Source organism: Paenibacillus sp. 19GGS1-52 (assembly GCF_022369515.1).
GTDB lineage: Bacteria > Bacillota > Bacilli > Paenibacillales > Paenibacillaceae > Paenibacillus_AQ.
Window position 1 is genome coordinate 5,305,426 of the sequence record NZ_CP059724.1, and the last position, 57,671, is coordinate 5,363,096.

The window sequence follows — 57,671 nt, forward strand, 5'->3', positions numbered from 1 at the left end:
CGAATTTCTGACTACTGAAAAACAAGGCTCATTTTCATAAAGAATGTTGCAAAGTTACCTTTAGGGAAGGTGGGGACTGTTATGATATTGTGGTTTCGAAATTTGCCACAGATAAGCTTGGATTTGTCAGAATGGAAACCTTTCATTCAAAATACTTGGTTTCGAAAGCATTATATGAAGTTTGTTTACCTATTAATGTCCACTTTTTTTCTAGCACCAAAAGGGTTCGGAGTAAGCTTCTCTCATATTATAAATTCCCCTCTTATCTTAATCATTTTTGTTGTTTTTATAATACATGAAATCTTTCATATTCTTGTAATAAACACCAAAGGTGATATTAGCTTAACGTTCAGAGGAATATTTTTTTGGCTCAATACAAATGCAATTCTATCCAAGCAGAGATTTTGGGTCTTTATGAGTTTACCTTTTATTGTATTATCAGTAATCCCAGCGATTACTTCGCTCCTTGTATCAGATGATATTAAATCACTCCTATTATTTATTAGTTGGATAAATTTGATAATCTCTTCCTCCGATATCGTTAATTCATTGTTAATCCTAATTAAACCAAATAAATCTGTATTTTGCAGAGGCTACTACCGAGTGAATAGCATTCCAGCAGCATCTATCACCGAGGCCAACATACTAAGCCAGAATAGTTGAAAGTCACCCTTGGCGGACTGTAGCACCGCTATTTCACTTTTAAGGGGGTTTGGCAACAGGAAGCGGACTCAGAAGACGTTATTGCGCAAAAAAAGGTTCTTTTGAGAAGAACTAGGGTCAATAACGTCCCTGGTGTCCGCCAAATTCCCAAATCGCCTGATTTCGAACAAATAGGGGCTTCTCAGTCCAGTTCACTGGGTCTTATAGTATGAGATTCCAGCTATCAGAGAGAACTAAAGAGAATTAAGAATGCTAAGGCAGCAGCCCATCCTTGAGGGCTGCTGCCTTTTGTATAATTGCCACTGGTTATGGATTACTGCTCTGCCACTAGTGCGTTTAACTCTCGTAGATCCTCTGCCAAATTCTCTTCAGTATATTTGCCGAGACCGAACCCGATCATCGCTCGGAGTGGCATATATTTCATCATCGCCTCGAACATATCCGGGTTATCGTCCATGGCGTCTTCCAACCCGAAGATGCTGCTGTACTTCTTCGCTCTGTCTGCAGTAAGCGGGTTCTCCAGCAGATCGCCAACGGTCGTATTGCGGTGGAAACTAACCGGTGCAATGTGCGTAGTTGATTCTACTTCAATAGAAGCAGACAGGCGAATATCCCGTGAGGAGGAACCGATGCATATTGTAAAGGCGCCGCTCTCCACATGCCAATCGCCAAGATTGACGTTGTAATACGCGAAGGAGCGTTTATTCAGCGCAAAGGTTACCACTTGCTCTTCCCCTGGCTGAAGCTCCAGCTTCTGGAAGCCCTTTAGCTCCTGCAGCGGGCGGATCACGCTGCTCTTCACATCGCTTACGTACAGCTGGACGATTTCTTTGCCGGGACGGCTGCCCGTATTCTTGACAGTAACGGTGACCTGTAAGGTCTCGGCATCGTTCATTTTGCTTGCGGAGAGCCGCAAATCGCTATATTCGAACTCGGTATAGCTGAGTCCGAAGCCGAATGGGAACAGCGGTGCGATTTCTTTTTTATCATAATAACGGTAGCCGACGAACAGGCCTTCTTTATACTCCACCTTGTCGCCTTCGCCGGGGAAATTCAGAAAGGACGGATTGTCGCTCAGCTTCTGCGGGAAGGTCTCCGCCAATTTGCCACTGGGGCTTACCTCTCCAAAGAGCAAGTCGGCAATTGCACCACCAAAAGCCTGACCACCGAGATAGCCTTCAAGAATTCCCTTGGTGTGGGTAATCCACGGCATCGCAACCGGCGACCCGTTGCTGAGCACGACCACGATATTGCTCTGGACTTCGGCTACCGCTGCAATCAGCGCCTGATGGCTCTCTGGAAGCGACAGATGACTGCGGTCGTAACCCTCTGATTCATAACTATCTGGAAGTCCCAGGAACAACACTGCTACCTCCCCTTGGGCCGCGGTTTCGCGCGCCTCTTGCAGCAAAGCTTCGTTAATCTCTTTAGAATCCAGCTCGTAACCTTGAGCATAGAGCAGCTCTACAGCATCGCCGGTAATGGCTTGAATTTCGGCAAAAGCATCATCCAGCCGGGTCGGATTCACATGTGAGCTGCCTCCGCCCTGATAACGCGGCTTCTTGGCGAATTCGCCGATGATGGCAATCGAACCCTGCTTGGAGAGCGGCAGAATCCCTTCTTCATTCCGCAGCAGTACCATGCTCTCCCGCGCTACTTCCCGCGCCAGCTGATGATGATCGTCTATACTAAACGTAGCGTTCTCTTGAGCATTATCCACCGACTTAAAGATAAACGTCAGCAACCGCTCAACCGCCAGATCTAACGTTTCCACAGACAGTTCGCCGCTGTTTACGGCGGCTACGATTTTGGCATCGCCGATGCCGCCGCTGGATGGCATTTCCAGCTCCAGTCCGGCCTGCAATGCCTTAACCCGCTCGTTCACCGCGCCCCAATCGGAGACAACAAAGCCCTCAAAGCCCCACTCGTCTCGAAGAATCTTCGTCAGTAAATACGGACTTTCAGAAGCATACTCCCCATTCAACCGATTATAGGAACACATTACGCTCCAAGGCTGACTTTGCTTAATAGCCCCTTCAAAGCTGGCTAGGTAAATCTCGCGCAGGGTGCGCTCATCAATTACAGCATCGATGGACATTCTGCGATGCTCCTGATTATTAGCGGCAAAATGCTTCAAAGAAGTGCCAACACCTTGGCTCTGCACGCCCTTGATATGATTCGCACCCATCTCCGAGGATAGATAAGGGTCCTCTGAAAAGTATTCGAAATTCCGCCCGTTCAGCGGAGAGCGCTTAATATTCGTGCCCGGGCCGAGCAGAACGGCAACGTTCTCTGCCTGACATTCTTTGCCAAGCGCTTCCCCTACGCGTCCGATTAATTCACGGTTCCAGGAGGAGGCCAGCCCAGCGGCCGAAGGAAAACAGGTCGCCGGCACACTGTTGTGAAGGCCAAGGTGGTCGGCACTTTCTTTTTGCTTACGCAAGCCATGCGGTCCATCTGTCACCATTAAAGCCGGGATTCCCAACCGCTCAATGCCTTTAGTATTCCAGAAGTCCAGTCCTGAGCAGAGCCCAGCTTTCTCTTCAAGTGTCATTTGTGAGATGAGATTCTGTATTTTCGTTGTCATCCTTTGCCTCCTCTGAATACGTTTACTTTACTATCCTCATTCTAATAGACTTCATTCGGAATTTATGGCATTATCATTGTATTATTGGTATTTTCATTGGATGGGAGGGAGAAATATTGGTTACTCTGGAGGGTCAGGAAGGAAGGCAGTATATTTGCAAATTAATCTATGAAGCCTATCAGATTCCAGTGTTTATGCTGGACTCCGGTCGGAGGATTGTGCATCAGTTGCCGTTATCGTTAGAAGGTCGCCCTTTGACTCCTGACTTTGGGGAGATGCTTAAGGAAATCACAGATCCTATAAACTCAGCAGGCCCTCCTGATCCTGCGGCGGTAGCTGCTTCAGTTCTACCATTCATCCGCAGCACCCAATCTCTGGAGAATTTCATAATTCTCCCTCTACCTTCGGAGCCTCAGGCCGCCGAAACAATCGTGATCGGGCCCTCTCTTTACGAACCCCTTACCGAGAGCAACGCAGCGAATCTACTGCGCGACAATAATATTCCGCTGGGGCTACAGGAGGAGTGGCTGCACTATTACCGCAACCTAACCGTATTAACCCGGACGAGATTGTACCATGCTGCTATGCTGCTATACACGCTGGTCACTGGCCAAACCTTAACTATTACCGAGCTGCTGCTGGATGCCCGCACGTCGGAGCCGAAGCAAAAGCAGCCAGTCGGCAGCCCCGATCTGAATGTTTCCTTCCGGCGCGAGAATATATGGCTGCACCACGAACCGATGCAGGAACAGGATTTGTTCCGCCATATCCAGAACGGAAATAAAGCAGAGCTACTGCGCACGCACGCCACCTTTTCTGAGGAGAAATACGGGCTACTCTCCAAAAAAAGCCATCTACGCAGTAAAAAAAATCTGGCAGTCGCTTCTATTACGCTAGCGACTCGTGCAGCTATTGCTGGAGGACTGTTCTGGGAGATTGCCTATACATTAAGCGACTTTCATATTCAGCACATCGAAGAATTGAGGGATGTTCCTGCCGTAGATAATGCCGTCCTCGACGCCCTGTGCGACTTCGCCGATCAGGTTAGGGATAACCGGAAATCCAAGCTGTCACGCACCGCGGCGGTCTGCCAGAACTATATTTTCAACCACTTGTATGAGGAGCTTTCTTTGGACAAGCTGGCGGAGGTGGCAGGCTTAAATGGAAGCTATCTCTCCCAGCTGTTCAAGAAGGAGACCGGGATCGCGATCAGTGATTATATTCAACGGGAACGGATAGAAGAGGCCAAACGGCTGATGGAGTATTCCGGCATTACCTTGTCAGACATCGCAACCCGGCTCCATTTTAACGATCAGAGCTATTTTACCAAGGTATTCAAGAAATACACCGGCACTACGCCAAGACAATTCAGAAATTAGTATGGTACAATTTAGGGAATATAACTTTTGGAACGATTTCTAAAAGGAGCGGTGACTATGGGCATTGGCGTTATAGTTATAGTGGTGTTTGTATTTATTGTGATACGGGCTCTCCTGCGCGATAACAGTCATAAAGAAAGACGGAGCAGGAGCAGCAGAAGCAGTCGCAATCTCAATGATGACGCAACAAGCCTTTCCTTCTTGGCTGTTGCTAATCCAGATTTACTGAATGAGCAGAGCTCTAATGATTCTTCTCCTAGCAATCATCATGGCAAGAATCACTCTGACCCTAGTAACCACAGCGACCACAGTAAACCTATCGACTCCGGCGGGTGGGGCCATAGTGGTCATAGCGATTTTGGTGGCGGTGGCCATAGTGGGCATTTTGACTCCGGTGGTGGTGGTGACTCTGGCGGCGGTGGCGGCGATTGAAGCTAAAACAACAAAGAACCCGTTGGCACGTGTAAGTGTCTGCGGGTTCTTTGTTACCATTTCATTTATCGGCCTACATCGGATTATTACCGGACGTTCAGCATAGTTCGCGTATCCTCCGGGCTGGCAACCTCTAATTCCATAGCTTCAATGATACTCGCTACCTTCGCTACAAGCTGGGCATTGCTGCTGGCGCGCTCGTGTTCCGTAAGATAATCACTGTCCTCAAAGCCGATCCGTACCAAGCTCGCTCCCATCGCAATAGCTGCTGTAATAATGGAATAATCACTTCGTCTTGCATGAGTAATTCCCCACAAGGCGTCCCGCGGAACGCAGCTTCGCAAAGCGATTAAGGCATCAATGGTAGCCGGTGTGCCACCCTGATGACCCAGTACAAGATCAAACAGAATCGGCTTTGGTAGGTTAAACTGCTTATCCAGCTCTAGTACCGTATGGATCATGCCCAGTTCAAAAATTTCGATTTCCGGAACCTTATGATTCTCTAGGATCTGCGCCACGCAATACTTCACCTCGCCAAGCGGGTTCCGATAGATGGCCTCCCCAAGATTCACTGATCCCACATTCAAAGACACTGTCTCTACCTTGTCATAGGCTAAGGGTGTACAGCGCTGCTCAATAGTCAGCTCAGATAGCCCACCCGTCGAAGCTTGGATCACGATGTCGCTCTCACGGATAATCCGTTCCACCGTTTCTTTGAACAGACTGATATCGGCCGTTAGCTGGCCCCCACCGTCTCTTACATGCATGTGAACCATGGCAGCTCCTGCCTGCCTAGCATCCAGCACCTCCCGGGCAAGATCCGCCGGATCAATAGCAGTGACTTGGGCAGAGGTTGGGGCAACAGAGATAATCACCTTTCTCATGAGGTTAGCTCCTCTACAATTTCTTTTAGCGTAGACTCTTCCCCGACATTCCCTGGAAAAATCACATACGGCAGCTGTGGGAACTTGCTTTCCTCCCCACAGATCCACACGGGAATGCCTGGCTTGATCTGCCCAGCTACGATAGCTTGCTGCACCTGCAAGGCCTTGGTTCCAATATCGCTAGAGGTGATGCCCCCTTTGGCAATAATAAACCGGGGTCGGATCTGCAAGCTGCCGACAATGCTGGTTAGCGCGTCCGAGATTTTAACGGATATTCTCAGCTCATCCTCTTTGTTACCACTGTTCAGGTCCAGCCGTTCACGCCTTGTACAAAGGGCAACGGTTCTATTCTGACTCAGCAGCAGCGTGCACTCTTCAATCACCCTAGCGATTTCACGCTGCACAATTTCCTCAGACTCCACCATCAAATGCTGATTAAACTCTAGCGTGACCACATTGCTGCCTTGCTTCAGTTGCTCCAGTTGTGCTGTAGTTTTCGCGGTATGCGAGCCGGCAACAATTAGGCCTCCTTGGCCCTCCCCCGAACCCATAAGCTGCTCGGCTGTCAGCAGTGGCTGCTCGCTGATCCCGCCAATCACCCTTACAAAGCTAGCAGCTGTCCGATAGAGGAACTTCTTCCCATCTGCCAGCGACTCATATAAAGCAATGCAAAATACCTGCAGGTCGCAATAGTCCAGCGCATTAACGACCACTTTATTGAAGCCTGTTACTGCCTTCAGCTTCCTCACAATAGCCGTGATCTCACAGGATCTCAGCTCTTCCAGAGAGATCATCGTCACGCTGTCCTGCAGGAAGTCGCCTCCGGTTTTCTCCTCCACCCATTCCCCGAGCTGGGATGAAGTGTAGCCAAAGGTTTTGTCTCTGGCGAACTCCGTCTCGCCACTGGGCGTAAGCAGGCCATGATCAGCAACATAGTGAATGTTATTAACCGTGAACCGTCCACCCTCTTTGAAAAAAGGGCAGAGGATCTCACCGTCAAATTTGTAGCTCACCTTGCTTTCGATGCTGTCTTTTATAACCTCGGTCTCCAACGGATAATGTCCGCGCATAGTGGAATCCCCACGGCTGATAATCATATAATCTCGACCCAACTGCCGGGAGACGGTCATAATATTCTCGGCAATTTCCTGATGGGCGGCACTCGTTTCCGCTGCGGTAAAGCTTCTTGAGTTCGTCAGGATAAAAAACACCTTCTCCGGGGTAAGAAAACCCTTTCGAATACTCTCTAACGCCCAATCGGTGATTACCGTTACATCATGTACTGTCTGCACACCTGTTGGGTCATCATCCAGGACAATAATTTTACTATGATTACTCTTAAGTGCTACAGATAACAGCTCTTCCAGACGTTGTGCGTCCGGTTCGGCAAATCTGCTCTGTATCTCACTCAGCTTCAGCTTCTCCATCCAGGTTCACCTTTCTCTTGTCCTATAGACTATCTAGCAGTTCTTTCACCTGCTGAACGCCAAACCGCGGGGAAGAGAGCACAGGCTTGCCCGTTGCAACCTCCAGAGCCTGCTCCATTCTGGCCATCGAGCCTTGAGCCAGTACAATGACATCCGCATGCTCTGCGGCTTCAATAGCTGTCCGCAGCAGGATGGCGTCATGATCCGCCGGTTTGCCGGAGACCAACGCGTCGAAGGCACCTGCCGCGAGACCGTTCACCAAAGTAACTTCCTTGCCAGCTTCCTTAGCTTTGCTGCGGATGAGCCGCATCGTCGGCGCAAGCGTGGATGGCAGAGTCGCCAGCACAGCAATTCGACTGTACCCTTCAACCGCCTTCGCCGCCATCAAGTCATCTATCTTCACAATCGGCACACCGATCAATTGTCGCGCAGCATCGGCAACCTCGCCCACGGAAGAACAGGTATTGAGAATCACATCGGCCCCAAGCTCTTCCCCGTTATGGAAATATTGCACCAGCCGTCTGGCTACACCGGGTGGAACCTCTCCCGCCTGCACCACATCTCCAATCAAGCTATCATCAATAATGTTGACCAATCGGATATCTGGCAGCAGCTCCTTGAATATCGCCTTCAGCGGATCAGCCAACCCTTGTCCTGTATACACAGCTACCACGGTCTTCATCTCTACTCACTCCTTAGGTTATTGCTTTCGGTTCTTATTCTTCTATACATATAAGTTGAACTTAAGATTTTGCTGAATCGGCTTTAATCGTAACTGCGGCGAATATTTGGACTTCCGGCCGCTGTTGTCTCCTGATTTTTTAATTTATGCCGCTTTAGCGGATGAAATCCGGAGACAGCCTTTGCTTTCGATGCGAGCTTTCCTACGGAAAGCTTTCAGGCGGTCGCTATCGCTCCTACAGTTCCAAAATTCCCTACCAGATAAAATCCTGCTCCGGACGTCGCAAGCTACCTTCCTTCATTGGCGCCTGCTCGAATACTACACGTGAGGTGTAGAGCGGTTTGGTCTTGCCCTGTGGGGTAATGCTGACCACATCATCTCCGCGCCATTCGGTCACAAAGCTCTGATCCACAGCCGTTTCCACAGTTGTGCGGATACTGAGCGGGAACGTAATCGTAATCGTCTCACCTTCATAAGCCTCATCCAGCAGCAGGAAGCAGCGGTTCACCCAGCGGCTTGGCTCTTTGCCATGTCCTGCTGTTACTATGCCGTCACGTTCGCGGGTATATTTGATCTTGGTGAAGCCTGCCCATTCGGGAATACGCACCAGCAGACGGGGAATATCGGCGTTAATGTTCAAGACAATCTTGCCTTCATGAGGCAGATAGCTATGTACATCCAGCCATTTGGAGCCACGGTTCAACAGGAAGTTTACACTAACTGTGCCCTTGTGCTCTGTAACCGTATTGCTCCAGCCCATAAACAATCCGCGGGTTCCCGAGCCGAGGCAGCAGATTTGCAGATCATTCGTATGTCCCCGCCCTTCAATCACATCGCAGACGAAGTCATTCGGAGCCGAGTAGCCTGCAAAAGCCCCTCTGGTCCGGTCCGCCACTTTATAGTAGGAAACATCGCCATGAATATCGTTCGAATGGTCTTCCGACTGCTGCACCCAATCCAAATCGAGCAGTTGAGATTCTGTTAAATGATTGCGCAGGAAACGTTCTACAGTACCCCAATATTCAACATAACCGCTTTGGGCCAACGTAATTCCGGTTGAGATCAGATCCACCAGCGAACAAGTCTCGTGTTCATAAGCCTGTTCGTGCATGTCACCGGGAGTCCAGCCGAAGGTAGTGCCCACGGTCAGCGCCCAATCATAGCTCTTCTTCACCCAAGCGATCGTCGCTGCATTTCCGGTAAAAGCCCCGAATCGGGCAATCGCATCCAGCGTTCCTATCCGCGTGTGGAAATGCCCACTCCGATACGCGAGCGCCGTATTAAAGCTGCCGTCCTCATTAAACACACCGCTGCGCTCGATAATCAGCGCCGTAAAGAACTGGCATAACTCAAAAGCATCCTTATTGCCGGTCACCTCATGATATTTCAGGAGTGGCATGACCAGCCTGCCACAGAATGAAGCTGGGTCCGGTGCAAGACGCAGCAAGATCCCATTCGAGGAGGGCCAGCCCCCTTCCTTATATTCAGAGGCGGGGTAGAACCAGATGTCCCGTTCTTTAATGGCAATCCGCTTCAATGCAGCTACATGGCGGTCTGCCGCTTCCTTCACCTTGGGATCTCCACTCTCCATATACCAAGAGGTCAGGGATAGAATGACTGCTCGTTGGTCGATCAGATTGGCGTTAGGCTCCCAGTCATGGGCTGGGCTGACCTGGCGGTAGCTAAGTCCGTCTTCTTTGAAAAAAGACATTAGATTTGCACGGTACTTCGCTTCCGTTTCTTTGCCTTCGGTTGAACCCGTCATATGGCGGGCCAGCACCAGCGCATCAATCATCCGCCCGTGCGATGATCCATAGTCCCAATCTCCATGGGTCATGCAGGCCGGCTCTTGCAGCAAATCGGCCGCGAAAAACGGAATTCCGTCATGATCATGATCGGCAAGGCCCACAATCGCATTAATGGCGTGCAAGGCCCTCTCTTCAAGCATTAGTGTGTCAGGAATCAGATGTTTGGACATGGTTCTTCTCTCCCTTGAAGATCGGCCTGGCTTGCGGAATTGCGGTACTCCCCGATAGTCATACCCAGTCTTTTTTTGAAAATTTGGCTGAAATACCGATAATCCTCATATCCCACCATTTGCGCGATCTCATAATTTTTATATTTAGAAAACTTCATCAATTCCTTGGATTTGCTTATGCGTACATCGGTCAGATAATCGATAAAGTTCTTGCCCGTTGCTTTCTTAAAGATCCGACTTAAATAGTCTGGATTCATATAGTAGCTCTGGGCGATTCCCTGCAGCGATAGGGATTGATCGTAATAAGCCTCTACCTGCTGCTTCATTTCCTCCACAATTTTCCCCGCCTGCTTCTCGCCAAGTCGATTATAAAAGTCAGCTACAGCAGGGATCAGCTCCTCCGTGAATATTTTAGTTACAGAAGCTTTATCATTCCGTGCACCCAGAATTTCTGTGTAAACCGCAGGGCCTTTTCCGCAAATATGACCGAAATCAGCGCCTTTGGCCTGAAGCTGTTTCTCTATGGCATATAAGAGCAATAAGGAACTTCGCTGCAACTGCTCCACGGACAGCGTATCCATAGAAACTTTATGCAGAAATTCGAAAAATTCATGTTGAGCTGCAAGTGTGCTCCCGGATTGCAGGGAGAGTAGAAAAGCCCGCTCTTGCTCTCCGGGGTAGGTGAACTTAGCGACTGCCAGCTTGTGCTCAGCCGCTAGAACCACGTCACGTTGTCCCAGCAGCCTGCCTTTCAGCGCTTGCTCTGCTTCCCGCACAGCTTCTCGAAGCTTACGCCCCTCCGGCTTAATCGTGCTAAGTCCAACACTTGCGGAGGGACAGCCGGCCCGCTTCAGTACATTTTGCAGAATGGCGCAGACCCGCTGCAGATCATCCTGTTCAAACCGGTTACCTGAACACACAAGCAGCAATTCCCGAGAACTTCCGGTCATAAACGAGGCTTCATAAGCCCAGCTTCCACCCCCAAAAAGAAACGGTTGAATTCGGTTCAATTGCTCCTGGAGGCAGCTTAGCAAGCAAGCCGAATCCAACTCCATTGTCTCTAAGAAGACATCCGATTGCCCGATGAGCGCAACCAGCTCCTGGCCTGACCATTCCGGTGGCATAGCTTCGTTCGCGCCAATAGCTACTCCATCCTCTTCTTCCGTCGAACTGTCCAGCAGTGCCCGGAGCCAGCCCTGTCCTCTTTGCTGCAAGGCTGCACGCTGGTTATCCTCACGCTGCTGCAGCTCCTCACAGGCTTTTCGCAGTACCGTATTCAGCTCTTCCTTCCGGACGGGCTTCAACAAATAATCAAATACCTTATGGCGGATCGCTTCTTTGGTATATTCGAAATCCGAATATCCGCTAATTACAATGACCAGCAGCTCCGGCAGCTCCTGGCTGAGCAGTCCGAGCAGCTGTTTGCCGTCCATACCTGGCATCCGCATATCCAGAAACAGCACATCCGGCTGTTCAGCTAGTGCCAATGTATACGCATCGTCTCCATTCTCCGCTTCTCCCACCAGCGTAAGCTCAAATTCACTCCAGGCAATCGACTGGATTAAACCTCTACGTATCCACTTTTCATCATCAACGATTAATACTCTGCGCATGTTTATAACCTCCGAAGTAGGGATGAAGTGAGCTTAATAGAGCTAGCAGGCTTAGAGAATGCGAACCATCAGCCTTTCAGCGAACCCGCTGTTAATCCGTCAATAATAAAACGCTGCAGGAACAAGTAAACGATGAGCACAGGTGCAACCACCATCACCATGAAGGCGAATACAACGCCCCAGTTGGTACTGTAAAGAGTGACGAAGTTGAATACCTGCAGCACAAGCGTCCACTTGGTGCTATCCGTCATGAGGTAAAAAGGCCCAAAGAAGTCATTCCACACCGACACCAGTACGACGATAGTTACAGTAACCAGAACCGTCATCAGGAGCGGCAGAATCATTTGAAAATAGAGCCGGAAATAACTACTGCCCTCCAGCAATGCTGCTTCATCCAGCTCACGAGGAATTGATTTCATGAAGCCTACCAGCATGAAGATCGCAAAGGGCAGCAGCACCGCCGTATAATACATCACCAGACTGAAGTAGGTACCTTTAATATGCAGATCGCTCATCAGCTTGATCGTCGGCACAATAGATACCGGAACGATAAGGCCCACAATGAACATATAAAAGGTGCCACGCATGAACTTGTCATCCCTCCGCTGAATGACGAAAGCCGCCATCGAGGCAAATAGGTTGACACATACGACTACCGAAGCGGAGATCATGACACTATTTTTAAATCCGCGTAGGATATTGGCCTGCTCGAATACATCTTTATAGTTGGAGAACTTCCACACGGATGGCAATCCAAGACCAAACAATGCGGATTCGCGAATGTCCTTGAAGGAGTTAATCAGAATCATGAAGAAAGGGATCAGGATCACAATCGCCAGCGCAAAAGCCACTACCTCCAGCATAATCAACCTGCCACGTTTCTGCGTTTGCATCAGTATTCCATCTCCCTCTTCTTCAGGCCCATTAGTACAGGCACACCGATTATGGTAACCAGCACAAACAGCATCAGATTGACCGCAGTAGCATATCCAAATTGCCCCGTACTGAACATATTCCTTATATAAGTGAAGAATACTTCTGTCGTATACCCTGGCCCGCCATCTGTCAGCACCATCACCATTTCAAAGATTTTCATCGAATTGATCATCGCCAGCAGCACATTCACCGTTAAAGAAGCCGCCAAGAGAGGGAATACAATAAAGCGGAAACGTTGCCAGTAATGCGCTCCATCAATGGAGGAACTCTCAATTAGATCCTTGGAGATGAATTGCAGACCTGCCAGATAGACAACCATGGAGAAGCCTGTAACCCGCCATAAATCTGTCATGATGATTGAAAATAAGGCAAACTTCGGATTATTGAGCCAATCCTGGGCCATAAAGCCCAGTCCTACGGAGTTCAGCACATGATTAATGATACCGTTCGAGGGATGATAGATAGCCCGAAAAATATAGCCAATGACGATCGGTGAGATGACATAAGGCATAAAAAAGATCATCCGCAAAAAATTCTTTGCCTTGAGTGCCTCGTTGAGAATCAGCGCCAGTCCAAGTCCCAAAACATTCTGAAACACGGTAACTGCAGCTGCGAATATAAGCGTATTCTTAAAAGCGGTCAAGAGTCTCGGCTCTTGAAACAACGCCCGGTAATTATCTAGCCCGTTAAAAGATATCGTATCTGCGTTAATGTTCCAGTCGGTAAAGCTGTAATAGAAGCCGATAACCGTCGGCGTAATGAAGAACAGCAAGAACACCGCGAGCGCTGGAAATGCAAAATATAAAGGGTATTTGCGTCCTTTCATGGATCTCTCTCCTTTTCTCTATTTTGTCAGCCGAAAGGACTAATCAGATTGGACCTGCTGCCGCCTGCCTGAACAAGTTACAGGATACAAGCGGGCGGCGGCTATAGCCCCAATTCCTTCTGTACTTACTTGAAGCCTTCGAGAAGCTTCGATTTGCCGTCCTTCTCATAGTTGGCCGCGAAATCATTGTATGCCTTATCCACATCGCCATTGATAAAGAAGATTTGCAGTAGCTTCTGGAAATCTGCAAAGACCGGAGTCAGACGGTTCTGGATGTTAATTTTGGATTTACCGGCTTCAATCAAATCTTTAACAGTCTGTTGAACCGGAACCAGCTCTACCTTGGCATCCTCAAAGATTGGAATACCCGGAGCTGCAGCATAATACATATCTGTCATCTCTTTCGTAAGCATGAACTTCACCAATTCGACTGCGGCATCCGCATGTTTGGCTTGGGTAGGAATCATCAACTGATTCGGAGGAGTGACTAACGCTACACCTTGATCTGTATCTGATGGGAACGGGAAGAAGCCAAGCTTATCGTTAACAAACTCTTTGCCGAACTTCTTCTCCAACTGCGGGATAATACCATCCAGATTGAAGACCATAGCAGCTTTTCCTTCACCAAGCATCGTCTGCATCTCATCAAAGGTACCTGCCAGCACATTATCCTGATACAAGCCCAGATCTATGAGCTCCTTCTGCTTAACGAACAGATCCTTCAGCGCTGGAATCTTATTCATCTTCAGTTCATTCGTCTGCAGCTTAGCGACACCTTCATCACCGATGGCAGGGTCCACATTCGATACCCAGCCTGTCAGATAGAAGATTTGGGCAGGCCAGCCGTCCTTAACGCCTTCATAGAACGGGGTAACACCCGTTGCTTTAATTTTTTTAGCAATTGCAATGAGGTCAGCATAATTTTTAGGTGGCTCTACACCAGCTTTTGCAAATACATCCTTGTTATAGAACACGCCGTACATGCCGGTAGCTCCATAAGGGACACCATAGATTTTACCGTCAAGGGTTTGCGCGTCCTTCATTGAAGGAATGATTCGTGCCCATACATCCGCATCGCCGGACCACTCGCGCAGCATTTCATCTGCCCGCAGCTTTACGTATTGCTTCGTACCAGGCTGCATCAAGAACAGATCCGGAAAATCACCTGTAGAGAAACGCGTCTTCATCATATTGTCGAATTCCCCGCCCGGAAGCGCTTGCAATTCAACCTTGTTACCTGTCTGTTTCTCGAATTCTCCGAACAATTGGGTAAATGGTGCCGTATCGACCGTATTGGGAATCACAAAGCTAAGCGTAACTGGGTCCTTCGCTTTGGTGTTTGTGGCGGTTGCGTCTGTATTCGCTGTATTGCCGTTTGCCGCATTGCTGTTATTATTATTCCCTCCGCAACCTGCCAAACCGAGCAATGCCAGAGATACTACGAGCAACATTGATACCGTTTTCATTTTTCTCACTTGCTATAACCTCCCCATTATTCTAGCTCCCTGTGCTACTCCTTTATTTTAATGCAAGCGCTTTCCATCTCCCATTCACGATCTCGACTATTAGTGTTGATTATTACGACTTTCCGGCAGCTTCTTCACGAAGTAGCAGCGTAATCAGCGTTCCTGCACCTTCATTGCTTTCGATCCGGAACTCCATTCTCGTTCCGTAACGAATAGCATAACGGGCATATACATTGCGGATGCCAATCCCTACACCAGAGGGCAAGCTCAGATATTGTTCCTGAACTACCGGACGCACGAGCGCAGCCCGGATTTCCTCCAGTCTTTCCTCTGTCATCCCGCCCCCGTTATCGCTGACACTAAGATGTACTCCGTCTGCGTATCTGCGGGCAGTGATCACAATCCTACCTTTTTCTCTCATCGGCTCAATCCCATGGAAGACTGCGTTCTCCACCAGCGGCTGTAATGTCATTTTCAAAATCGGATAATCATACAGCTCTTCTTCCACGTCCACACTATATTGAAACTTCCCTTCAAACCGGAAGCTTTGAATTCTGATATAAGCCTCAATCTGCTCCAACTCCTCGCGCAGGGAAACTATCTCATCGCTGTTCTTGATGTTGTAACGGAACATGTCTGCCAGTGACTGCGCCATCTCGCTAATCTCTTCCACCGAATAGTAGTCGGCCATAGCCTTAATACTGTCGAGAGTGTTATAGAGAAAATGCGGATTGATCTGCGAATAGAGCATGGCCAGCTCCGCTTCCTGCAGCTTGATCTGGTAGATATATTTGTTCTCAATCAGCATTTGCAATTCATTGCGCATCGCATTGAAGTTCATCGCGATCCGGCCGATTTCATCTCTGCGGTTCACATCCAGCCCTACGGAGAAATCGCCCCGTTTGATCCGGTTGACGCTTTTATGTAAATCAAGAATTGGCTTCGTAATCATCCGACCCAGCAGAATGGACAGCAGAAAGGTGATCATGAAAGCAAAAGCGCCTGTATAAATGACCGCCGTTTTGATCGAATTTAGCGGACTTACAATTTCTTCTTTTGGCATCAGCAGCACCGTTTTCCAGCCTGAATATTCTGAACGGGTATACGAGATAAAGTACTGGCTGTCCTCATGATTGAACCAGAACTTCCCTTGCTTCCCCTCCATGCGGGATAGAATATCCTGCAACAGATCTGCTGAATAGCCTTCCGAAACATATACGGGGGAATTGTTCTCATCCAGCACAAGAAATTTACTGGTCTCTGTAAGATCGGCATTCTGGGAAATGCTGCGGAATAAGCTGTCGCTGTAATCGGCACGAACCACAATGAATTGATCAGGGTTGGCAAAATCACGGATTAGAATCGCTGTCGAGTAAGCAATGGTCCGCTCTTCGGAGATGGATTCCGAGTCTGGAACGTTAATGAAATTCACTCTTCCGTCCTTGTTCACTGTGTCCTTGAACCATGATGCATTCCGCACTTCAGCAGGCTCCTCATGGGCGCTATTGTTGGAAGAACTCATCATCTCACCTGTGCTGTAATAGATCCGAAAGCGGACAAAATCTGTGATCGGAGTTGTATTAAACGTTTTCAAATACAAATCCTCGAAACTTTGTCGGATCACAAATTTGCTCTCGCTGTTCACAGAGGCATAAGCGTTGATATCATCTATGTATTGCTGATTGTAGTAAGGAGACAGCAGCAGATTGCGTTTGCTGTGCATATCGTTATCCATATTATTTTCAATTTGCCGTACGATCTGAAAGCTGGCCGTTTCGACCTTCTCCAACATCGATTTATAGGAAATATAGTAGGAGGCTGCCCCACCATGGCAATGCAAATAAAAATAATAACCAAATAGCTTAAGAGCAGCGTCGTACGGATGCCCGAGATCCGGTAGCGGAAGTTATTCCATAACTGCATAAGTACCCCCCTCTCTATTGAGATTATTTTACTACATTAATTAAACAAAGAATTGTTCAATTTCAGACCCTTGCATTGCTGCGCTCCTTCGTTTCCAAATATAACCTTTTACTCCTCACATCTTAATCTTCCTCTACATAAAAAAAGGCAAAACAGCTATTGCTTAGCTGTCTTACCTCTCGCCAAAGTAACTGGCTGTTTCTGCCACCTGACCCGTTCATCACCAGAACAAATGCTGATGCGACTTGACCTTAGCACAGTCTTGGAAGAATGGATTACATTAACAGCAGTTAATGCCGCTAAATCGCTCAATTCCAGCTATTTCCTCAATTTAACAGCAGTTCATGCCGTTATATTCCTCTGTTTTTAAGAAATCAGCTTCCATGAGCCATATTAGAGGCAGAAATTCATGTTAATTTGTTTTAAAGTGCTGAGTGAGTCAATTTAACAGCAGAAAATGATGTTAATATTACCCAAATCATTGAATCCGAGAAGTGAAGCTATAGGTCCCCGAGCCGATATGGAAGGCCGATGCCGCTTGCACTTCAGCCTCCACCGCAAGAGTCGGCTGAGCCAGCGCATTGCCCGCAACTTTCGCCTCTACTCTAGCGCCGCTGCCCGGAACATACACCGTTGCCGTTGTATTAGCCGGAATATGCACAGTGAGCTGGAACACTCCGTCGTTCGCCAACTGCCACTCTACCTGTAAGCTTCCGTACAGGCTTTCGTAGCCTGCTTTGACCGAAGTAATCTTCCCTCCCGGCTGCGGACGGATAATGGAATGCTTAAAGCCTGGCTGTTGCGGATCAGTCTCCAGACCCGCCATATAGCGGAACATCCACTCTCCCACAGAACCAAGGGAATAGTGATTGAAGGAATTCATATCCGGCGTCTGAAAACCGTTCTCCTCGGTCCAACCATCCCAACGTTCCCAAATCGTCGTTGCTCCATGTTTGATCGAGTACATCCAGGAAGGGAATTCTTCCTGCGTCAATAGCGAATACGCTACGTCCAGTTGACCATGGTCGCTCAGCGCAGGCAGCAGATAACCTACACCGAGAAAGCCTGTTGACAGACGATTCCCACGGGCTTTAATATCCTCGACTAAATGCTGAACAGCCAACGTCTGCTGATCCGGTGTTAAGAGGCCAAATTGCAGCGCGAGTACATACACAGTTTGAGTATTGCCTTGAATACGGCCATCTGCCGCCACAAACGCAGCCCGGAAAGCTTCAGTAATTCCCGCGAACAAAGTCTCAAAACGCTTCTGATCCGCAGACTTGCCCAGCACCTCGGAAATAGAGGCCAACAGCTTCGTGCTGTAGGCAAAATAAGCGGTAGCCAGTACATCATTTGGCGTATCCGCACCAATGGACAACCAGTCGCCATAATTGGCATAATCCGGTCGCACCAAATCATCCGTCATCGACTCCAAGTACTCTACCCAGCGAACCATAGCTACATAATGAGTTTCCAGCACACGGATATCTCCGTACATCAGATATAACGTCCACGGAATCACGACACCCGCGTCCCCCCAGCCCGCATTATCGGGAGCGAACCAGTCCAGCCTTGTGCTCCACATCTTGTAGCGCATCCAGCCAGCATCCGGAGCCACGTCCGTGAATGCACCGGAAGGCTGCTGGGCATCAATCATATCCCACATAAATTTATTGAAGAAGCGGGACACATCCATATTATAAGAAGCCGTGCGGGCAAAAATCTGTGCATCCCCCGTCCAGCCAAGCCGTTCATCCCGTTGCGGACAGTCCGTTGGCACGGACAAAAAGTTTCCGCGCTGTCCCCAGGTAATGTTGGAGTACAGCTGATTGACCATGGGATCAGAGGTTTCGAGGCTGCCCGACACCGAGGTATCCGAATGAATTACCTTACCGATTATCGTATCCAGATCAGGTTCTCCCGGGTATCCAATCAGTTCCACATAGCGGAAGCCGTGAAAGGTGAAATGAGGCTCGTACCGCTCCTCACCATCGCCCTTCAGAATATAATGCTCCTGCTGCACAGCCACCCGCAAATTATCGAGATACATACTGCCATCCGTATTCAGCATCTCTGCGTGGCTGAGTGTAATTTGCGTCCCACGTTCACCCTTGACCTTCACTTCCGACCAGCCAACCATATTTTGGCCCATATCATAAATATAGGTTCCAGCCTCAGTCTTGCGCAGGCTTAGCGGCCGCATCGTCTTCGTAATCCGAATTGGCGGTTCCATGGATGCTATCAGCAGTCCGTTATATCCTGGCCGGATGTCTGGAATCTCCCAAGCAGAATCATCATACCCCGCCCGATCCCAGCCCGGCAGCTCCTGAGTCGCATCATATTTCTCGCCCAGAATCATATCGGAATATTGGATAGGACCTCTGGTTGTTTTCCAGCTGCCATCCGTGATCATCCGCTCTTTCGTGCCATCCTCGTACTCTACAGACATCTGCAGAAAAAGAAAGGGCCGCTCGCCATAGATCTTGTCGGAGATAAATCCAACCGTTCCTGCATACCAGCCTTCGCCCAAAATAACGCCGAAAGCATTATCCCCTTGCGTCACTTTGTCCGTAACATCGTAAGCCTGAACCTGAACCCGTTGATCATAATCGGTCCAGCCCGGGGTGAACAGGTCACCAACCTTTTCGCCATTCACTCGCAGATTGTATAGTCCAAGCGCCGTGGCATAAACCACCGCCCGCTTAACCTTCGACCCCAATGTAAAGTCCTTGCGGAAAAATGGCGATGGCTGCATTTTCAGATCCGCTTCGGCTTTGCGGCCAATCCATTTGGCCTTCCAGCCGGTACGGGCCAGAATGCCCATACTCCACAGAGCTGGTTCGCTCCAGGCCGATATCACATGCTGTTCATCCCACACCCGGACCTTCCAATAATAGGTGCTTTCTGCCTGAAGAACCGCTCCTTCATAGACGATATGGGTGGAATGGCTGGTTTCCCTCTTGCCGCTGTCCCACATATCCCCAATATTCTGGTCCAGCCCTTCTTGAGTGGCAGCAACCAGAACCTGATATGCAGTCTGCGCAGCGGCAGACGTCACTGATTCCAGCTTCCAGAACAGGCGTGGATGTTGCACATCGAGTCCAAGCGGATTGTCCAAATATTCAGTCCTGCAGCCTATAACCGAAATTGTCATTACAAGTTCCTCCATTATTCAGCTCAACTCTAGATTACTCAACATGCTTCTTTACGTAGTCAGCTTTTCCCTCTGCAGCGCACCCTCCACCGCTAGCGTTCCAGCTACTGCCGACAGCCAGCCGCGCCGGAGCTTGAAGCGCTGTTCCTCACCCATCGCTGGTGCATACGTTCTCCTCTTCCGGTATAAGGCTTCAAGCTCCTCCCGCCGCCAATAACCAAGTGCCAGGCCGCCGATATAAGCAGAGCCAAGTGCCGACAGCTCTACTGCTTCCGGACAGGCCACCGGTGCCCGCAGCAGATCTGCCTGCAGCTGCATTAGTAATCCGTTCGTTGTCGCTCCGCCGTCCACACGCAGCTCCTTCAGCTTGATCCCCGTTTCTTGTTCCAAGAGGGCAACAGCATCCGTAACCTGGTGAGCAATACTTTCCAGTGCCGCCCGCATAATCTCCCTCCGCCCTGAGCTGCGATTCAGTCCAACTATGGCTGCTCTGGCGCTCGGATTCCAATAAGGCGCGCCCAAGCCCACAAAGGCAGGAATCAGGTACACGCCACCAGTGTCTTCAATTAAGGCTGTTTCGCGTTCCAGCTCCTCATAGGTCTTAAATAAGCCCATCTGATCCTTGACCCAATTCAGGGCATCCCCTGTCGAATGAATAATGGCTTCCAGTGCGTACTCTACCTTGTTTCCGATACCCCAGGCAATAGCCGTCACCAGGCCGTTCGCCGCCTTCGGCGGATTCGTACCGGCATATAGCATGACGGAAGTTCCTGTACCATAAGTGCCCTTAGCCATCCCAGGACGGATGCATTGCTGGCCGAACAGAGCGGCTTGCGAATCCCCTATTACTCCTGTAATCGGCAGTTGCAGCGGATGTAATTCCGGGTCTGCAATCACTCCGAATATCCGGTCACTTGCCTGCACCTGCGGCAGTATGTTCAGAGGAACGCCGAATACCCCGGCTAACTCTTCATCCCATTCCAGTGTGTGAATATTGAACAGCTGGGTTCGGCTGGCATTGGTGAAATCGGTGGCATGCACCTTACCGCCCGTCAGCTTCCAGATCAGCCAAGCATCCATATTGCCAGCCAGAATTCTGCTTCGGCTCAGTGAACCTGCTTGATGCTCCAGCAGCCATTTCCATTTGCCGGCAGAGAAATAAGGATCGAGCAGCAGCCCCGTCTTCTCACGAATCCGCTCCTCCCAGCCTTCACGCTTCAGCCGCTCGCAGGTGTCGATTGTCCGGCGGCATTGCCAGACGATCGCATTACCTAGCGGCAGACCGGTTTCACGGTCCCAGAGCAGAGCGGTCTCCCGCTGATTCGTAATCGTCAATCCGGCAATCTCGGAAGCCTTCACGCCTGAGTCTGCCACAATATGCTTAATGGCGGCTTTGACATTGTCGTATATCTCCAGCGGATCATGCTCCACCCAGCCATCCTGTGGATAAATTTGCCGGTGTGCGACGGCATAACGATAGATAATGCTGCCGCTGCGGTCTGTCAGCAGGGCTTTGGTACCTGTAGTGCTCTGATCTACTGTCAGTATATAAAGGGGGGCCGCAGAGGCTGCTTCCGTCATCCCGTCGTCACCCGTCCTTTTACAATAGTCTTGGCGATCTGGCTTATATTCTCCGCAGTTATGCCATAATGCTGGAAGATCTCCGCGGTCTTGCCAGCGATTGCCGGCTCATCCGGTATTCCCAGAATGCGCACAGGAACGGGCGCTCCACCTGAGGTAACCTCCGCCACCGCTGCTCCGAGACCTCCGAATATGCTATGCTCCTCCACTGTAATGATAGCTCCAGTCTCCCGGGCTGCAGCCAACACCGCCTCGTTATCTAGCGGCTTGAGGGTATGCATATTCAGTACTCTAACGTTGATGCCTTGCTGCTCCAATACATCGGCGGCATCCAGTGCGATCCGCACGGTTTCGCCAGCGGCGATAATCGTCAATTCATTCCCTTCACGCATCCGCACAGCTTTGCCAATCTCAAACTCGTAATCATCCGATTCATACACATCCTCCACCGCATTGCGGCCGATACGAACGTATACTCCGCCTTTATGCTTAACGAGGGCTTCAGTCATTTTTTTGGTTTCATGCCGGTCTGCAGGCACTATTACCGTTAATCCTGGAATCGCCCGCGTCACTGCGAAATCCTGCAGAGAATGATGCGACATGCCCAGGGCTCCATAACTGACCCCGCCGCTGATGCCGATCAGCTTCACATTCGTATTCGAGTAAGCCACATCCACCTTTACCTGCTCAATGCTGCGCATACTGAGGAAACAGGCGGGTGACGCGACGAACGGTATTTTGCCACTATGAGCAAGTCCGGCTGCTATCCCTACGATATTCTGCTCAGCGATGCCAGTCTCCACGAATTGCTCCGGATACGCCTTGGCAAAAGGTGCCAGTGCCGCTGACCCCCGCGAATCGCTAGTAAGGACCATGATGTCCTTGTCCGTCTTTGCCAGTTCTAGTAAGCTTTCACATAAAGCCTGTCTGTTAGGAATGGTATTTTTCATGAATGGACACTCCCTTCCTGTTCGGGTGCACCGAGAGATTCCAGTAAGACCTGAAGCTCCGCAAGCGCTTGTTCTAGTTGTTGATCGTTCAACACATGATGATGCCATTCCACTTTATTCTCGGCAAAAGATACGCCCTTGCCCTTAATCGTATTAGCCAGTACCAAGGTCGGTTTGCCCGGAACCTGCGGTGCCGAGTCAAAGGCGTGGAGTAGCGCCCCGAAATCATGACCATCAATCTCTACTACATTCCAGCCAAAAGCTTCCCACTTGCGGTCCAGCGGCTCCGAACCCATAACATCTTCTGTGCTCCCGCTAATCTGCAGGCCATTGCGGTCAATGATGCCTACGAGATTGTCGAGCTTATAATGAGCTCCGGCCATCGCACCTTCCCATACCGAACCTTCCGCCTGTTCTCCGTCTCCCATGAGACAGAATACGCGGTAATTCAGGCCGTCACGCTTCGCAGCCAGTGCCATGCCCACAGAAATCGGCAGCCCGTGTCCAAGTGCTCCGGTGTTCATCTCAATCCCTGGCACCTTGTTGTTCGGATGCCCGATCAGCCGGGTACCGAATTCACTGTATGTTGCAAGCTCTGCCTGCGGGAAATAACCCAGATCAGCCAGTACCGCCCATAGTGATTCCACAGAATGGCCCTTGCTGGCAATGAAGCGGTCACGCTCCACCCATTTGGGATTCTGCGGATCATGCTTCATGGTGTGGTAATACAAGGCAGTCAGAATATCGGTGTTGCTCAGCGAACCTCCGGTATGCCCTGTTTGTGCACGGTGAATTAATTTCAGCAGTGTCATGCGGATCTCAACAGCCTTGCGGCGCAGTCTCGTGATTTCATTAACTTCCGTAATCTCTGTCATTTCGCTCCACTCCCTCTCAGCCAGGCACGGATTTCCTCTTCTGTTGGATCAACAGGATCGGGGGACAGTCCCGGAATATAATTACAAGCTTCATACAGAACAGGAATAACATTGGCATGAATACCTACGGAATGATGGACATAAGGGCCTTTAACCAGCTTTTCTTCCCATAGCGGCCAGTCGTTCACTTCCACCCACACATAAGAACCACGGGTAAATGGCCCCTCTACACCTTTCGCTTTGCCGAGGAATAAGGAATATTCGCCATGGTCCCCGTCAAAGCGGGCCAGCGTCATCTCCCCGCCGCGAATCTCTCCCTCATGCGTGCCTGGAGCATGATCGTCGAACAGAAAGTGTCTGCGCATCTTCGGTTTGTCCTCAATAGATAGAGATACCGGGAAGTTGCCGCAATGGAATAGCAACTCGGCATTGTCATTCGCCGGATGGCGGATCGTTAAGTCCGCGAAGAAGGTTGGAGCCTGATTCATCGCTGCAGCTTGCACCATAATCGAGGTGATTGCTCCATGAATATCCGTTTCACAGGTTACCGGAATCTGTTCGTCCGTCAGAATGGCATTCGCGAGGCAAGGCATGATGCCTATACTCTCCTGTAACGCCGACCAGCATTGAATCGCGATTGCGGTACTGCCCGAGTCAACGGCGTATTTCTTCATCGCCACCTTCAACGCAGCCACACGTATGATCGCCTCATCCGTAATTTCGCTCGTATCCAGCTTCTCGCGAATATAAGCAATGGTCTCCAGCAGCTCTGGACTGTTCTTCTTCTCCTGCTGTTTGGCGGCCCGTGTAATATCAATCAGGGTAATAGGATATAGTTCAATCCCAAACCGCTCCAGCAGTTCCCCTTCGTTGCACATCATGGTCCAGAAGGAAGTCGGACGAGGTCCAATCTGCAAAATGCGCAGAGAGCGGAATTGACGGACAACATTAGCCGCAGCAACGAAATTGGTGAAACCCCTTTCAAAAACAGGATCATCCACCCGACAGTTCGTCACATAAGTGAACGGAACATTAAATCGCCGCAGCACCTTGCCTGTTGCGAACAATCCGCACTGTGTATCCCGCAGTCTCATTCCATCCTCCAGAGGGGCTTCGTCTCGCGGTCCCCATAACAGAACTGGCTTGCCCAGTGCTTTGGCGACACGGGCGACTGTATCCTCTGTTCCGAAATTACAGTGAGGGAAGAAGACGGCATCCACCTTTTCCTGTTGGAAGCGTTCGATGATGGCATCCGCTCCGATATTATCGTCATACAGCAGGCCTTCTTCGTTCAGGCCCTCAAGGTCAACAATCTCGATAGGAAGCCCGAAGGATTCAATCTTGTCGCGGATCGTTACTTTGTAGCGGAAGGCATCCTCTGCGCTAAATGTGAACCGACGTGTCGGAGCGTAACCAAGCTTTAACTTCTTCATTATGAATTCCTCCGTGCAATATAGTTAGAGAGAGGATCAATAGGCTGCTGAACGGCAGCAGGAACTTAACTAAATATACAATTAACTAAACTAAACTTTGTGATTTAAGTTCAGTGATTCCCCTCTTTAAACCCATAATATCACCAGAGTTTAGCTCCGTCAATTGATTTAAAAGAATATTTTAGTTAATTCAAGCTTAACAAACGAATATATTAAGTTTACATCTAATTACGGATAAGCTTGATTTTCACTTAAGTTTAGTAGTAAAATTAACTTGTTTACAGGAATTTTGATGAACGAATGGAGAATCAACCCATGAGGATGGAAGATATTGCGAAGATAGCAAATGTATCCAAAGCGGCAGTCTCTTTGGCCTTAAACGGCAAACCTGGAATCGGCTCCGAGACGCGTGACCGGATTCTGCGGATTGCCAAGGATGCGGGGTATGCCGCCCGGATTAAACCAGCTGCTCCAGCCAAACAAGCAAAGACGCTGCTTTTTCTAGCCTTCACTAATTCGGGGATTGTACTGGAGGACTACTATCAGCAGCCCTTTTTCCGTGAATTGATTCAACATACAGAGGAGCGGGCTCGCTCCAAGGGGTATTCCATGCTCTTCTCCTCTGTAGATATGGAATTTTTCGAGCGTGATATCGAACTGATCGCCGATGAGAATTCCGGCAACGGTGTGATCCTGCTCGGCACCAATCTTAGCCGGGAGCAAATCGCCACCATAGCGGCGAGAATGCCAAATCTCGTGGTGCTCGACACTCTGTACGAGACGCTCCCGATTCATTTTGTCGAGATTAATAACGTAATGGGCGCTCATCAGGCAGCTACTCACCTGCACGACATTGGCCATCGCGAGATCGGTTACGTCGCCTCCTCTGTGCGGATTCACAACTTTGACTCGCGCAAACGCGGCTTCAAACGCACCTTGAAGGACTTAAATGTAGATCTGCCAGACTCACGCGTGTTCACTGTTTCCCCCACGGTTCTTTCCGTACAGGAATCTTTCAAAGAGCAGCTGTCTGTGTACAAGCAGGCTACAGGCGGGTACCCGACAGCGTTATTCTGCGAGAATGATTATATTGCCATCAGTGTGATGAAGACGCTGGCGGAGCTTGGGCTGAATGTCCCTGAAGATGTCTCCGTCATCGGCTTCGATAACATACGCGAATCGATCGTTGTCTCGCCCGAGCTAACCACCATTCATGTGGAAAAAGAACTCTTAGCCCGGACCGCGGTAGACTTACTCGTAGACTCCATTAGTGAGAACAGCCGCACCAGCGTAAAGACGGTGGTGGATACCGTCTTCACAGAGCGGCTGTCCTGTGCAGCCCCTGCGGCTGTGATTGCAGCTGAACAGAACGTATAACGTACGTATAACGAATCGAATACAGTGCACAACAAAAAGGCCATGAAACCCTTTAGGGGGTTCGTGGCCTTTTCAACTGTTAATATGGAAATGTAAATCACACCGTATCATAAATACTCATTTACTAAACTCAGAGGGTTTGATTATAAAGGGAAAATATCCCTCTAATTAGCCAATTATTGCTCGAAATCAGGAATTAGCGGGAATATCTCCCTATAAATTCTGGGAATATCGCTATATAGCAATTAATAATCCATATTAGAGGGAGCATTTCCCTCTATTACGGTCTGGAAGCCTTAAAGGGCAGGATTAGCGGGAGATTTTCCCTCTATATCCAATGGTATACCCTATTCTTGAAAGAAGGCCACAATAATGTGGCTCTAAGGTCAACTTTTGAATCTCTCCACAGTACGGGAAATCGCTGACTCATCTACAACACCGGCTGCATCGTAATTGCGAACGAACGCTTCACTGCCTTCAGCAGATAAGATTCCAGCGTTGGCGCATAACCGCAGCTATGATTACCGATCCCGCTCTGGGCAGCATCCAGCTTCACAATCGTGCGGTCCAGCCGCTTCAGCTTATGCACATGGGTAGCCGTGGACATATCCTGTGTTGAATAATGATGAGCGCTTATATCAAATAGGACCTCACTTGTAAACATCAGCCCATTCCCCTGCCTATCACTGAGCACTGCCCAGCGGGTATCCGTTTTGTTGCCATTTTCCTGCGGCTTGATGTAGGGAACAAATTGCTCCTGTACCAAACCGCTGTAAATGCCCAGCTTCCCGCTCTCCTTGCGGTCGGAGTAGCACTCATGAGGCCCACGTCCGAACCAAGACATCGTTGTGAAATTATCCGGCATGGCCAGCTCCACTCCAAAGCGCGGCAATGGCGGCAGCTCCTTCAGTGGTTCGAAATCAATTTGCATATGGATAGTTCCGGTAACTGACAGAGTGTAGATTATTGTTGAACGGCACACCAACGTTGCTCCCCTTGCACCCATCATTTGATGGACCGAGATACGGCAGCCCTTAGCGCCCAAATCCTGAACAGATACTTCCCTTACATCTGAACAAAGACGATCGTAGCCTGCTTTTACCCACTCTTTGGCCAGATGAACATCATTATCCACGGGAGCGCGCCATAAATTCACTATCGGACCGGAAGCCAACAGGCTAACACCCTTATGCTCCCACTCTGCCAGCTTTCCTGACTCTTTATTAAAAATCACCCAAAAGTCTCTCCCTCTCACGCTAATCTCCGTTCGGGATTCCTCCACTTGTAAGCGAGATTCAGTGGGCTCGGTGAGTTCTGTGAGTTCTGTGAGTTCTGTGAGTTCTGTGAGTTCGACCATTTGGACAGGCTCGGAAGCTCCAGCGTTCCCCAGCAGCAGATCCGCCCAGGCCACTTCATGCCCAGCCTCCGCCCAGAGTGTAGCGCTGCGCAAAGTGAACGTGACACGCAGCCAAAATTCACCTTTTCCGTTCAGCGTAGTCTCATTAAGCGGGATCAAGACCTGCTCAAACTCCCCGGCTAGAGTGTGAAGCACGGGCAACTCTCCCGTGTCTACAATTATACCGTCCCTAAACAACTGCCATACCCCGCGCAGATGGGCCAGAGTAAGGAAATCATAGCGGTTATGGATCTCCAGGATGCTTCTCGCCTTGTCTATCCACTTGATCTTGAGCGGCTCAATCACTTTCTTATATTCCAGTAGCGCTGCCTTCGGCGTGCTGTGGGGAAACAACAGACCATCGAGACAGAAGGTCCCGCCATGCGGCTCCTCACCGAAATCCCCACCATAGGCATACCCTCCTTCTTCCTCTTCCCTCCCCTTCGTTTGTTTCGTTTGCTTCGTCTTCTCCTCGTCCTTGGTTCCCTTCTTGTGCCCTTCTTCCCATCTGAGAATGGCCAGATCTCTCCACTCCCAGATCAGTCCTCCCAGCAACCGCGGATAGGTATAAATCGCCTCCCAATATTCGTGCAGATTGCCTGTCGAGTTACCCATTGCGTGGCCGAACTCGCACATCAAATAGGGGCGGGGGTCTTGCTTCTGACCTTCCGCGATCAGCATCTCTACAGAGGGGTACATCGAGCTGACGAGATCTACGATTTCGGCATCATAAGCCCGTTCATAATGTACTGGACGGGTCGGATCAGCCGAACGCACCCACTCGGCCATGGCGTCATGATTCGGCCCATAGCCGGATTCATTGCCGAGGGACCAGACGATTATGCTAGGATGGTTCTTATCCCGCTCCACCATCCGTCGGGCGCGGTCAATATAGGCTTCGCGCCAATCAGGATGCTTGGACAGGAAGCTCTCAGCCGCCCCGCGTGCAAAGCCGGGAATCTCCTGATTCACCTTCTCACCGGTCAGCGCGAAGCCATGCGTTTCCAGATCGGCCTCATCGATCACATATAAGCCGTAGCGGTCACAGAGATCCAGCCAGCGGCTGTCGTTTGGATAATGCGCGAGGCGGACCGTGTTGATATTATGCTGTTTCATCAAGACAATATCCCGCTCCATGTCCTCCACCGCAATTACGAAACCAGTCCTAGCATCGAATTCGTTCCGGTTCACCCCTTTGATGATCACCGGCTGACCGTTAACCAGCATCCGGCCTTCGGCGATGACAAGATCACGAAAGCCTACGGCGATCCTATACACCTCTTGCACCTTCTTCTCACTGTCATACATTGTCAACAATAAGGAGTACAAATACGGAGTTTCTGCTGTCCATAGATTAGGTGCGTAGACCGTCCATTGGATTACAATGTTGATCTCCCGCTGCGGTTCTGGCTGCAAGGCTTGTTCATCCTCCTCCGCAAAAACAATCTCGCCAGCCTCGTCCAATAAGTCAGCCCGAAGATAATATGACTTCTCCAGTTGTCTGCCCCTGTTCGCCACACTTATAGTGGTCTCCAATACCCCTACGGTGTAGTTCTCCAGCAGCACCGTCTTCACTGCAGCATCTCTTATACCAACCATCGGACGAGCCATTAGATAGACATCACGAAAAATCCCACTGAGCCGCCACTTGTCCTGACTCTCCAGATAACTGCCCGAGCACCATTGATAGACCTCAACGGCTAATAGATTCGTTCCCGGCTGCAGCAGATCCGTCACTCTGAATTCAGAGGGATAGTGACTTCCCTCGCTGTAGCCCACAAGCTGTCCGTTCACCCATACCTGAAACGCAGAATCTACACCTTCAAATACCAGAGTAATATCCTTGCCCACCCATTTCTCATTCCTCTGAAACTCTGTCCAGTAGCAGCCAGTTGGATTCAGATGAGGGATATGCGGCGGATCTACGGGAAAAGGATACGGGCAGCTGCTATAATGCGGCTGTCCATATCCGTGCAGCTGCCAGTTGGCGGGGACCGCTATCCGGTCCCATTGTGCAGCAGCGAAATCCGGCTGCTGGAAGCCCTGCGGCACACTGCCAGGTGCTGGCGCATAATAGAAGCTCCACTCTCCGTTCAACAATTGATAGAAGGGCGATTGCTCTCTTTTGCCGATGATAGCGCTTTCTATATTCTCAAACGGAATCATATCGGCCCGCGGCAACTCGCGGTTGATTCCCAGTATACTTAAATCTTCCCATACAGGAAGCGACTCTGCCCTGATTGTCATTTCACTACTCTCCTCCGCCAAAATGAACTAAAGACACAGTGTGCCTTATTGTTAATCATAGTTAAGAAGGGCAGCTAGCGACATTTATAAAACCGACTCCTTTTGTTGAAAAAACCTTTGTAGAGGTCAGACAAAAAAACTAGCAAGCCCCCACTGACCGGAGACTTGCTAGTTTCACTAACTTTTGAAATGAAGAAGTTTCTCTTAACTCCCCATCTTAATTCTTAAACTGAAAGCGACTAAGCAGAACTTCGCCTGTAAAGACCAGATAGACATTGGTGGTCGCGGCATTAATAGTAGCTTCAGCCACCACGCTTGCCCACTTCTGCACTCCACCCGAGGGTACGCTCACTGTTCCCGCCAATTCCCCTGCAGGACTCTCCGTTCTGATCTCGATGCTGCCGCCCTTAACCGAGGATACCAATGCCTCAAATCCTACTGCACCTTTATCCAAAAGCACATCATTGAACGCAATCCAAGCGCCTTCCTTAACCGGATGGATGGAAGCTCCGCCTGCCTTGCACTCATCTAGATATACGCCTTCATAATCATCGTAGTTCTCCGCTGGAGTACTGACATACAGATTGCGGGCAGGAATGGTCTCACCATGAACGCTTACCTTCTCGGTAAGCTGAATATCCGCCGAGGAACGGCCCACCAAGATGGCATATTCTCCATTCTCGACACAATATTGCTCACGGGTGACATCCCAGAATGCTAGCTCAGCCACCGGCAATGCGAATTCAATCGTCTGTGACTGACCCGCAGCAATATGGACTTTCTCAAAGCCCTTCAGCTGCTTGATCGGACGTTTGACCCGGGAGGCTAAGGCTTGAACATACAACTGAACAACCTCGTCACCATCGACGGCTCCGGTATTCTCAACCTGAACGGAAATATTCAGGGTTCCATCCTGCTCCAGTTCCTTAGAACTTAAGTGCAGGCTGCTGTATGACAGCTGTGCGTAACTCAGCCCGTGGCCGAAGGGATACAGCGGCTCGCCGTCAAAGTACATATAGGTTCTTTTACCCTTGATAATATCGTAATCCAAAAGATCTGGCAGCTGCTCCACAGAACGGTACCAGGTCATATTCAGTTTACCGGATGGGCTGTAGTCTCCGAACAACACATCGGCCACTGCATTGCCCAGCTCTTGTCCGCTATGCGAGGTATATAATACCGCCGGAATATGCTCGTCGATCCACGAGGAGGAGATTGGATAACTGCCGACGATAACTACAACCGTATTAGGGTTAGCTGTATAAACGGCTTTGACCAAGTTCTCCTGCTCCTCCGGCAGTACAATATCCGGTCTGTCGATCTCCTCTTTGCCATTTATCAAAGGATGGTTACCCACGAATACCACGGCCACTTCAGCAGCCTTCGCCGCTTCAACTGCAGCTTGCAGACCATCAACAACAATGTTCTTGTTAAAAGAATGAGCACCCACAGCAGCATCCGGATCAGCAACCTGAAGTGTGCCATTGTCTGGATTGATGGAGATTAATTTGTCATTCCAAGTCCGCAGAGTTACAGCACCCTCCGCGTCCGACACCAGATTAAAGGTTTCCTTCACATACCAGCCATAAATTTCATCCGCCGATACCGTAAGCGTCTCCGCTTCACTCAGTGTTACATATTGTCCCCGACTGGTGGACTGTAACGTATGACTAGCCCACCCCCAAGCCGTATGGCGCAACAATTCTCCATGCTCCAGCGTATCACTTAGCACGGCCAACCTTCCATCCTCACCGGTAATCCCTAATACTTTGCCGTCTGCTGCCGAAGTCAGAATAATTTGGTCTGCCCCACTCGCAAAAGCAACCTGCTTGCCAGGCAGCTTCTTGATCACACCCTGCAAGGGGGTCACTCCGTAAGCCAATGTTCCAGAATACCAATCTCTGAAAGCTTCATCGCCCAAGGGTCCGATAACCGCTACCTTAGACAGTTTACTTTTGCTAAGTGGCAAGGTCTCATTTTCATTTTTCAGCATAACGATAGACTCTTTCGCCGCCGCAAGCGAGAGCTTGGTATGCTCTTTACTGAGTACAACAGAATCATCAATTCCGGCATAAGGATTCAATTCCTCAGGATCAAATTCACCTAGACGGAAGCGGACTCTGAAGGTATTCGCTAGCGCACGATCCAAATCCGCTTCATTCAGCAGCCCTTGGTCCAATGCTTCGTGGATCACTTTGATGGTCTCGTCCGTCTCCTCGGTCACACTGTCGATCCCGTTCTTAATGGATTCCGCCATCGATTGGGCAAACGACTCGTAATACTTGTGATCCTTAACAATCCCGAACAGATCTCCTGCATCACTGACGATAAATCCATCCATTTCCCATTCGCCTTTGACAATATCCATTACCGCCGGATGGAGAATAACGGGTACCCCGTTCACCGAGTTATAAGCGGTCATCATAGATTGAGCGCCACCCTCAAGAAATGCAGGCTTAAAGGCTTCCAGATAATACTCTCTCATATTGCGTGGATCAATGCTGGATGAGCCAACTCCGCGATCAATCTCATTGTTATTGCCCAGAAAATGCTTAAGCGTTGCTACCGCTTTCAAATACACAGGGTGATCACCTTGTATGCCTTGCACCAATGAGGTACTCAAGCGGCCGGTCAGCTCCGGGTCTTCACCATAAGCTTCTTCTGTTCTGCCCCAGCGTGGATCACGTTCCATATCGACCGTTGGCGCCCATAACGTCAGGCCGTTTACCGTTGGGTTCTTCTTATAAAAGGCTCTGGCCTCATCTCCGATGGCCGCCCCGATTTCTTTCAGCAGCTCTGGATTCCAGGTGCAAGCTAGTCCGCTTGGCTGCGGAAAAGAAGTAGCTTTACCTAGCCAGGAAATCCCATGCGCTGCTTCTGTGCCATGCTTGTAGCCACCAACACCCAACCGTTCTATGGCAGCTTGATACTGAGGCATCAGGCTTACTTTTTCAGCAAGAGTTAATCTGGAGAGCAAATCCTGTACTCGTTCATTAAGGGGTACATCAATTTGTTGAAATGGATATGTAGCAGTTGACTTCATCTACAATCGCTCCTTCGGTCTATTTGATAGCGGTTTCATTAATCATAAAAGATTAGCGCTGCCAAGTACACCTGCACAATTGAAATAAAAATCAGGTCATAATTAGAGATTCTTATTGGCTAAAGCTTTAATGTATTAGCTTCGGCCAATGTTCACCTCATTATAAAATTTATTGAAATCCTCTATATTCAAAGGCTTGGAGAAAAGAAATCCCTGCCCTTCCGTACACCCTAACTCTAGCAGCGCTGCCTGCTGTATTTCGGACTCAATGCCTTCGGCAATAATATTCATCTCCATACTTTGGGCTAAGCGAATAATAGTTGTCAGTATTTTGTAATCGATATGATTTGTATCTGTCTCATTAATAAATGAGCGGTCAATCTTCATCGTGTCAATGGGAAGTTTCTTAAGATAACTTAGCGAGGAATAACCCGTCCCAAAATCATCCATTGAAATGATGAAACCCAATTGCTTAAGTTGACTTAATATTACGAGACCGTCATCCGCTCTTTCCATAATACTTTCAGTGACTTCCAACTCCAAATCATGAGGGTTCACACCGGTCTCTTCCAGAATACGTGTAATCGTTGAGATTAAGTTCTTATCATAGAACTGCCGTTTGGACAGATTAATGGAAAGAGGCAACAACAATTCAAATTGTCTTTCCCATTGTTTCAGTTGTTTGCAGGCTTCATGAAGAACCCATTCTCCTATGGACACAATAAGACCTGTCTCTTCGGCGATGGGGATAAATTCGACTGGGGAAATAATCCCTCTTTCTGAATGGTTCCAGCGGCTCAAAGCCTCCACTCCTGTAATTCTGCCTGTAGTCAAATTATATTTGGGTTGAAAATAAAGCTCTAGTTCATTTCGTTCAATGGCGTAACTTAGAGCGTTCTCAAGAATGCGTTTATGGTTAAGGATCTCGTTCATATCTGAGGTGAAGAATTGGTATAGATTTCTGCCCTTTTCTTTGGAAAAGTACATCGCTGTATCAGCATTCTTAATTAGCATTCCTAAATCCTCGCCATCGAGTGGATACATGCTAATCCCGATACTCAACGTGAGGGTGATTTCCTCCACCTTATTGACAATAGAATGTGAGAATACACTAACAATCCTTTGGGCTATTTCAGCAACTTCTTCTTTCGTAATTTTCACCAGGATGATCGTAAATTCATCACCACCAATTCTTGAAACCATGCCTCTTGTACCCACAATTCTTAATAGCCTATCTGCTGTATTGATCAGTAGGGTATCACCAACATCATGTCCTAGGGTATCATTCACAAATTTAAAGCGGTCCAAATCAAGAAACAAGACGGCAATACTCTCTTGATTATGCTGAGCATGAATAATGGCATTCGATAGACGTTCTCTAAAAAGCCTGCGATTGGGCAACCCTGTTAACATGTCATGCAAAGCATTATATTTCAATTGTTCTTCGTAGCGTTTACGCTCAATCATGTCACGAAATACAAGAACAACGCCGATCACCTTGTCATTACTATCCGTAATGGGTGCAGCACTATCATCTATTGGAATCTCTACGCCATTTTTATTAATTAGAAGGGTATTGATATCAATCCCCACGCTCTTGCCTTGACGAAGGGCATTATATATAGGATTTTCTACTCGCTCTCTGGTATATTCATTAATGAGCATGAACAAATCAGAAATATCAAGGCCTTCCGCATCTTCGAAACTCCAGCCTGTAATAGCCTTGGCAACCGGATTTAAAAAGGTCACTTTTCCCCATTGATCCGTCGTAATGATTCCGTCACCAATACAATTCAGCGTCGTGGACAGTAATTCTTCACGATCACGATGCAATTCTTCATTCCGCTTCTGATCTGTAATATCTGTGCGAATGGCAATATATTGAATGGGTTCTCCTTCTGTTACGAAGGGAACAATCGTTGTTGTCACCCAATAGTAGTTGCCATCTTTCGCCTTATTCTTAACATCCCCTCGCCAGATATTCCCTTGAGCAATGGTCTGCCACATCTCGCGGAAAAATGACTTAGGATGATACCCGGAATTAATGACTCGATGAGTCTGCCCAATCAATTCTTCTCGTGAGTATTTAGAAATCTCACAGAATCGATCATTCACATAAGTAATGACTCCTCTTCCATCTGTTTTGGCTACGATCGTTGATTCATCCAAGGCATATTGGATATCAGACAGCTCTTTTAGAGTCTGTTTTAATTCTCCCTCCACTTGCTTGCGTTCAGTAATATCAGAGCGAATGGCAATATATTGAAAAGGTTTGCCATTTCTCAGAGAAGGAATAATTGTCGTATCTACCCAATAGTACTCGCCATTCTTAGTCTTATTCTTAACTTCCCCTTGCCAGATGTTTCCTTGCGCAATAGTTTGCCACATCTCTTGGAAAAATTCCCCAGGATGATACCCAGAGTTAATAATTCGATGAGTTTTACCGATCAACTCTTCTTTGGTATATTTGGAAATGGCACAGAATTTATCGTTGACATAGGTAATTACACCTTTAGCATCCGTTTTGGCTACGATTGAGGATTCATCTAATGCATAAATAATATCATCAAGTTCAAAAAGAGTTCGTTCCAACTTTCCATCTACATTTTGACTATCGTTGTCAGAATACATGTTCATTATATTGGCTCCTCATATGAATACATGTGTTCTAAATCCCCTTGATTTTAACATATTAAATTTTAAATATACAGGCGAATTATACATGAATGGTCTCTCTAAATTAAAATTTCTTGAATTCTTTTTCATTTAAAGGTTTAGAGAAGAACTATCTCTGTCCTTTCGTACATCCCAACTGAAAATGGACCGGAAAATTCTACGATAGCTGATTCATCCAAGGCATTTTGAACATCCAATAGCTATGTAGGGTCACAATCAAGTATTCAATTAAGTTATATTCTGAACTTATTCAAATTCTTTATTACAGCTTCACTTTTGTATGGCTTTACAATAAATCCTTTGGCACCATTCATTATTGCCTTCTGCACAGCCAATTCCTGTCCTAATGCAGAAATCATGATTACAACAGGGGAATAATCCATTTTATTGATCTCCAGCATACATTCAATCCCGTCCATTTCAGGCATAGTTATGTCAAGAGTGACGATATCCGGCCTCAGTTCTTGAATTTTCCCCAGAGCCTCTTTTCCATTTTCAGCTTCCCCAACTACCTCGAAGCCATTACTCTCCAGCAACAGCTTAAGATGTGATCTTATAAAAGCAGCATCATCCACAATCAATACTTTAGTCATATGAATCCTCCTTCAAAAATTTCAGCTTGAAATCAGTTTTAATATTAATATAGTTTATCCCCTCATTATGAGAGCGTCTAGGTCTTATTTCCTATCACCTTAACTTCCTATTTTCGACAAACCTTTCAAGACTCCACTAGGAGCAGATTCCTACAAAATTGCAAGATTAAAGGGCTAAACAAAATTATTCCTCTCCTCGATTTAACCTCAGACTTCGCGAATGCGACCCTCTGTGCATGCAAACAACAAAAAAGGCCCCGGACATTTTCCCGGAAACCTATATTTTTATAGAACTCAATACCTTACTTGGTACTCACAATAATCATCACCATGAACATTACACTTTACTTCCTTGACGGAAACACGTTTCCCCCGCATTTTGGTAAGCGCTCCTTCCATAATAGCTCCCTCCAGATCACAGACCATTTTGCCTTCCATAACCGGCAGCCCTTCGCAGAAGCAATCATGTACAGCGACCGTCATCCCTTTCTCATCTTCGCTAAGAATCGTCGGAATGCCTATTTTCAAATTCTCGAATAACTCGAATAATTCAGTAACTGTTGTAACACCTAGCTCTTCACCGATTTTCCGGCCTATAGTCACTGTCGTAGCTTTTCCATTCGCCGGCAGCGCTTGATATAGACCAATCAGCCTTATCGTTCTAAATAGCTCCAGGGGGACAACATCCCCTAAATTCTCGCGCTTAATTTTCTTCATATCTGCAAAAGTAAAATGGTCCATTATCTCAGCACCAGCCCACTTATATATTCTGGGCATATCTTTCGTCGGGGATTTTACTTAGTACAACATAGAGACTTGTAGGAAGAGTTCCCGTATTCTTAAAAGAGAACTGCTCGTTGCCCTCGCAAGAAATAACATCATCCTTAACCAGGAGCGTTTCTTCTCCATTTACCGTGACCGTTCCGCCACCATCAAGCACAAGAATAAATACGGCAGTCCCTGGATGCTGATGTGTTGGCAGTTTCTGTCCTGGCATAAAGTTGAGTACAAATACAACACTCTCACCATTTTTGAACACAATCCGTTTCGTGAATTTGTCCTCATTATAGTCTTTGACTGCTTGTAGCCCTTGTTTTTCCATTAGAAAAACCTCCATTTCATTATTTGGTCGCAACAAAAGTAATATGTCCGTAAAAATCATTGTTGTCTTCAAAAGTACTGATAAGCTCTAATAAACGTTGCTTGCTATACTCGTACTGGCTGGCGTTACCCAGTAGCTTGAGAGTACCCTCCCAGCCTTCATCTATAATAAGTCCCTTTAAGGACAGCAGTGTCATTTTGCCCGTATGAACATCAATTTCGCTGAATCCGGCCTCATTAAAAAGGGTGCTCCAGGCTGACTCTGTCATGGGCTGTGCGTGAACAAAAAGCGATTTCCTAAGCGCATTCAGACGTGCACGGTTTTCTTCAGCCTCCGGATCAAGGCTATATGAATGGCGGTTGTTCCCATATTAGGGGCTACCTCAAGCAGCAACGTATCTGAAGTAATGTGGCATGCCTCCAATATTCTTTCCGTTGCAGCTTTTCCACCAGGTCGTAATATGGTTTTACCAAGAGAAGCTGGAAACAGATGTGCTGGCTTCTCATCAGTTGTTGTTATACTCATACCTATAACATCTCCTTTCACTCATTGATAATGATTATCACTACTTGAGTATAAGGTCTTTGCATGTTCCGTTATGTGTTTTGAATCACTAGATTTGGCACTCTCTCACTTTCAAAATTCAATCGATATATTCGTGCAGCTTCTGCATATCGCGGATCGTAATTTCTCGTTGGCCATTGATCTCAATTACACCCATCTGCTCAAATTTACTAAACTTCCGACTGATGGTTTCGCGAGTTACACCGACGTAATTGGCCATTTCTTCACGCGACAAAGGAAGCTTTACCTTAACCTGTTCCTTGCCCTGTTTGCCGTATTTATGCCCAAGCTCCAGAATCATATAAGCGATGCGGATTTCTGGGTCCTTAGTAGCCAGACTTTGTGCTAAATTCTCGGTGTGAGCCAGTCTTTTCGTAATCGTCTTAAGCAGCTTCAAAGCAATGTCCGGATTCTCCTGAATAAGTCGCTCCATATCGTCTTTGGTCAGCATGCAGATATCTGTATTTTTAAGTGCATAGGCACTGAAGTTACTTAATTCATCACTATTAAAGATATTCAATTCGCCAAAAAAATCACCTGTCGAGAGGATATGCAGGATCTGATCCTTGCCTTGTGGTGTAATTTTCAGCAGCTTAACTTGTCCTTGCTGAATGATATATAACGTATCTGAAGGCTGCTCCTCCAATATCAATGCTTGTCCTTTGCTGAATTTCTTATGCTTGATCATCGCGCTAACCTTGGCCAAGTCCTCATCAGATAACGAAGCAAAGATCGGAACCTTGCGGGTGCACGGTTCCTTGGAATGCTGGCAGGAACTTACTGTCATCCTTATCACCTCTTTCTTGGTTTTCTGGCTTTACTATTTATCTTCAACAGGCGCAAAATGGCTGGTGTCCTCACCGCAGACTGGGCAGACCCAGTCCTCGGGCAGATCTTCAAAAGTAGTACCTGGCATAACGTCTTCGTCAGGGTCCCCCAATGCTGGATCGTAGATATATCCGCAGGGCTGGCATATATATTTTGTCATAGTTAGCTCTCCTTATTATTGAATGTATCGTACTTGGTCCCTTGTTCAATCGCTGTCTTATAGGGAAGGGAAGCAGCCACACCTTGAAATGAAATCACTCCCGCAATTAAGTCATCCTTTATAAATATTCGAGTATACGATTCACTATCCGTAGGGACAACACTAGTGTCGCATTGCTGTTCATCCACTAGACCGATAGAGAACAGGTACATTTCAAAAGCATTGAACAAAGTGACAGGAACTGCACGCTCATAGGCAATAGAGCTGCCGGTCATATTGATTCCAGCAATTCTTCCTTGCTCCATTGCACCGCCCCACAATCCTTCCACCCGACCCTGAAATTCAGCGGCATCACCTGCAGCATATACAGAAGGATCACTCGTCTGCATATTCTCATTCACAAGAATACCACCCTGCACCCCAATACCAGCTTGACCTGCAAGGGCCGTATTCGGTACAATCCCTATCGAGTATACGACATGCTCACAAGGCAGAATGGAACCATCCTCCAGCTCCACACCCTGCACACAATCGTTTCCTGTAATACATTTGACACCCAGTCCCAGCCGGACATTTGCTCCGAATTCGAGAATTTTTTGCAATAGTATATTAGAAGCCTGCTCATCCAGCTGTCGGCCCATTAGGCGGGGGGCTGCTTCCACAATCGTTACCGCATAACCAGCTTCGATAAAGGACCAGGCAGTCTCTACGCCCTGCACACCACCACCGATTACACAGATGCGATCGCCATTCACCAAGCTGTCTTTGAGCTGGTCTGCATCGTTTAAATCCCTAATATTATGGACATTGCGCAGCATGGCTCCGGCTATGGGCAGCTTCCGGTTACTTGCACCTGTGCACAGGAGCAGTCTATGGTAGGCAACATCCTGTCCATCTGTAGTTACAACTACTTTATCCTTGGGATCAATCGCAGTAATGGTTGTTCCGTGTTGGATCTTAATGTTGTTTGTCTGATACCATTTTTCCTTCTTGATTAATATCTTCTCGCTGTGCAAATCTGTGAACAATCCTTTGGATAGTTTGATTCTATTATATGGAAGAGTATTCTCCTCCCCAAAAATAGAGATGGCCGCTTCACCGTCATGATCCCTGATTGCTTTGGCGGCATGAACAGCAGCAACTCCGCTGCCGACAATAACATAATGTTTCTCCGTCATCGATATCCTTCTCCTCTTCCTCTTGATGTTGGTTAAATGGCACTGAGCAGGAGATCAGAAACGAATTCGGCAGCGTTTTTGATCTTGCGAATTTGTTCTTCCTCTTTAGGGGAGAAGCGAACACGAATAGGAAACTCCACATGAGTCATTCCTGTTGTTTTGATTACATGCGAAGTGCTTTGTACTGTCATCGTAGTTCCGTTCAGATAGTCCTGCACGACTTCAATCGCTTCCCCGCTCCAACCATAGGAACCAAAGGCTGCAGCCAGCTTTCCATCCAGATTCAGCGACCCCAGCTTACGTAAAATGCTTTCCAAATTTCCGGTCATGTCAGCGTATTTGGTCGAACTTCCAATGAATACCGCATCGGCTGCTGCAATGCTGTTCAGGATATCCTGCTCTTCAGCCTTATCGGCGTCCCATAGCTCAACCTCTATATTGTTTTCCTGAAAACAATCCCGCAGAATATGCGCCATTTTCTTGGTACTATTCTTAATCGTTACATAGACAATCGCGACTTTCTTACCTTCGGTCGTCTCGGAACTGAGCGTAGCATAAAGGTCGATATACTTGGCAATATCATTGCGCAGAATAAATCCGTGGGAAGGGGCAATCATCTCTATCTCCAGATCCTTAACTGCATCCATCAATGTCCGTACATATCTTCTGTGAGGATGAATGATGGCCTGATAATAACCGATGTAATCCTCTGTGATATCATAGCTGGCTTGATCCGCGAACAGCTGATTCACTGCCACATGTGTGCTGAAGATATCACAGGGAAATAATATTTTATCCTCCATGCAGTAGGTGATCATCGTTTCTTCCGTATGAAGATACGGAGTCTCCTTGAACAGGAGTGTCTTCCCGCCGATATCAAGCTGATCGCCATCCTTCACCACCAGAAAATCACGGTGCTGCAGCTTGTACATCTGTTGAATCTCTGGCACAGCAATTTCCGTGCAGACAATAGTAGCATTCGTAGCTTTAGAGGCGAGTGCAGCCAGACCGCCGGAGTGATCAGGTTCTGTATGATTAATCACAATATACTGAATGTCCAACGGATCTATTAACTCAGCTATACGCTCTGCATATTCTCTGCCAAATTCCATATCCACGGTATCAATAACTGTCGGCTTGCCAGTCTTGAGCAAATAGGAGTTGTACGTAGTGCCTTTAGTTAAGAGAAGGCGGTGAAAAGGTACCTCACGCTTATCTATTTTGCCGACCCAGTAAATATCCTTCGCGATTTCAAATCCTGCTTCCATCTTCATAACCTCCTGAAATAATGTTATCTACAAATTGATTGTATTCCTCTCTGGCTTTTGGAAAGAGGATTGAAATCAAATTTTTCAATTATTAATCAGGAAGAACTATAAACAGAAACAGATAATGAAAGCGCTTTATATCGTGAAGGATTACTGATACAATAGATAATAGAAGGACATCTCTAACCATACGGCGAGAATAAATCGAGGGGGGACAGTTATGAAACAACATATTATTGTACCGTTTGATAATTCTGATAGTGCGCGGGAAGCTCTGCACGTTGCCATCGATATGGCGCAGAAGTATAAAGAAAAGATTTTATTATTAAATGTCCAGTCAAAATTCACCACTCCCCATACCAAGGTTTTTTTCAACGATTCGGATATGAGGGACTACCAACTAACATTATATGAAGAAGCTATAGCTTCAGGCGTCCGTCTTCTAGAAGAATCCGGTATCGAATTCGAAGCGAAGCTATTGATAGGCTTTGCCCAAGACGAAATCTTTAAAGAAGCTGAACATCAGCAGATCCGCTGCATCGTTATGGGATCGCGTGGGCATAGCGCTTTCGTGGGCAGTGTGCTCGGCAGTGTAAGCCAAGGTGTCCTTTACCGGGCAAACTGTCCAGTCATGGTTGTGCCTAGCAAGTGAAAATAAGAACGATGGATATAACTTAACGAATATCTCTTGTTCGGATATTACTGCTGAATAAAGTGGAATCGCTAACTAACTTGTATGAAGGATAATTCTCATCAGCAACAAGTCGCATTGATTCATCAAATAAATCCGCTTGCTGTCGGTCGACAAAAAATGAAAAAGGCTCAGTTTGTACTTCAATATCTGTAATGTCCGGTTTGCTTACTATCAGGATTACAATGACACCATTACAGCCACAGCCTTCAGTGTCCACAAACAGCTTGAAATATCCAGCTTGGCCGCCAAGACTCTCTCTTAATCTCTCTATGGTCAGTGCGTTTAGTTCTATCTTCATGCAGAATTACGCTCCTTTCACTACTCCTCAATACATTCCAGATTGCTTGCGCCGGGGGGAACGATTGGATAGACATTCGTTTCCTCGATCACATCGAATTCCATAATAGCCGGCCCCTCGGTATTCAGGGCACGCTCGATAACTGCTATAGCCTCGTCCATGGTGCTTGCTCGATAGCCTTGGGCACCGAATGACGCGGCAAGAGCAGCAAAGTCTGGTGAGCTGATACGCACTGACGAGTATCTTCGGTTCAAGAAAAGCTCCTGCCATTGCCGCACCATTCCCAAATACCCGTTCTTTAGAATAACTACCTTCACATTAAGCTGCAGATCAACGGCAGTCATGATCTCCTGCATATTCATCTGAAAGCTTCCATCCCCACTAATGCATACGACCTGTCTATCGGGAAAAGCTACAGCCGCACCGATTGCTGCCGGGAAACCATACCCCATGGTGCCAAGTCCGCCTGAAGTTAGGAAGGAGCGCGGCTCTTTAAAGTTGTAGTGGTGGGCTGTCCAGATCTGATGCTGGCCCACATCTGTAGAAATGATCGCATCAGCAACCGTTGCCTTATCAATGCAGTGTATGACTTCCTGTGGTGTGAGTTTCCCGTCGCGATTAACAGGCTGGGGCTGGACGGGGCGTCTACTCCAGCCACTAATCTGCTCTTGCCATTCGGGATGGCTCCCCTCCGATAAGCGGGCAAGCATTCCCTGTAGCACAGCGGCGATCGGACTATTGAGCGTAAGATCAACCTCGATATTTTTATCAAATTCGGCTTCATCTATATCCACCTGAATTTTATAGGAGTGTGGTGAGTATACCCCGCGTTTCCCCGTCACCCGATCACTGAATCTTACGCCAAGGCAGATTAGAACATCGGCCGCTTGCACAGCGCGGTTCGCCGCCACCGTTCCATGCATCCCTACCATACCTAACTGCAGCGGATGTCGTGATGGAAATGCGCCAATGCCCATTAGTGTAGAGGCCACCGGCAGATCGAAAGAGACAGCAAGTTCATGCAGCAAGGCTGGTGTTGCTCCTGCTATACACCCTCCACCAATCAAGAACAGCGGACGCCTGGCATTGCGGATTTTCTCGGCCATTAGGTCCAGCTTCGCCGCACTGAACTCCCATTCCGCTTTATATCCGCGTATCGAGACAGACGCTCTAGCATCAGTAGGCTCTGGTAACATTGGAGTGTTGTCCATCATGACATCTTTAGGCAGATCGATCAGCACTGGACCCGGTCGTCCGGTCGTCGCTAAATGAAAGGCTTCATTGAGAATACGCGGCAGATCCGCCTTTTTCATGACCAAATAATTATGTTTGGTGATCGACATGGTCATCCCATATATATCTACCTCCTGGAAGCTGTCCAAGCCGATCATTCCGGTTGGAACCTGTCCAGTAAGAATGATCAAGGGCACAGAATCCATAAATGCCGTAGCGATGCCCGTTATGGCATTAGTTGCTCCAGGGCCGCTGGTTACGAGCGATACTCCGACCCTGCCCGTTGCCCTTGCATATCCATCTGCTGCATGCACAGCAGCCTGTTCGTGCCGTACCAGGATATGTCGGATGCTCTTGCAATCGAACAAAGCATCATATACCGGCAGCACGGCTCCCCCTGGATATCCGAATATCGTATCCACCTCTTGTTTCAGCAATAGCTCTACCAGTAATTCCGCTCCGGTCATGACACAATCCCTCCTACAACCCCTAATTCTTATGGGCAAAGTATAGATGGATTCACAGTATTGCTCATGTGACTGCCGTCACTTCTAATTTGACATTCATGCAAATGTTAAGATCACAACAAAAAAGAGCCTCCTTCTCAGGAAACTCAACGTGATTTTGGAGCTAGTATACAGGTTAGCATTGTTTGCAGTAAATGTTATTTATAGTGTAACATGTTTCCAGGGGCTAACACTCCGAATGCTTTATTATATAAAGGTATGAAAATAACACATGTAGGAAAAAATGGATCAGACGGAGGGCAAGCATGCCAACTATTAATATGCTATCTTCAGCACACAAGGTAAAAGCTCAAGGGGTTTTGTCCGCATACATCGAACAAGTAAATTTGGTTGAAACCGAACTTCAGGAAAATTATAAAGTGACTAAAAATCGTTTTAAATCAGGCGATATTAATCACTACCATACTATAGATCTCAAATTTTTTCTGAGCATCCCATTCTTCAAACGATCTGGTACAACCGTAGCTTATGTTCATTTTGTGCCTGAAACTATAGAAGAAAGTTTAAAGCTGCCTACTTTTGCCAAGAAAATATTTTATACATATATGATTTGGTTCTATAAATCTGTAGATCATATTGTTGTGGTTAATCCCTATTTTATTGAGGTACTACAAAAATATAACATCGATGAGCAAAAAGTAACGTACATCCCCAATTATGTTTCTGAAGATCGTTTTTATAAATATCCTGAGGCACAAATCATTCCCATCAAACAAAAATATGCTATTCCACTAGACAAGTTTGTGGTCCTAGGCGTCGGGCAAGTTCAAACCAGAAAAGGAATATTGGATTTTGTCGAGGTTGCCAAAAGTCTTCCACAAATTCAGTTTATATGGGCAGGTGGTTTTTCTTTCGGTTCCATAACGGAAGGATATAAAGAACTGAAACTAATTATTGAAAATCCACCTGAGAACGTTAAATTTATTGGGATTATTACGAGAGAAGAAATGAATGATATCTATAATGTGTGTGATTTAATGTTTTTGCCTTCCTTTAATGAACTGTTTCCAATGTCCATACTTGAAGCTATAGCCTTAAAGATCCCAGTACTCTTAAGAGACTTGGATTTATATCATAATATTTTATTTGATTACTATTTAAAAGGTGAGAACGTCGCGGATTTCGTCCACATCATAAATTCTATGCAGCATAAAGGGGAAGACTATGATCTCTGGTCCAATAACTCCTGGCAATGTCACGAATATTATTCCAAACAGCATGTATTAGAATTATGGAAGCAGTTCTATGACGATATATACCAACAGAAAAGAATTTAGGAGTTACGCAAATGAAAAAAAAAATATTCAGTTCAATCATAGTAATCGTTACTGCATGTATCTTTTTGTCATTTTTCTTTTTCACTAAAGGCTTACATTCGCTGATACAAGAACTCCGAACATTAGATACCTCTTGGATCTTGTTGTCCGTTATATGTATGCTCCTGTTTTGGTTCTTTGAAATGCTTACCTTATATGTAATAACTAAAAAGTTATATAACATAAAAAATCTACTTGTTCGTTCCATTAAATTTCAAATGACCGGTTTGTTTTTTGGAGCAATTTCACCCTTTTCAGCCGGCAGTAATCCCGCCCAACTCTATGCAATGACGGAGAATGAAATTCCGGCCGGGATAGCCGGTTCTATTTTAATGATTAAATTTATGATTCATCAATTTATAAATATCCTTATTTTAATTTTAGCCTTTCTGTTTAAATTTAATTATTTTAACTCTAGGGTCGATTATTTCCCCTATCTTTGTATTTTAGGTCTTTCTATTCATGTTATCATTATGGTATTTTCCGTAATGTTCTCCCTGAATAGCAAGCTGACTAAAAGTGTATTAACCCTTATTTTTAAAGTATTAAAAAAGACTAGGCTAGTTAAGAATACGGAGTCCACTTACAAAAAAATTGAGATTGAACTGGAAAATTTTCATCAAAATGCTTTCTTAATCGCTAAGCATATCAAAATGTGCATCTATGCTTCCCTCTTCACTTTTCTACAATATTTGGCTTTTTTCAGTATCCCATATTGTATTTATCGAAGCTTTGGGTTTAATACCGCTGATCTATGGACCTTGATTAGTGCCCAAATATTTTTAACAAACTTCATGGCAATTATCCCCCTTCCAGGTGCTGCAGGAGGTGCGGAGGGCGGGTTTTATTTAATATACAATATGTTTTTTGATGCAAGCACCATTTTGACAGCCATATTTGTATGGCGAGTATTAACTTATTACTCAACTATAGCTATAGGCAGTATATTTACGCTGGTACTGCCAAATGCAAAGAAAAGACCGTAAGATGAAACGGCTTCGCCGTCCTTAATATGGACGGTACCGTTTCTTCGAGAAATATAAGGATAAGTTATTGCGTGAAGCATATAAATTCTTATATTGTAAAAAAAGCCATAGCCTTTATTTCCCGGCAATAGCTTAAACCAGAATTATCTCTTCTGGATTTTAGGATTCATGTAATCTACCAAGGGAATATTGGCTTCTTTATTGGCGTAAGTCATACTCGAATATTTATCCAATACTTTATTCGCAAAAATGCTACTGGAATATTCATTAGCCTTAATAACAGCTTGCACGCTCATTTTTTGTCTTAGAGAAGAGTCTTCCAGTATTTCATTAATATAAGAAGTGAATTTGTCCTGCTCCTTATATGAATATCCATTACTCCCCTGTACAATTACTCCATCAATGCAAGCATCATATTTACACACTACTGGGCAACCACTGCTTAATGCCTCTATAAAAGTTAATCCCTGCGTTTCGCTGGTCGATGCATTAACAAATATTTCCGAAATTTTATAATATTTATACACTTCATCTGCACTAATCATACCCGTAAAAATAACATTTTCCTCTAAGTTCTGGGTCTTCACAAGATCTTTTAAGTGATCCAAATACGGCCCGCCGCCTACGATGAGAAGCTTCACTTTTTTGTTTTTCTTAATAACATCTGGTAAAAGCATTAGAATTTCACTTATGTTTTTCTCTTCAGCTATTCTTCCAACATAACCGATTATTCTGTCATCCTGACTAATTTTCAAATCCGACATTATTTTTTGTTTATCTTCCGCTGATAAATTTCGTTGGAATTTATTTAATTCTATCCCTGTGGGTATAACATAAATCGGTCGGTCTATTCCATAACTTAACAGTGTGTCTTTGGTTTTATTCGTTGCAGCTATAACAATATTTAGATTATTTAGGATTCTCTTGGTTATTTTTGCCGATAAATTCTTATTGATAATTCCGCCTAATAAATAATCCAAATAATTTTCGTACAAGGTGTGGTAGGTATGCATATGTGGAATTTTCAATTTATTTGAAATATGTTTAGACACGATCATCATTGAAAATTCGGTTTGTGAATGAATAACATCCGGGCCCCACTTAATGACTTCCTTTATAAGCTTATTATATAGGGGAACCTTAACTCGAGCATCGGGATAAACGCCAATACGAATAGACTTTAGGTAATATACATCTCCATCTACCATCTCAACGCCTGTATGTGATAAGGTCAAAATCTTAACCTCATGTCCATTAGCTTTCAATTCTTTATAAAGATTTTTTATAGAAGTAACAACTCCATTTATTATAGGGGAATAGGTATCAGTTGTTATTAAAATCTTCATTCATTTATCCTCCTATAATAGACCACAAATTCATTGATAAAATAAGATATATGTAATTACATCTTTAGTATATTCATCAATAAAGAGAACCATGTTTATACCATATATGTACTTTAAGATGTTAAGTATGCGCTCATAATCATTGTATCATGTTAACTCAACTTTCGCAGCATGAAATCGGCAGATAAGCCTTGATGTAGCTGGGCAAAGCAGAGATCCAGTGCTGGAGTTGACTTTTAATCATAGCGGATAGTTTCTTACCGACTTGATTGGCGATTTCGTTCATCAATTCCACCAATTGTTGTAATGCTACGGCCCAGTCCAAGGTACCGACTTCATCGCAAAGCAAATAAAAGAGTCCACCGAGCGTCCGCTGATCCGTGCTTTGTCGATGCTGCCAAGCCAGCAGAATATAGCGGGAAAAGACAATCGTTGTATGGCTAATGAGCAAATCATAGGAGCGGCCTTGAAACTCTTTTTGCAGGCGCAGCAAGGATTTAGCGCATTTGAAAAAGACTTCGATGTCCCAGCGAAGAGCGTAGATTTGAATGACTTCCGGTGCCGTCAGCGTTAGATCCGTCGATAGAATCGCGAGCCACTCGTTTTTCTTGGAGCGATGGCGAACAAAGACCACGACTACTGGAATGCCAGGAACAAGTTCGGTGTGAATCTGACGCAAGAGGTTCCGGTGCTTTCCTTCGACGCGCAAAGCAGCTCGGTAAAGACCTTTAAGATCCACCCGTTGACCGTGAACGAGATATCGCTTGTTGTCGTTTTTCACCATGCCAATCACATGCAGTTTGCGATCTATAATCCGCTGAATCAGGGGGGCATGCGTGAACCAGCTATCCATAAGTACGTAAGCCGCAGAAACCCCGGAAGTAATGGCTCGATCCAGCAGTTCAGAAACCAGATGCGGAGCAGAAAGCAGAGCTTCTTTCCGGCGTTTGTATCCAGAGGATCGCTTGTCGATTCCCGGATGTATGCCGGTGAGTCCAGCCTTCACGGAACTCAGCAAGGCGAAGTCCAAAGGGAGAAACGTATGACCGTCTGACCAGCCCAAGGTGAGCATGCGAAAGCCTTTATAGTAAGCCCCCGTCGCGTGATCCTTAAAGCGAGCCAACAATTCCACAGCTTTGCTCCGATTCCGCTCAAACATGGAATCATCCACAATGAATACGGAGGTCCGCGTGACGGAGGTCAAGGTTTCGACTCGCTGCACAGTGTCACTACTTAGAGAAGACAAGAAACGCCGCCAAGCGAATCCGCTGTGATTGAGAAAGCGATAGACGGCATCTTTGCCAGGAAAGGCTTCACCCTTGGCACTTTCGAGCAGACGAAACCAATTCTTCTGATGAAAGAGCAAGACAAAAACGAGCATGAACAGATGGGAACAGGTATAGCCAAACGTCTTTTTGAACCCGGCATTCCTCAGATGCTTCAGCACACCGAGCTCTTGAAAAGCAGGTCTCATTTCAGGTGGGAGTTGATCTAGGGACGACTTTTGATTTATCATAGAAGGGACACCTCTTCTGTGGTTTAGTGGATCTCGACAATCTCACTTTACCAAACGAAGTGGTGTTTTTCTATGTTGGCAAGATCCTTACTTAAACCGACTCCACCTTAACCCCAGCTTGGGGTCAACTCAATTTTGACTCTGCGAAAGTTGAGATGTTAAGATTAAAAAATGGTTATGAACTGCAATTTCATCTGCCTGTAATTTGGTTTATTATAACATTTATGGAGCCTTGAGAAACAGCCAATCCTGAGTGGCATGGCCGTATTGTATTTTATACGAATAATTCGCTATATTTATGACTCAACCGCAGATTCATGGGATAATGGCTGTTGTCGTTCTTTGATAAGCCGCCCGGTTATTTGGAAGACGATTTCCCCTAGAGCTATACCTGCCGCCATGTCTGCGATGACATGCTGTTTAATGAACAGCGTTGACAAGATGATTAGCCAAGCCATGACAGCAACAGCCAGACGGGACCATTTAGGCAAAATTCCCGCTCCTCGCAGCATTAGATAGCAAGTGAGCACATGGATGCTTGGAAACCCATTATACGGTTCATCCAACCTGTAGGTTATTGGCACAAAAAAGTTCCATCCGGGCCCTAATTGAGGTCGAGGAACAAATGTCGGATAAATAAGAAATGTAAAATTAGCCACCAGTATACCGAAACAAACAGCAACGAGTGTCTGATAATATGCGGACTTTTTCTGTTGGAGAATCAAATAGAGTGTGATAAGCAAAAATGGATACCAAATAAAATAAAAAACAGAAAAAAATGGTATGAACGGGGTAGCACGATCAAACTGCGTCGACAGCACATGCACTACAGGTCTTACATGGTTCTGCAAAGTGTACAAAATACCTATTAACGGAATAGACAACAACCAAAGAAGCGGTAGTTGCTTTTGTAGTTTCTTCAAGGAAATAACACCTTCTTCTTAAGTTCTCAGGACTACATGATTTTATCACGGTAATCTCAATATGAAAAGTAGCCTGTCTATTGACAGGCTACTCAACACACCTTGTTCTCAATTAATGTAACTGCATTGTTGTGATGCAAGTGTCATCGCTCTCAAATGTGGAAATTGTGGACTCTGCCATTTTACCATCATGCTCGACCGTTATGCGATAGGATTTGTCGCGTGGCAGCCACAAATCAATAAATCCATTAGGCTGGGATTTCATTAATGTTTTGTCCAATATTGAATTACCATCCAGATCAACGATAGAAACGCTAAACTCTTCATCAACCATTTCTCCTTGACAACCAGTTAAGCTATGGGTTGCACAAGGATGCGTCTTCTCAACGTATGGCGCGATAGAAAGAAAAAACTCATCTTTGGGCAGGTCGTAGGTAACTGATTTGGTTGGGTCATCGTCTGTCACGATTAATTGCTTGGATGTAATTGAAGCTGATTTAGCTACTGTGTTTCTCACGCTGAAATCATGGACCACTTGCTTGATACTTTGCGTATCGATTTCAGTAGATTCTTTTTTTTCGGAGCTTCCCACAAACATGTAAATCCCTACTAATACGATAACAGCCAATCCAGCAGCCAGAAATATTTTCCGTCTCACCTTGTATTCATCCCCTAATCTCATATGTACCTATTATAATCCAGCTGGTACAGTTAAGGACAGTGCGATTGATTTCACCTTTTCTTGATTCTGCTCTTAATTAAATCTGCAACATTAAGCAATATCGTTAAAGTAACAGTTGCCAATAAAGGTTTAACAATACTCGATTCATCGTAGAGGAGATAAGCTAGTACAAAGTTGATTATGAAAAAAATTAAGTTCCACAACATTTAATCATCTCATTTCAACCAGGGTTCTACTATTGCAGAAGCTCAAGCATCAGTACCATTTATACGAGTATATACTTTTTCTGGAATATTGTTCAAGAAATTATATTTCCCAAGCTTATAGATGCCTCCGCGATTTTCATTTGTTTCTTCTCGACCTCCTTCATCACTTCCTCACCCTCTACATCCAGGTTCGGCAGCAGACGGTCCAGCCACTTCGGAAAATACCAGACCGACTTGCCAAGTAAGGTCATAAGACCAGGAACAATAAGCAAACGTACTACAAAGGCATCAAAGAGAACCCCAAAGGCGAGCGCTAGGCCCATGACCTTGACCATTGGCTCCTCTGCCAGTATAAATCCGGTAAAGACGGCGACCATGATCAGTCCTGCTGCCGTTACGACTCCGCCACTGTGGTGCATACCGGCAAGAACGGACTTCTTGGCATCCCCGCTCTTCTTGAATTCTTCACGCATCCGGCTAACCAAGAAGACTTCATAGTCCATCGCTAGGCCGAACAGAACCCCAACTACAATGATTGGCAGAAAATTAAACACCGGTGCCTCCGTATAGAATCCAAACAGCTTCTGGAAATGGCCATCCTGAACAACATAGGTGACAAATCCTAAGGTCGCACCGAGCGACAGGATGAATCCGAGCACGGCCTTGATCGGAACCAGAATCGAGCGGAACACCAGCATAAGAAGTACAAAGGCTAATCCTACAATGATTAGGCAAAATTTTGGCAAAGCCTGGTTCAATTTCTGGGTAATGTCGATATTGACGGCAGTCATGCCGGTTACACCCACCTTAACATGATCCTGACTCTCTATTGCTGGCGCCTTATCACGAATTAAATTAACAAGGTCTACTGTTGCTGAGTCATTAGGTCCCGTTCCCGGCATGACGGTAATCAGCGATACTTTTCCGGAAGGGCCGGTGACTGCCGGGTTTACCATAACGACGTTAGGATAGGTCTTCACTTCTTCCATCACTTTATTGAGATTGGCCGCAGCCTCTTCTCCACCATCTGTTTCGGCCAGAATCACTAACGGTCCGTGGTACCCCTCACCATAAGCTTCGGACAGGAGGTCGTAGGCCCGGCGTTCGGTTTTATCTGGCGATTTCTGCCCGTCATTCCCAAGGCCTGTCTCCATGTGAAAGAATGGCAGTGCTATCGTTGCTAGCAGCGCTACACCCAGTACTACTGCCACTAAGGGTTGCCCGGTGACAAATCTCCCCCACAGATTGCCACGGCTTGCGTCATTCTGCTTGCTCCCTATTCTCTTGGAGCGCTTGACCGGCGCTTTAATCTTGTCTCCCAGCAATTCCAGAATAGCCGGAACCACGAAGATAGTCATCAATATAGCAGTGAATACACAGAGCGCACCGGCCATACCCATAGCGGTAAGAAAAGGTACTCCCACGAAAGAAAATCCGATAAGCGCGATGATAACCGTTACTCCCGCAAACACAACCGCACTTCCAGCCGTTCCATTGGCAATGGCAATCGCTTCCCGTCTTTCATGTCTTTCGGCAAGCAGTTGACGGTATCTGGAAATAATGAATAGTGCATAATCAATGCCTACGGCCAGACCAAGCATACCGGCGAGTGATAAGGCAAACGAAGGAATGTCTAATAGACTCGTTCCGATGATAATCAACATAATCCCAAATCCAAGACCTAAAGCCGCCGTAAGAATTGGCAGGACACCGGTAAGGATAGAACCAAGTGCAACCGCTAGGATCACTAGAGCCAGCAATACCCCAAGCCCTTCAGTCGGACTGCTGGTTGCCATCTTCACAAAGCCGTCACCGATCAAATCCGCCTGCCAGCCTACATCCCGTAGAGTTTCCGCAATACGAATAACCGCAGCCTTTGATTCCTCAGTAACATCTGCGCCCGGCACTTTATAAGTGATCGTGGCGTAACCAATAGTACTATCCGCATTCAATGAATGGTTATCGTACGGACTTACAACCGACGCAACCTCCTGATCTGCTGCCACTTCTTTGAGCTGCGCGGCAATGAGTACTTTTGCGGCTTCCGAAGATAACGTTTCATTGTCCGGAGCCTTCAGCACCAATTGGGTTGTACCTAAGTCACCCTGCGGATTGGGAAATTCTTTTTCCATAATCTCCAGTGTTTTTTGCGAGGCAAGCCCAGGAATATTGGTCTCCTCACCAAAATGGATTCCCATCGACAGCGCCACAATAGCCGCTAGGACCACAAGAGTAATGCTTCCTAGAAGGACCTTCAACCGGTTCTTCGCTGACCAGAACCCCAGTCGGTATAATAATTTAGCCATATCAGTATCTCTCCTCTTTGCTTATGTTTTCTGTATAGCCTCATCTTATAGACTGGAAGACCTTCCGACATCGTCCAAAGGGGCGGACAGTTACTGCCCCTTCGGGCGAATAAACCGACTAGAAAATACGTGCTTATGTAAGTACTCAACAACAAAAAAACATGCGAAAAGTTTCTTCCGCATGTTTAAGGTTACATATGTAAAATGCCTCGTTCTAAGGCAACAGCCACTGCCTGCGATCTCGAGTCAACTCCTAGTTTGTTGTAAATATTCGTTAAATGAGCTTTTACCGTACGTTCGGAGATTCCCATATCAAAGGCGATTTCTTTACTTCGGAAACCTCGTGCAACGGACTGCAGGATAAAAAGTTCCTTTTCGGTCAAGAGGGATACTTCTGCTCTTGTAGCAGTAGGTGCCTTCTGCTGCTCTCGGGCGGCAAACACCTTCTCCAGCATATCCGCCTGAAGCAGAGTCTCTCCTCTCACTGCCGATTCGATGTTCCGGAACAAATCCTCCCGGTTGGTATCCTTCAACAAGTAGCCCTTAGCTCCTAGAGACAGCCCTTCAATCATTAAATCGTCTTCGTTGTAGGTCGTCAAAATGATGACTGGGATGGGGCAGTTTTTGCTTTTCAAAATCTTCATGGCTTCTAGTCCGCTCATAACCGGCATATTTAAGTCCATTAAGATTACATCAGGGCTTACTTCATCGATAAGATCTATGGCCTCCTGCCCGTTCCCCGCTTCCCCAACAATTTGAAACTGCTCGTTAGTTTCCATGATTAGCTTTAAGCCTTCCCGGACAACAAAGTGATCGTCTGCGATCAGAATTTTATACCGTTTCATATAGAGTCTCCCTCGACGAATGATGCCTCAATTGTAATTCTCGTGCCTGCCGAGTTGCTATGCACCTTTATTTTCCCGCCTATCAGCCGTACTCGTTCCTGGAGACCCAACAGACCATAATGTCCGGCTTCCTTACCAATGGCGTTCGGGTTAAACCCCACCCCATTGTCTTTGATCTCCATAAATAACTGACTATTTTGGTCGGACAAGGTAAGCCACACCTTTTCAGCCTGGGCATGCCGGGCAATATTGGTGAGACACTCCTTAACCATATGCAGACTGTGTTCCATTAACTTCCTGGACAAGCGTTTATTGAGTTTGAAGTGTGTAGATACGACTATACCAGTAGCGTCTGTAAAATGCTGCACTTCATTTTCAACAGCTTCCCTGAAATCAATTTCTGATGCCGATTTCACCCGAAGATTATCGATAGCAAGGCGTGCTTCTGCCAGAGTCCTGCGCGCCTGTTTCATAGACAGCTTGATGATTTCCTGGGTCCGCTCCGTATGGCCTTGGGCCATGTGCGCATCCGCAGCTTCGAGCTGCATAATTAATCCAGCTACACCTTGTGCCAGAGTGTCATGCAGATCGCGAGCCATACGCTGACGTTCATTGGAGAGTGTCAACTCCTCCACCTTCTGGTGAGCCTCCTGAAGATCACGCCAATAATTCTGAATCCTGAGGCGTTCGTTAACCTGCTGATAGAACAATAGAGCATAAGCTAAGACGATAATCAACATCAACGTAAATATAGGGAGTAAGAGAATGAGCTCATCCGTATCGCCTAAGGTAAGAGCAGCATCAAAAAATATAACAATACTCATCAGGGCTACGAAAACGACTTTTTTCATTTGATATGAAAACCCCAGGCATTGTGCAATCAAGACCGGAAGCAGTCCAATTAGAACGGCTTGGTAACCGTTTGGCATGAGGATCGCGCACAAATAAATTAAGACTCCCTGCAGAATAAAGTAAAACCATGATTGTTTACTGGTAATTTGGTAGGAGTTCCAGTGCAATAAGACATGAACCGTGAACAGCACCGTAAATACTAAACTGGATAAAAGTAAAGGATTCTGTAAGAACTGCACAAGTATAGTCGATACATAAACTACCGACACCCAGATCAATACCGGCAGTCTGGATGCGAACAATTCATTAATGAATATTAACCCATCTTTTTTTTCTTTCACTTGGCTGCCCCCCCTCATCTTCCATTATAAAGATTACTCCTCTGCTTGGGTGTACTTTCGTACATGTACCTTCGTACATGTCCAGGTGTATTCAGCGAACCTTCAGCTAATAATTCAGGTTCAGTTAAGCTATGCCGCCTAAACTAAACTTATAAATAAGATCCCTACTGAATAAGAAAGGCGGTTCCCATACCTATGCCAAAAAAATACTCAACCAAACGAAAAATAGTTATCGTCGTGGCGCTCTGCTGTTTACTCATCGGCGGCATCTTATATCAACTCGCCGATCGTTATTTGATCGAACATGTCGAAGTCGTTGTAGCCGCCGATACCGTGTCCAGCGCTGCGAAAACAATTAACGATTCGAGCGCATCGAGCTCTAACTCATCCGAAGTCGTATCTGACGATTGGAACTACAGCAGTGATGACACGACCATCTCCATTAAAAAAGTCATCACCGGCTCTGGCAGCGATCAAATCACGTACTATGTCGCTGATGTGCAGGTTTCGGACGCCTCGCTTATCCAATCGGCTTTCGCCGATAATTCTTTTGGTCGCAACATCACCGAAGATACTTCGGACATCGCCGCCGACCATAAAGCCGTCTTCGCAATCAATGGAGACTACTATGGTTTCCGAAGCGACGGAGTCATTATTCGCAACGGTATCTTGTACCGCAATGAACCAGCCCGGGAGGCAGTAGCCCTCTATGCAGATGGCACTATGGCCGCCTACGACGAAGAAGAGGTGTCCGCCGAGACCCTGTTAGCGAACGGAGTCCTCCAGACGCTGTCATTCGGCCCGGCACTCATCCAGAACGGTAAGCTCGTTCAGGATCTGGACAATGTCAAAATCGACACAAATTTCGGCAATCGCTCTATCTCTAGCTCTAACCCGCGTACAGGCATCGGTATGATCTCGCCCAACCACTACGTGTTCGTCGTCGTCGATGGCAGATCAGACGAAAGCCGTGGCATGACGCTCGATGAGTTTGCTCAGGTGTTCGATGATCTCGGTGCCACGGAGGCGTATAACCTAGACGGCGGCGGTTCGTCCACGATGTATTTTATGGGCCGTGTTGTGAATAATCCGCAAGGCAAACAAGAGGAACGTGGCGTAAGCGACATCCTCTATCTCGGGGAGGGATAAGCCATGACCGTATTAATACCATCCTATGAACCTGATCATCGCTTGATTGAGCTTATCAAGAGCCTTCGGGCCATGACTGAAGCACCGATCATCGTTGTGGACGACGGAAGCGGAGAACGGTTTCGCAACATCTTCGATTCTGTCAAAGCCGCCGGCTGCACCGTACTGACCCATGTCGTCAACCGAGGCAAGGGAAGGGCACTTAAGACCGGATTTCAATATATTATAGACAACGACCCCACAACCGCTGTCGTCTGTGCGGATAGCGATGGACAACATTCGCCTAAGGACATCGTCGCTGTCGGTCATGCAAGCGAATCCACCGAAGCCAAGATGGTGCTTGGCAGCCGCTTGTTCACCGGCAAGGTGCCGCTGCGCAGCCGCTTAGGCAACCGACTCACCAGCAAAGTGTACGATTCGGCAACTGGCATCTACATCGGAGATACGCAAACTGGCCTTCGCGGGTATCCGAGAAGCATGCTCAACTGGCTTTGCCAAGTTCCTGGGGAACGATTCGAATACGAGATGAACCTCCTGCTAGAGGCTCCCTCTCAAGGCTATGGCATTCAGGAGATGCCCATCGATACGATTTATTTGAACGATAATCATTCCTCCCATTTTCGTCCCATTGCCGATTCCTTAAAGATATATATGCCCATTTTAAAATTCAGCGCCTCTTCCGTCATCTCAGGTATTCTTGATTTTGTTCTTCTCTTGCTGCTTCAGTCCGCGACCTCGAATCTTTTATTATCAGTCATCGGTGCCAGAGCCGGGAGCTCAGCCGCAAATTATGCCATGAATCGGCGACTTGTCTTCGCCAGTCAGAAAAAGACGTCGTTTCGAAAGTCCATGACCCGCTATTATTCACTTGCAGTCTTCATTCTAGGTCTGAATTATGCATGTTTGTCGCTACTGCACACCTTGCTGGGTGTTCCCCTGATTCCAGCAAAGCTCGCTACCGAATGTCTTTTATTTCTATTTAGTTATTGGGCTCAGCGGAGGTTTGTCTATTAGAAAGTAACTAGCAAAAAGGATATTCCTCAGCCGTTAACAGGCTTTGGAATATCCTTTACGCATTTTCATTTTCATTTTTATATTGAGATCGAAGCAACGCAATTTGCCGGGCAAGAAAAAGCGGTGTATACGGCATGTCCTTACGAAGCCAGGCAATAATCGTACCAATCAAGGCTGAGGAGCCGTACCATATGGTAATGTCCTTTTGTATATTTT

46 protein-coding genes (1 of these 46 running past the window's edge) are annotated in these 57,671 nt (G+C 46.9%); 9 read left to right on the top strand and 37 right to left on the bottom strand.

Annotation, left to right across the window (positions count from 1 at the left end):
* The first annotated feature begins 81 nt into the window (after nucleotides 1–81).
* The gene (locus H1230_RS24565) at nucleotides 82–663 is read left to right on the top strand and encodes a DUF3267 domain-containing protein (RefSeq protein ID WP_239712467.1); all 582 of its coding nucleotides are present in this window, start codon (nucleotides 82–84) and stop codon (nucleotides 661–663) included.
* Nucleotides 664–976: 313 nt separating this feature from the next.
* On the opposite strand, the gene H1230_RS24570 is transcribed toward H1230_RS24565, so the two are convergent.
* Nucleotides 977–3,250 carry a glycoside hydrolase family 3 C-terminal domain-containing protein gene (locus tag H1230_RS24570; protein WP_239712468.1) on the bottom strand — a complete coding sequence of 758 codons (2,274 nt, stop codon included), beginning with the start codon at nucleotides 3,248–3,250 and terminating at the stop codon, nucleotides 977–979.
* Nucleotides 3,251–3,366: 116 nt separating this feature from the next.
* Here H1230_RS24570 and H1230_RS24575 point away from each other — a divergent pair, with 116 nt between their 5' ends.
* Nucleotides 3,367–4,629, top strand: a complete 1,263-nt coding sequence (locus tag H1230_RS24575) for an AraC family transcriptional regulator (RefSeq protein WP_239712469.1) — start codon at nucleotides 3,367–3,369, stop codon at nucleotides 4,627–4,629.
* Nucleotides 4,630–4,686: 57 nt separating this feature from the next.
* Nucleotides 4,687–5,061, top strand: coding sequence for a hypothetical protein (locus H1230_RS24580; RefSeq protein WP_239712470.1), 375 nt, complete (start codon nucleotides 4,687–4,689; stop codon nucleotides 5,059–5,061).
* A gap of 86 nt (nucleotides 5,062–5,147) precedes the next feature.
* Here the strand turns inward: H1230_RS24580 and H1230_RS24585 are convergent, their stop codons facing one another.
* The 14 genes from H1230_RS24585 to H1230_RS24650 all read right to left on the bottom strand — a co-directional run bounded on the left by H1230_RS24585 (nucleotide 5,148) and on the right by H1230_RS24650 (nucleotide 24,789).
* Nucleotides 5,148–5,945, bottom strand: a complete 798-nt coding sequence (locus H1230_RS24585; RefSeq protein WP_239712471.1) for a beta-keto acid cleavage family enzyme — start codon at nucleotides 5,943–5,945, stop codon at nucleotides 5,148–5,150.
* Nucleotides 5,942–7,372: a four-carbon acid sugar kinase family protein gene (locus H1230_RS24590; protein ID WP_239712472.1), complete on the bottom strand. Its 1,431-nt coding sequence runs from the start codon at nucleotides 7,370–7,372 to the stop codon at nucleotides 5,942–5,944. Before H1230_RS24590 ends, H1230_RS24585 begins: the two co-directional genes overlap by 4 nt.
* A 22-nt stretch (nucleotides 7,373–7,394) precedes the next feature.
* Nucleotides 7,395–8,054, bottom strand: a complete 660-nt coding sequence (locus H1230_RS24595; protein WP_239712473.1) for an aspartate/glutamate racemase family protein — start codon at nucleotides 8,052–8,054, stop codon at nucleotides 7,395–7,397.
* A 253-nt stretch (nucleotides 8,055–8,307) separates the two neighbouring features.
* Nucleotides 8,308–10,032, bottom strand: a complete 1,725-nt coding sequence (locus tag H1230_RS24600) for a glycoside hydrolase family 127 protein (protein ID WP_239712474.1) — start codon at nucleotides 10,030–10,032, stop codon at nucleotides 8,308–8,310.
* Nucleotides 10,017–11,645 carry a response regulator transcription factor gene (locus H1230_RS24605; RefSeq protein ID WP_239712475.1) on the bottom strand — a complete coding sequence of 543 codons (1,629 nt, stop codon included), beginning with the start codon at nucleotides 11,643–11,645 and terminating at the stop codon, nucleotides 10,017–10,019. Before H1230_RS24605 ends, H1230_RS24600 begins: the two co-directional genes overlap by 16 nt.
* 68 nt (nucleotides 11,646–11,713) lie before the next feature.
* A complete protein-coding gene (locus H1230_RS24610) occupies nucleotides 11,714–12,538 on the bottom strand; it encodes a carbohydrate ABC transporter permease (RefSeq protein ID WP_239712476.1) in 825 nt (274 codons plus the stop codon).
* Nucleotides 12,538–13,407 carry a carbohydrate ABC transporter permease gene (locus H1230_RS24615; protein ID WP_239712477.1) on the bottom strand — a complete coding sequence of 290 codons (870 nt, stop codon included), beginning with the start codon at nucleotides 13,405–13,407 and terminating at the stop codon, nucleotides 12,538–12,540. The genes H1230_RS24610 and H1230_RS24615 overlap by 1 nt, the downstream gene beginning before the upstream one ends.
* Nucleotides 13,408–13,532: 125 nt before the next feature.
* Entirely contained in the window at nucleotides 13,533–14,873 is a 1,341-nt protein-coding gene (locus H1230_RS24620) for an ABC transporter substrate-binding protein (protein ID WP_239717544.1), read from the bottom strand.
* A gap of 112 nt (nucleotides 14,874–14,985) precedes the next feature.
* Nucleotides 14,986–16,713, bottom strand: a complete 1,728-nt coding sequence (locus tag H1230_RS24625; RefSeq protein WP_239712478.1) for a sensor histidine kinase — start codon at nucleotides 16,711–16,713, stop codon at nucleotides 14,986–14,988.
* A gap of 561 nt (nucleotides 16,714–17,274) precedes the next feature.
* On the bottom strand, nucleotides 17,275–19,950 hold the full coding sequence (locus tag H1230_RS24630) for a glycoside hydrolase family 78 protein (RefSeq protein ID WP_239712479.1): 2,676 nt from the start codon (nucleotides 19,948–19,950) through the stop codon (nucleotides 17,275–17,277).
* A 51-nt stretch (nucleotides 19,951–20,001) separates the two neighbouring features.
* Nucleotides 20,002–21,531: an FGGY family carbohydrate kinase gene (locus H1230_RS24635; protein WP_239712480.1), complete on the bottom strand. Its 1,530-nt coding sequence runs from the start codon at nucleotides 21,529–21,531 to the stop codon at nucleotides 20,002–20,004.
* Nucleotides 21,528–22,481, bottom strand: coding sequence for a transketolase family protein (locus tag H1230_RS24640; RefSeq protein WP_239712481.1), 954 nt, complete (start codon nucleotides 22,479–22,481; stop codon nucleotides 21,528–21,530). Before H1230_RS24640 ends, H1230_RS24635 begins: the two co-directional genes overlap by 4 nt.
* Entirely contained in the window at nucleotides 22,478–23,356 is an 879-nt protein-coding gene (locus tag H1230_RS24645) for a transketolase (protein WP_239712482.1), read from the bottom strand. Before H1230_RS24645 ends, H1230_RS24640 begins: the two co-directional genes overlap by 4 nt.
* The gene (locus H1230_RS24650) at nucleotides 23,353–24,789 is read right to left on the bottom strand and encodes an L-fucose/L-arabinose isomerase family protein (protein WP_239712483.1); all 1,437 of its coding nucleotides are present in this window, start codon (nucleotides 24,787–24,789) and stop codon (nucleotides 23,353–23,355) included. The genes H1230_RS24645 and H1230_RS24650 overlap by 4 nt, the downstream gene beginning before the upstream one ends.
* Nucleotides 24,790–25,104: 315 nt before the next feature.
* On the opposite strand from H1230_RS24650, the gene H1230_RS24655 reads away from it, so the two are divergent.
* The gene (locus H1230_RS24655) at nucleotides 25,105–26,166 is read left to right on the top strand and encodes a LacI family DNA-binding transcriptional regulator (RefSeq protein WP_239712484.1); all 1,062 of its coding nucleotides are present in this window, start codon (nucleotides 25,105–25,107) and stop codon (nucleotides 26,164–26,166) included.
* Nucleotides 26,167–26,596: 430 nt separating this feature from the next.
* Here H1230_RS24655 and H1230_RS24660 read toward each other — a convergent pair whose 3' ends face one another.
* The 12 genes from H1230_RS24660 to H1230_RS24715 all read right to left on the bottom strand — a co-directional run bounded on the left by H1230_RS24660 (nucleotide 26,597) and on the right by H1230_RS24715 (nucleotide 41,221).
* Nucleotides 26,597–29,809 (bottom strand): glycoside hydrolase family 2 TIM barrel-domain containing protein, encoded by a 3,213-nt coding sequence (locus H1230_RS24660; protein ID WP_239712485.1) that lies wholly within the window; start codon nucleotides 29,807–29,809, stop codon nucleotides 26,597–26,599.
* A 217-nt stretch (nucleotides 29,810–30,026) separates the two neighbouring features.
* The gene (locus tag H1230_RS24665; protein WP_239712486.1) at nucleotides 30,027–32,852 is read right to left on the bottom strand and encodes a glycoside hydrolase family 3 protein; all 2,826 of its coding nucleotides are present in this window, start codon (nucleotides 32,850–32,852) and stop codon (nucleotides 30,027–30,029) included.
* Nucleotides 32,853–32,987: 135 nt separating this feature from the next.
* A complete protein-coding gene (locus H1230_RS24670; protein WP_481857189.1) occupies nucleotides 32,988–35,483 on the bottom strand; it encodes a sensor domain-containing protein in 2,496 nt (831 codons plus the stop codon).
* Nucleotides 35,484–35,761: 278 nt separating this feature from the next.
* The gene (locus tag H1230_RS24675) at nucleotides 35,762–36,121 is read right to left on the bottom strand and encodes a response regulator (RefSeq protein ID WP_239712488.1); all 360 of its coding nucleotides are present in this window, start codon (nucleotides 36,119–36,121) and stop codon (nucleotides 35,762–35,764) included.
* A 294-nt stretch (nucleotides 36,122–36,415) separates the two neighbouring features.
* Nucleotides 36,416–36,862: a V4R domain-containing protein gene (locus H1230_RS24680; RefSeq protein ID WP_239712489.1), complete on the bottom strand. Its 447-nt coding sequence runs from the start codon at nucleotides 36,860–36,862 to the stop codon at nucleotides 36,416–36,418.
* 19 nt (nucleotides 36,863–36,881) lie between these two features.
* Nucleotides 36,882–37,223: a cupin domain-containing protein gene (locus tag H1230_RS24685; protein ID WP_239712490.1), complete on the bottom strand. Its 342-nt coding sequence runs from the start codon at nucleotides 37,221–37,223 to the stop codon at nucleotides 36,882–36,884.
* A 19-nt stretch (nucleotides 37,224–37,242) separates the two neighbouring features.
* The gene (locus H1230_RS24690) at nucleotides 37,243–37,491 is read right to left on the bottom strand and encodes a hypothetical protein (RefSeq protein ID WP_239712491.1); all 249 of its coding nucleotides are present in this window, start codon (nucleotides 37,489–37,491) and stop codon (nucleotides 37,243–37,245) included.
* Nucleotides 37,492–37,529: 38 nt separating this feature from the next.
* A complete protein-coding gene (locus H1230_RS24695; protein WP_239712492.1) occupies nucleotides 37,530–37,748 on the bottom strand; it encodes a hypothetical protein in 219 nt (72 codons plus the stop codon).
* A 118-nt stretch (nucleotides 37,749–37,866) separates the two neighbouring features.
* Entirely contained in the window at nucleotides 37,867–38,574 is a 708-nt protein-coding gene (locus tag H1230_RS24700) for a Crp/Fnr family transcriptional regulator (protein WP_239712493.1), read from the bottom strand.
* A 33-nt stretch (nucleotides 38,575–38,607) separates the two neighbouring features.
* Nucleotides 38,608–38,775: a rubredoxin gene (rd, locus tag H1230_RS24705; RefSeq protein WP_239712494.1), complete on the bottom strand. Its 168-nt coding sequence runs from the start codon at nucleotides 38,773–38,775 to the stop codon at nucleotides 38,608–38,610.
* Nucleotides 38,776–38,777: 2 nt separating this feature from the next.
* Entirely contained in the window at nucleotides 38,778–39,953 is a 1,176-nt protein-coding gene (locus H1230_RS24710) for an NAD(P)/FAD-dependent oxidoreductase (RefSeq protein WP_239712495.1), read from the bottom strand.
* A gap of 32 nt (nucleotides 39,954–39,985) precedes the next feature.
* Entirely contained in the window at nucleotides 39,986–41,221 is a 1,236-nt protein-coding gene (locus H1230_RS24715; RefSeq protein ID WP_239712496.1) for an FprA family A-type flavoprotein, read from the bottom strand.
* A gap of 220 nt (nucleotides 41,222–41,441) precedes the next feature.
* Between H1230_RS24715 and H1230_RS24720 the strand changes: the two genes are divergently transcribed.
* The gene (locus H1230_RS24720; RefSeq protein WP_239712497.1) at nucleotides 41,442–41,873 is read left to right on the top strand and encodes a universal stress protein; all 432 of its coding nucleotides are present in this window, start codon (nucleotides 41,442–41,444) and stop codon (nucleotides 41,871–41,873) included.
* A 22-nt stretch (nucleotides 41,874–41,895) separates the two neighbouring features.
* Here the strand turns inward: H1230_RS24720 and H1230_RS24725 are convergent, their stop codons facing one another.
* Together H1230_RS24725 and ilvB are read right to left on the bottom strand one after the other, a co-directional pair.
* A complete protein-coding gene (locus tag H1230_RS24725; protein WP_239712498.1) occupies nucleotides 41,896–42,213 on the bottom strand; it encodes an iron-sulfur cluster biosynthesis family protein in 318 nt (105 codons plus the stop codon).
* Nucleotides 42,214–42,233: 20 nt separating this feature from the next.
* Nucleotides 42,234–43,913: a biosynthetic-type acetolactate synthase large subunit gene (gene ilvB / locus H1230_RS24730; protein WP_239712499.1), complete on the bottom strand. Its 1,680-nt coding sequence runs from the start codon at nucleotides 43,911–43,913 to the stop codon at nucleotides 42,234–42,236.
* 305 nt (nucleotides 43,914–44,218) lie between these two features.
* Between ilvB and H1230_RS24735 the strand changes: the two genes are divergently transcribed.
* Nucleotides 44,219–45,250, top strand: a complete 1,032-nt coding sequence (locus H1230_RS24735; protein WP_239712500.1) for a glycosyltransferase family 4 protein — start codon at nucleotides 44,219–44,221, stop codon at nucleotides 45,248–45,250.
* 11 nt (nucleotides 45,251–45,261) lie between these two features.
* Nucleotides 45,262–46,275, top strand: coding sequence for a lysylphosphatidylglycerol synthase transmembrane domain-containing protein (locus tag H1230_RS24740; protein ID WP_239712501.1), 1,014 nt, complete (start codon nucleotides 45,262–45,264; stop codon nucleotides 46,273–46,275).
* 143 nt (nucleotides 46,276–46,418) lie between these two features.
* Here H1230_RS24740 and H1230_RS24745 read toward each other — a convergent pair whose 3' ends face one another.
* From H1230_RS24745 to H1230_RS24775, 7 genes are all read right to left on the bottom strand, one after another.
* Nucleotides 46,419–47,621 carry a glycosyltransferase family 4 protein gene (locus tag H1230_RS24745; protein ID WP_239712502.1) on the bottom strand — a complete coding sequence of 401 codons (1,203 nt, stop codon included), beginning with the start codon at nucleotides 47,619–47,621 and terminating at the stop codon, nucleotides 46,419–46,421.
* 157 nt (nucleotides 47,622–47,778) lie between these two features.
* Nucleotides 47,779–49,137 carry an IS4 family transposase gene (locus H1230_RS24750; RefSeq protein ID WP_239711655.1) on the bottom strand — a complete coding sequence of 453 codons (1,359 nt, stop codon included), beginning with the start codon at nucleotides 49,135–49,137 and terminating at the stop codon, nucleotides 47,779–47,781.
* Nucleotides 49,138–49,433: 296 nt separating this feature from the next.
* Complete coding sequence (locus H1230_RS31760) at nucleotides 49,434–49,628, bottom strand: hypothetical protein (RefSeq protein WP_481857094.1); 195 nt, start codon at nucleotides 49,626–49,628, stop codon at nucleotides 49,434–49,436.
* 544 nt (nucleotides 49,629–50,172) lie between these two features.
* Complete coding sequence (locus tag H1230_RS24760; protein ID WP_239712503.1) at nucleotides 50,173–50,718, bottom strand: CueP family metal-binding protein; 546 nt, start codon at nucleotides 50,716–50,718, stop codon at nucleotides 50,173–50,175.
* A gap of 322 nt (nucleotides 50,719–51,040) precedes the next feature.
* Nucleotides 51,041–53,254, bottom strand: a complete 2,214-nt coding sequence (locus H1230_RS24765; protein ID WP_239712504.1) for an MMPL family transporter — start codon at nucleotides 53,252–53,254, stop codon at nucleotides 51,041–51,043.
* Nucleotides 53,255–53,445: 191 nt separating this feature from the next.
* Nucleotides 53,446–54,099: a response regulator gene (locus H1230_RS24770; RefSeq protein WP_239712505.1), complete on the bottom strand. Its 654-nt coding sequence runs from the start codon at nucleotides 54,097–54,099 to the stop codon at nucleotides 53,446–53,448.
* Nucleotides 54,096–55,292, bottom strand: coding sequence for a sensor histidine kinase (locus tag H1230_RS24775; protein ID WP_239712506.1), 1,197 nt, complete (start codon nucleotides 55,290–55,292; stop codon nucleotides 54,096–54,098). Before H1230_RS24775 ends, H1230_RS24770 begins: the two co-directional genes overlap by 4 nt.
* A 195-nt stretch (nucleotides 55,293–55,487) precedes the next feature.
* Here H1230_RS24775 and H1230_RS24780 point away from each other — a divergent pair, with 195 nt between their 5' ends.
* On the top strand, nucleotides 55,488–56,441 hold the full coding sequence (locus H1230_RS24780; RefSeq protein WP_239712507.1) for a phosphodiester glycosidase family protein: 954 nt from the start codon (nucleotides 55,488–55,490) through the stop codon (nucleotides 56,439–56,441).
* A gap of 3 nt (nucleotides 56,442–56,444) precedes the next feature.
* A complete protein-coding gene (locus tag H1230_RS24785; protein WP_239712508.1) occupies nucleotides 56,445–57,455 on the top strand; it encodes a bifunctional glycosyltransferase family 2/GtrA family protein in 1,011 nt (336 codons plus the stop codon).
* Nucleotides 57,456–57,510: 55 nt separating this feature from the next.
* Here H1230_RS24785 and H1230_RS24790 read toward each other — a convergent pair whose 3' ends face one another.
* On the bottom strand, nucleotides 57,511–57,671 hold the final stretch of the coding sequence (locus H1230_RS24790) for a TetR/AcrR family transcriptional regulator (protein WP_239712509.1). 445 nt of this gene lie beyond the right edge of the window; only the last 161 of its 606 coding nucleotides appear in the window; the start codon falls outside the window, past its right edge — the gene reads right to left on this strand; it ends in the stop codon at nucleotides 57,511–57,513.

Bases quoted from the DNA above. Each gene is read 5' to 3' on its own strand.
- H1230_RS24565 (WP_239712467.1), top strand. From the start codon at position 82: ATGATATTGTGGTTTCGAAATTTGCCACAGATAAGCTTGGATTTGTCA.
- H1230_RS24570 (WP_239712468.1), bottom strand. From the start codon at position 3,250: ATGACAACGAAAATACAGAATCTCATCTCACAAATGACACTTGAAGAG.
- H1230_RS24580 (WP_239712470.1), top strand. From the start codon at position 4,687: ATGGGCATTGGCGTTATAGTTATAGTGGTGTTTGTATTTATTGTGATA.
- H1230_RS24585 (WP_239712471.1), bottom strand. From the start codon at position 5,945: ATGAGAAAGGTGATTATCTCTGTTGCCCCAACCTCTGCCCAAGTCACT.
- H1230_RS24590 (WP_239712472.1), bottom strand. From the start codon at position 7,372: ATGGAGAAGCTGAAGCTGAGTGAGATACAGAGCAGATTTGCCGAACCG.
- H1230_RS24595 (WP_239712473.1), bottom strand. From the start codon at position 8,054: ATGAAGACCGTGGTAGCTGTGTATACAGGACAAGGGTTGGCTGATCCG.
- H1230_RS24600 (WP_239712474.1), bottom strand. From the start codon at position 10,032: ATGTCCAAACATCTGATTCCTGACACACTAATGCTTGAAGAGAGGGCC.
- H1230_RS24605 (WP_239712475.1), bottom strand. From the start codon at position 11,645: ATGCGCAGAGTATTAATCGTTGATGATGAAAAGTGGATACGTAGAGGT.
- H1230_RS24610 (WP_239712476.1), bottom strand. From the start codon at position 12,538: ATGCAAACGCAGAAACGTGGCAGGTTGATTATGCTGGAGGTAGTGGCT.
- H1230_RS24615 (WP_239712477.1), bottom strand. From the start codon at position 13,407: ATGAAAGGACGCAAATACCCTTTATATTTTGCATTTCCAGCGCTCGCG.
- H1230_RS24620 (WP_239717544.1), bottom strand. From the start codon at position 14,873: ATGAAAACGGTATCAATGTTGCTCGTAGTATCTCTGGCATTGCTCGGT.
- H1230_RS24630 (WP_239712479.1), bottom strand. From the start codon at position 19,950: ATGACAATTTCGGTTATAGGCTGCAGGACTGAATATTTGGACAATCCG.
- H1230_RS24635 (WP_239712480.1), bottom strand. From the start codon at position 21,531: ATGACGGAAGCAGCCTCTGCGGCCCCCCTTTATATACTGACAGTAGAT.
- H1230_RS24640 (WP_239712481.1), bottom strand. From the start codon at position 22,481: ATGAAAAATACCATTCCTAACAGACAGGCTTTATGTGAAAGCTTACTA.
- H1230_RS24645 (WP_239712482.1), bottom strand. From the start codon at position 23,356: ATGACAGAGATTACGGAAGTTAATGAAATCACGAGACTGCGCCGCAAG.
- H1230_RS24650 (WP_239712483.1), bottom strand. From the start codon at position 24,789: ATGAAGAAGTTAAAGCTTGGTTACGCTCCGACACGTCGGTTCACATTT.
- H1230_RS24655 (WP_239712484.1), top strand. From the start codon at position 25,105: ATGAGGATGGAAGATATTGCGAAGATAGCAAATGTATCCAAAGCGGCA.
- H1230_RS24660 (WP_239712485.1), bottom strand. From the start codon at position 29,809: ATGACAATCAGGGCAGAGTCGCTTCCTGTATGGGAAGATTTAAGTATA.
- H1230_RS24665 (WP_239712486.1), bottom strand. From the start codon at position 32,852: ATGAAGTCAACTGCTACATATCCATTTCAACAAATTGATGTACCCCTT.
- H1230_RS24670 (WP_481857189.1), bottom strand. From the start codon at position 35,483: ATGTATTCTGACAACGATAGTCAAAATGTAGATGGAAAGTTGGAACGA.
- H1230_RS24675 (WP_239712488.1), bottom strand. From the start codon at position 36,121: ATGACTAAAGTATTGATTGTGGATGATGCTGCTTTTATAAGATCACAT.
- H1230_RS24680 (WP_239712489.1), bottom strand. From the start codon at position 36,862: ATGGACCATTTTACTTTTGCAGATATGAAGAAAATTAAGCGCGAGAAT.
- H1230_RS24685 (WP_239712490.1), bottom strand. From the start codon at position 37,223: ATGGAAAAACAAGGGCTACAAGCAGTCAAAGACTATAATGAGGACAAA.
- H1230_RS24690 (WP_239712491.1), bottom strand. From the start codon at position 37,491: ATGACAGAGTCAGCCTGGAGCACCCTTTTTAATGAGGCCGGATTCAGC.
- H1230_RS24695 (WP_239712492.1), bottom strand. From the start codon at position 37,748: ATGAGTATAACAACAACTGATGAGAAGCCAGCACATCTGTTTCCAGCT.
- H1230_RS24700 (WP_239712493.1), bottom strand. From the start codon at position 38,574: ATGACAGTAAGTTCCTGCCAGCATTCCAAGGAACCGTGCACCCGCAAG.
- rd (WP_239712494.1), bottom strand. From the start codon at position 38,775: ATGACAAAATATATATGCCAGCCCTGCGGATATATCTACGATCCAGCA.
- H1230_RS24710 (WP_239712495.1), bottom strand. From the start codon at position 39,953: ATGACGGAGAAACATTATGTTATTGTCGGCAGCGGAGTTGCTGCTGTT.
- H1230_RS24715 (WP_239712496.1), bottom strand. From the start codon at position 41,221: ATGGAAGCAGGATTTGAAATCGCGAAGGATATTTACTGGGTCGGCAAA.
- H1230_RS24720 (WP_239712497.1), top strand. From the start codon at position 41,442: ATGAAACAACATATTATTGTACCGTTTGATAATTCTGATAGTGCGCGG.
- H1230_RS24725 (WP_239712498.1), bottom strand. From the start codon at position 42,213: ATGAAGATAGAACTAAACGCACTGACCATAGAGAGATTAAGAGAGAGT.
- ilvB (WP_239712499.1), bottom strand. From the start codon at position 43,913: ATGACCGGAGCGGAATTACTGGTAGAGCTATTGCTGAAACAAGAGGTG.
- H1230_RS24735 (WP_239712500.1), top strand. From the start codon at position 44,219: ATGCCAACTATTAATATGCTATCTTCAGCACACAAGGTAAAAGCTCAA.
- H1230_RS24740 (WP_239712501.1), top strand. From the start codon at position 45,262: ATGAAAAAAAAAATATTCAGTTCAATCATAGTAATCGTTACTGCATGT.
- H1230_RS24745 (WP_239712502.1), bottom strand. From the start codon at position 47,621: ATGAAGATTTTAATAACAACTGATACCTATTCCCCTATAATAAATGGA.
- H1230_RS24750 (WP_239711655.1), bottom strand. From the start codon at position 49,137: ATGATAAATCAAAAGTCGTCCCTAGATCAACTCCCACCTGAAATGAGA.
- H1230_RS24765 (WP_239712504.1), bottom strand. From the start codon at position 53,254: ATGGCTAAATTATTATACCGACTGGGGTTCTGGTCAGCGAAGAACCGG.
- H1230_RS24770 (WP_239712505.1), bottom strand. From the start codon at position 54,099: ATGAAACGGTATAAAATTCTGATCGCAGACGATCACTTTGTTGTCCGG.
- H1230_RS24780 (WP_239712507.1), top strand. From the start codon at position 55,488: ATGCCAAAAAAATACTCAACCAAACGAAAAATAGTTATCGTCGTGGCG.
- H1230_RS24785 (WP_239712508.1), top strand. From the start codon at position 56,445: ATGACCGTATTAATACCATCCTATGAACCTGATCATCGCTTGATTGAG.